General features: G+C 71.4%; 49 protein-coding genes. 18 read left to right on the forward strand and 31 right to left on the reverse strand.

Annotated elements, in window-relative coordinates:
- Positions 1–224 precede the first annotated feature (224 nt).
- From BIU96_RS00120 to BIU96_RS00135, 4 genes are all read right to left on the reverse strand, one after another.
- Positions 225–1,274 (reverse strand): hypothetical protein, encoded by a 1,050-nt coding sequence (locus BIU96_RS00120; RefSeq protein WP_071290743.1) that lies wholly within the window; start codon positions 1,272–1,274, stop codon positions 225–227.
- The gene (locus BIU96_RS00125) at positions 1,271–2,593 is read right to left on the reverse strand and encodes a sensor histidine kinase (protein WP_071290597.1); all 1,323 of its coding nucleotides are present in this window, start codon (positions 2,591–2,593) and stop codon (positions 1,271–1,273) included. Before BIU96_RS00125 ends, BIU96_RS00120 begins: the two co-directional genes overlap by 4 nt.
- Before the next feature lie 5 nt (positions 2,594–2,598).
- Positions 2,599–3,312, reverse strand: coding sequence for a response regulator transcription factor (locus BIU96_RS00130; protein ID WP_071290598.1), 714 nt, complete (start codon positions 3,310–3,312; stop codon positions 2,599–2,601).
- A gap of 216 nt (positions 3,313–3,528) precedes the next feature.
- On the reverse strand, positions 3,529–4,788 hold the full coding sequence (locus BIU96_RS00135) for a class I SAM-dependent RNA methyltransferase (RefSeq protein WP_071290599.1): 1,260 nt from the start codon (positions 4,786–4,788) through the stop codon (positions 3,529–3,531).
- 14 nt (positions 4,789–4,802) lie between these two features.
- Between BIU96_RS00135 and BIU96_RS00140 the strand changes: the two genes are divergently transcribed.
- Together BIU96_RS00140 and BIU96_RS00145 are read left to right on the forward strand one after the other, a co-directional pair.
- A complete protein-coding gene (locus BIU96_RS00140) occupies positions 4,803–5,603 on the forward strand; it encodes a nucleoside triphosphate pyrophosphatase (protein WP_071290600.1) in 801 nt (266 codons plus the stop codon).
- Positions 5,604–5,682: 79 nt separating this feature from the next.
- A complete protein-coding gene (locus tag BIU96_RS00145) occupies positions 5,683–7,461 on the forward strand; it encodes a biotin carboxylase N-terminal domain-containing protein (RefSeq protein ID WP_071290601.1) in 1,779 nt (592 codons plus the stop codon).
- A 121-nt stretch (positions 7,462–7,582) separates the two neighbouring features.
- On the opposite strand, the gene BIU96_RS19260 is transcribed toward BIU96_RS00145, so the two are convergent.
- The 13 genes from BIU96_RS19260 to BIU96_RS00210 all read right to left on the reverse strand — a co-directional run bounded on the left by BIU96_RS19260 (position 7,583) and on the right by BIU96_RS00210 (position 21,675).
- Positions 7,583–7,924 (reverse strand): hypothetical protein, encoded by a 342-nt coding sequence (locus BIU96_RS19260; RefSeq protein WP_139199648.1) that lies wholly within the window; start codon positions 7,922–7,924, stop codon positions 7,583–7,585.
- A 793-nt stretch (positions 7,925–8,717) separates the two neighbouring features.
- A complete protein-coding gene (locus BIU96_RS00155; protein WP_071290603.1) occupies positions 8,718–10,373 on the reverse strand; it encodes a phospho-sugar mutase in 1,656 nt (551 codons plus the stop codon).
- Positions 10,370–11,197, reverse strand: coding sequence for a purine-nucleoside phosphorylase (locus BIU96_RS00160; protein WP_071290604.1), 828 nt, complete (start codon positions 11,195–11,197; stop codon positions 10,370–10,372). The genes BIU96_RS00155 and BIU96_RS00160 overlap by 4 nt, the downstream gene beginning before the upstream one ends.
- A 20-nt stretch (positions 11,198–11,217) precedes the next feature.
- Complete coding sequence (locus BIU96_RS00165; RefSeq protein ID WP_071290605.1) at positions 11,218–11,496, reverse strand: PTS sugar transporter subunit IIB; 279 nt, start codon at positions 11,494–11,496, stop codon at positions 11,218–11,220.
- Between the two features lie 19 nt (positions 11,497–11,515).
- Positions 11,516–11,962, reverse strand: a complete 447-nt coding sequence (locus tag BIU96_RS00170; protein WP_071290606.1) for a PTS sugar transporter subunit IIA — start codon at positions 11,960–11,962, stop codon at positions 11,516–11,518.
- Between the two features lie 3 nt (positions 11,963–11,965).
- A complete protein-coding gene (locus tag BIU96_RS00175; RefSeq protein ID WP_071290607.1) occupies positions 11,966–13,078 on the reverse strand; it encodes an adenosine deaminase in 1,113 nt (370 codons plus the stop codon).
- 120 nt (positions 13,079–13,198) lie between these two features.
- Complete coding sequence (locus BIU96_RS00180) at positions 13,199–14,497, reverse strand: thymidine phosphorylase (RefSeq protein WP_071290608.1); 1,299 nt, start codon at positions 14,495–14,497, stop codon at positions 13,199–13,201.
- Between the two features lies 1 nt (position 14,498).
- Complete coding sequence (locus tag BIU96_RS00185; protein WP_083402527.1) at positions 14,499–14,978, reverse strand: cytidine deaminase; 480 nt, start codon at positions 14,976–14,978, stop codon at positions 14,499–14,501.
- A gap of 30 nt (positions 14,979–15,008) precedes the next feature.
- Complete coding sequence (locus tag BIU96_RS00190; RefSeq protein ID WP_071290609.1) at positions 15,009–16,298, reverse strand: ABC transporter permease; 1,290 nt, start codon at positions 16,296–16,298, stop codon at positions 15,009–15,011.
- Positions 16,295–17,539 carry an ABC transporter permease gene (locus BIU96_RS00195; protein WP_254785889.1) on the reverse strand — a complete coding sequence of 415 codons (1,245 nt, stop codon included), beginning with the start codon at positions 17,537–17,539 and terminating at the stop codon, positions 16,295–16,297. Before BIU96_RS00195 ends, BIU96_RS00190 begins: the two co-directional genes overlap by 4 nt.
- A gap of 143 nt (positions 17,540–17,682) precedes the next feature.
- A complete protein-coding gene (locus tag BIU96_RS00200) occupies positions 17,683–19,203 on the reverse strand; it encodes an ABC transporter ATP-binding protein (RefSeq protein WP_071290610.1) in 1,521 nt (506 codons plus the stop codon).
- A 74-nt stretch (positions 19,204–19,277) separates the two neighbouring features.
- Positions 19,278–20,351, reverse strand: coding sequence for a BMP family protein (locus tag BIU96_RS00205; RefSeq protein WP_071290611.1), 1,074 nt, complete (start codon positions 20,349–20,351; stop codon positions 19,278–19,280).
- 208 nt (positions 20,352–20,559) lie between these two features.
- Complete coding sequence (locus BIU96_RS00210; protein ID WP_071290612.1) at positions 20,560–21,675, reverse strand: mannose-1-phosphate guanylyltransferase; 1,116 nt, start codon at positions 21,673–21,675, stop codon at positions 20,560–20,562.
- 155 nt (positions 21,676–21,830) lie between these two features.
- Here BIU96_RS00210 and BIU96_RS00215 point away from each other — a divergent pair, with 155 nt between their 5' ends.
- The 6 genes from BIU96_RS00215 (at position 21,831) to BIU96_RS00240 (ending at position 27,446) form a co-directional block, all read left to right on the forward strand.
- A complete protein-coding gene (locus tag BIU96_RS00215; protein ID WP_254785861.1) occupies positions 21,831–23,069 on the forward strand; it encodes a glycosyltransferase family 1 protein in 1,239 nt (412 codons plus the stop codon).
- 77 nt (positions 23,070–23,146) lie between these two features.
- The gene (gene sdhC, locus BIU96_RS00220; RefSeq protein WP_083402528.1) at positions 23,147–23,596 is read left to right on the forward strand and encodes a succinate dehydrogenase, cytochrome b556 subunit; all 450 of its coding nucleotides are present in this window, start codon (positions 23,147–23,149) and stop codon (positions 23,594–23,596) included.
- Between the two features lie 11 nt (positions 23,597–23,607).
- Positions 23,608–24,054 carry a succinate dehydrogenase, hydrophobic membrane anchor protein gene (gene sdhD / locus BIU96_RS00225; protein ID WP_071290614.1) on the forward strand — a complete coding sequence of 149 codons (447 nt, stop codon included), beginning with the start codon at positions 23,608–23,610 and terminating at the stop codon, positions 24,052–24,054.
- Between the two features lie 103 nt (positions 24,055–24,157).
- On the forward strand, positions 24,158–25,951 hold the full coding sequence (sdhA, locus tag BIU96_RS00230; RefSeq protein ID WP_071290615.1) for a succinate dehydrogenase flavoprotein subunit: 1,794 nt from the start codon (positions 24,158–24,160) through the stop codon (positions 25,949–25,951).
- A gap of 1 nt (position 25,952) precedes the next feature.
- Entirely contained in the window at positions 25,953–26,726 is a 774-nt protein-coding gene (locus tag BIU96_RS00235; protein ID WP_071290616.1) for a succinate dehydrogenase iron-sulfur subunit, read from the forward strand.
- A 69-nt stretch (positions 26,727–26,795) separates the two neighbouring features.
- Positions 26,796–27,446, forward strand: a complete 651-nt coding sequence (locus BIU96_RS00240) for a TNT domain-containing protein (protein WP_071290617.1) — start codon at positions 26,796–26,798, stop codon at positions 27,444–27,446.
- A 64-nt stretch (positions 27,447–27,510) separates the two neighbouring features.
- Here the strand turns inward: BIU96_RS00240 and BIU96_RS18885 are convergent, their stop codons facing one another.
- The 5 genes from BIU96_RS18885 to BIU96_RS00265 form a co-directional block, all read right to left on the reverse strand.
- On the reverse strand, positions 27,511–28,473 hold the full coding sequence (locus BIU96_RS18885) for a DUF805 domain-containing protein (protein WP_083402529.1): 963 nt from the start codon (positions 28,471–28,473) through the stop codon (positions 27,511–27,513).
- The gene (locus BIU96_RS00250) at positions 28,470–29,039 is read right to left on the reverse strand and encodes a DUF805 domain-containing protein (RefSeq protein ID WP_083402530.1); all 570 of its coding nucleotides are present in this window, start codon (positions 29,037–29,039) and stop codon (positions 28,470–28,472) included. Before BIU96_RS00250 ends, BIU96_RS18885 begins: the two co-directional genes overlap by 4 nt.
- Complete coding sequence (locus BIU96_RS00255; RefSeq protein WP_071290618.1) at positions 29,036–29,557, reverse strand: DUF805 domain-containing protein; 522 nt, start codon at positions 29,555–29,557, stop codon at positions 29,036–29,038. The genes BIU96_RS00250 and BIU96_RS00255 overlap by 4 nt, the downstream gene beginning before the upstream one ends.
- A gap of 108 nt (positions 29,558–29,665) precedes the next feature.
- A complete protein-coding gene (locus tag BIU96_RS00260; protein WP_083402531.1) occupies positions 29,666–30,214 on the reverse strand; it encodes a DUF805 domain-containing protein in 549 nt (182 codons plus the stop codon).
- A gap of 92 nt (positions 30,215–30,306) precedes the next feature.
- The gene (locus BIU96_RS00265) at positions 30,307–31,239 is read right to left on the reverse strand and encodes an NADP-dependent oxidoreductase (RefSeq protein WP_071290619.1); all 933 of its coding nucleotides are present in this window, start codon (positions 31,237–31,239) and stop codon (positions 30,307–30,309) included.
- Between the two features lie 31 nt (positions 31,240–31,270).
- Here BIU96_RS00265 and BIU96_RS00270 point away from each other — a divergent pair, with 31 nt between their 5' ends.
- The gene (locus BIU96_RS00270) at positions 31,271–31,972 is read left to right on the forward strand and encodes a hypothetical protein (protein WP_071290620.1); all 702 of its coding nucleotides are present in this window, start codon (positions 31,271–31,273) and stop codon (positions 31,970–31,972) included.
- 24 nt (positions 31,973–31,996) lie between these two features.
- Here BIU96_RS00270 and BIU96_RS00275 read toward each other — a convergent pair whose 3' ends face one another.
- The 4 genes from BIU96_RS00275 to BIU96_RS00290 all read right to left on the reverse strand — a co-directional run bounded on the left by BIU96_RS00275 (position 31,997) and on the right by BIU96_RS00290 (position 34,406).
- The gene (locus BIU96_RS00275) at positions 31,997–32,287 is read right to left on the reverse strand and encodes a hypothetical protein (protein WP_071290621.1); all 291 of its coding nucleotides are present in this window, start codon (positions 32,285–32,287) and stop codon (positions 31,997–31,999) included.
- A 310-nt stretch (positions 32,288–32,597) separates the two neighbouring features.
- Positions 32,598–33,119: a hypothetical protein gene (locus BIU96_RS00280; RefSeq protein ID WP_071290622.1), complete on the reverse strand. Its 522-nt coding sequence runs from the start codon at positions 33,117–33,119 to the stop codon at positions 32,598–32,600.
- Positions 33,120–33,392: 273 nt separating this feature from the next.
- A complete protein-coding gene (locus BIU96_RS00285) occupies positions 33,393–34,016 on the reverse strand; it encodes a hypothetical protein (protein WP_071290623.1) in 624 nt (207 codons plus the stop codon).
- Between the two features lie 135 nt (positions 34,017–34,151).
- Positions 34,152–34,406, reverse strand: coding sequence for a hypothetical protein (locus BIU96_RS00290; protein WP_071290624.1), 255 nt, complete (start codon positions 34,404–34,406; stop codon positions 34,152–34,154).
- A gap of 319 nt (positions 34,407–34,725) precedes the next feature.
- On the opposite strand from BIU96_RS00290, the gene BIU96_RS00295 reads away from it, so the two are divergent.
- Positions 34,726–35,367, forward strand: a complete 642-nt coding sequence (locus tag BIU96_RS00295) for a TNT domain-containing protein (RefSeq protein WP_071290625.1) — start codon at positions 34,726–34,728, stop codon at positions 35,365–35,367.
- 72 nt (positions 35,368–35,439) lie between these two features.
- On the opposite strand, the gene BIU96_RS00300 is transcribed toward BIU96_RS00295, so the two are convergent.
- From BIU96_RS00300 to BIU96_RS00320, 5 genes are read right to left on the reverse strand one after another with little or no spacing between them, the layout of a single operon-like run.
- Positions 35,440–35,970, reverse strand: coding sequence for a hypothetical protein (locus tag BIU96_RS00300; protein WP_071290626.1), 531 nt, complete (start codon positions 35,968–35,970; stop codon positions 35,440–35,442).
- Positions 35,967–38,234, reverse strand: coding sequence for a TNT domain-containing protein (locus tag BIU96_RS00305; RefSeq protein ID WP_071290627.1), 2,268 nt, complete (start codon positions 38,232–38,234; stop codon positions 35,967–35,969). Before BIU96_RS00305 ends, BIU96_RS00300 begins: the two co-directional genes overlap by 4 nt.
- Positions 38,235–38,255: 21 nt before the next feature.
- On the reverse strand, positions 38,256–38,639 hold the full coding sequence (locus tag BIU96_RS00310) for a DUF6507 family protein (protein ID WP_071290628.1): 384 nt from the start codon (positions 38,637–38,639) through the stop codon (positions 38,256–38,258).
- Between the two features lies 1 nt (position 38,640).
- Positions 38,641–38,958, reverse strand: coding sequence for a pore-forming ESAT-6 family protein (locus tag BIU96_RS00315; protein WP_027466434.1), 318 nt, complete (start codon positions 38,956–38,958; stop codon positions 38,641–38,643).
- Positions 38,959–38,987: 29 nt separating this feature from the next.
- Positions 38,988–39,323, reverse strand: a complete 336-nt coding sequence (locus tag BIU96_RS00320) for a WXG100 family type VII secretion target (RefSeq protein WP_027466433.1) — start codon at positions 39,321–39,323, stop codon at positions 38,988–38,990.
- A gap of 130 nt (positions 39,324–39,453) precedes the next feature.
- Between BIU96_RS00320 and BIU96_RS00325 the strand changes: the two genes are divergently transcribed.
- The 8 genes from BIU96_RS00325 to BIU96_RS00360 are packed head-to-tail and all read left to right on the forward strand — an operon-like array spanning position 39,454 to position 49,278.
- Positions 39,454–40,554 carry an FHA domain-containing protein gene (locus tag BIU96_RS00325; RefSeq protein WP_071290629.1) on the forward strand — a complete coding sequence of 367 codons (1,101 nt, stop codon included), beginning with the start codon at positions 39,454–39,456 and terminating at the stop codon, positions 40,552–40,554.
- Entirely contained in the window at positions 40,551–41,660 is a 1,110-nt protein-coding gene (locus BIU96_RS00330; protein WP_071290630.1) for a DUF6177 family protein, read from the forward strand. Before BIU96_RS00325 ends, BIU96_RS00330 begins: the two co-directional genes overlap by 4 nt.
- A complete protein-coding gene (locus BIU96_RS19630; protein WP_071290631.1) occupies positions 41,644–42,024 on the forward strand; it encodes a hypothetical protein in 381 nt (126 codons plus the stop codon). The genes BIU96_RS00330 and BIU96_RS19630 overlap by 17 nt, the downstream gene beginning before the upstream one ends.
- Entirely contained in the window at positions 42,021–43,388 is a 1,368-nt protein-coding gene (locus BIU96_RS00340; protein WP_071290632.1) for an EsaB/YukD family protein, read from the forward strand. Before BIU96_RS19630 ends, BIU96_RS00340 begins: the two co-directional genes overlap by 4 nt.
- A gap of 2 nt (positions 43,389–43,390) precedes the next feature.
- Positions 43,391–44,257, forward strand: a complete 867-nt coding sequence (locus BIU96_RS00345) for a hypothetical protein (protein ID WP_071290633.1) — start codon at positions 43,391–43,393, stop codon at positions 44,255–44,257.
- Positions 44,254–48,303 (forward strand): type VII secretion protein EccCa, encoded by a 4,050-nt coding sequence (eccCa, locus tag BIU96_RS00350; RefSeq protein WP_071290634.1) that lies wholly within the window; start codon positions 44,254–44,256, stop codon positions 48,301–48,303. Before BIU96_RS00345 ends, eccCa begins: the two co-directional genes overlap by 4 nt.
- Positions 48,293–48,637, forward strand: a complete 345-nt coding sequence (locus tag BIU96_RS00355; protein ID WP_071290635.1) for a hypothetical protein — start codon at positions 48,293–48,295, stop codon at positions 48,635–48,637. Before eccCa ends, BIU96_RS00355 begins: the two co-directional genes overlap by 11 nt.
- Complete coding sequence (locus BIU96_RS00360) at positions 48,634–49,278, forward strand: hypothetical protein (RefSeq protein ID WP_071290636.1); 645 nt, start codon at positions 48,634–48,636, stop codon at positions 49,276–49,278. Before BIU96_RS00355 ends, BIU96_RS00360 begins: the two co-directional genes overlap by 4 nt.
- The last annotated feature ends 32 nt before the right edge of the window (positions 49,279–49,310 follow it).

Genomic DNA, 49,310 nt, shown 5'->3' on the forward strand with positions numbered 1-49,310 from the left:
TCGACGCGTGGTTCGTCGTCTCATGCGCACACGACGAGTGCGTGTGCATGTTCCGACGCCGCACCAGTCGATCGACGCGTGGTTCGTCGCACGAAGCGCACGCACCGACCGGCACGGCCAACGGTACGACGACACCAGCGACCACCGACCGGCATGGCGATCGGCGCCACTGACCGGCTCGTCAGCGCCACCGCCAGCGACCGCCAGCCCCGCAGCGCCAGCCCCTACGCGGGCACGTGCCGCGGGATCTCCAGCCAGACCACCACGGAGTCGTCCTCGTCGCCGTCGTCGTCGTCGACACCCGCCCCGAGCGCCGCGGACTCACTCGCCGCCAGGTCGAGCCGGAGCCCCACGACGGTGACCGCCGAGTCGGAGCCCTCGGACACGGTGCGGACGATGACGTTGTCGGCCTCGCGGGCTTGGCGCAGCGCCTCGGCGATCCGGGCGTGCACCCGGCGCAGGTCGTCGATCTCGAGGTCGTCGAGCCCACCGTCGTCGTGCAGCTGGACCGTGGCGCCACGGCGGCGGAGGCGCATGACCTCCTCGCGGACCTCCTCCGACAGCAGGGACCGGCCACGGATCTCGTCGCGGATGGCCTGCTCGAGGTGCAGGCACTCGGCCCGCTCGGCGTCGTCGAGGTCGCCACCGGTGTCGATGATCCGCTGCAGCATCGGCAGCGCCATCCGCGTCGTCTGGCTGAGCCGGAACTGCCGCTCGAACACGTGCGCGTCCTGCGCCGCCTGCCAGTCCGCCGTCTCCTGCTCGGCACGGACGAAGTCGCGGGTGACCCGGGTCGCACGGTTCATCGCGAAGGCGAACCCGGTGGCGATCGCCACCCAGGACACGCTGCCGAGCACCCCGAGGGACCCCAGTGCGCCGAGGCCCGCCCACGCGACGGTGTGCACGGCGAGGAACCCGACACCGATCCACGCGAACGGCCCACGCCCACGGACGACGAGCACCACCATCAACGTGCCGACGGCGGCGATCCACCAGGTGCTGTACGACGGGCCGGACCGGAGTTCGACCACCGGCGACGCGACGACCGGCATGACGACCGCGGTCGCGAGCGCGAAGCACGTCGCCCAGATCGGCAGCGTCCGGCCGGACACGAACAGCGCGACGCCCGTCGCGGCGGCGTAGAGGACCATGCACGCGACCACGGGACCGGCGTCGAGGACCCGGGGCAGCGTGGTGGCGGCGAGGAGCAGGTGGTAGACGGAGAACAGTGCCGCGAGGCCGATCGCGACGCCGGCGGGGATGGAGACCTTCACCGTGCCGCCCCCTTCGCGGGTGCCCACTCGAGTCGGACACGGGTGCCCTCCCCGGGAGCGGTGACGACCTCGGCGTGCCCGTCGACCGCGACCACGCGCTCGATGATCGACCGGCGGACGCCGAGCCGTTCGGCCGGGATCGCGTCGAGCGCGAACCCGGCACCGTCGTCGCCGACCTCGACGCGGGCCCCGGCACCGTGCTGCTCGACGACGATCCAGCGGTCGACCTCGGCACCCCCGGCGTGCTGCACGCTGTTGACGGCCGCCTGCAGCGCCGCGGAGGCGAGCGCGTCGGCGACGGTGGCGGGGACCCGGACGCTGCCGGCACGCTCGCCCTGCACGCGGACCGGGGCGGCCAGCGCGCCCACGGCGTCGGCGATCCGAGCACGGAGGTCGGCGAGGGACACCGGCGGTGCACCGGCGGGGTCGTCGGAGGCGGCCGCCTCGAGGTGGTCGATGGCGTTCCGTGCCATCCGTGCGGCGAGCATCTCGGCGTCACGGGTCTCGGCGCGGGCGGCGGACAGCAGCGTGGTGAGGACGCTGTCGTGCACGATCGCGTCGACCTGGACGCGCTCGACCTCGGTCGCGTGCTCCCGGATGGCGTGCGAGTAGCGGCGAACGGCGGTGGCCTGTGCGGCGTCCACCGCCGTGGCCGCACGGCGCAGCACCACCGCGATGACGAGGACGGCACCGCTGAGGATCGCCGTGTAGACGCCGTCGAGGAGCGCCCGGAGCCCGGCGTCGCCACCGACCGGGGTGAGCCGGATGACGACGTACACGGTGGGGACGAGTGCGGTGTACACCGTCGCCCGCCACGGCGCGAAGCCCATGGCGGCGGCGGTCGAGCCGACCGTGCACAGCCACCACGGCCAGGGCACCTGGTCCGACGGGATCGGCTCGCGCACCGTCAGCGGCCACGTCACCAGCGCGACGAGGAACAGCAGCGCGCAGAGGATCTGGGCGAGCTGGGCGACCGGTCGGATGAACACCGACGCGCCGACGAAGAGGAACGACGCCGCGAGCCCGCACGCCACGACCGGACCCCACACGGGGTCGAGGTACGGCAGCTGGTTGAGGACGGCGGGCACCGTGGTGGCGCCGAAGCCGAGCGCCGCGACGGCGATGAGGATCGCGAACGCGCGTTCGACCGAGGCCTGCGTGATCGTGGCACGGACGCTCCGCGACGGGTCTGCGCCGAACGGCGCGTCGTCACCGCCCTCGGCGCCGATCCGGGGCGCGGAGCCCACCCGGGCGACCCGACCGGTCGCCCGGGTGGCACGCGCCGATCCGGACGTGGGTGCCGCGTCAGCCGCAGCCATCGTGCTCAGCGACCGTCGCCGTCGGGGTCGATCCCCGAGTCGAGCCCGGGCAGGATGCCGTCCTCGACCGCACGGCGGAGGAGGTCGACCTTCGTCGGGGCCGGGCGACCGACCTCGACGTACTTCACGCGGATGCGGTCGAGGTACTCGCGCGCCGTCGAGTAGCCGATGCCGAGCTGCTGCGCGGCGAGCTTGAGCGGCAGGCCCGAGGCGTAGAGGTGGAGGATCTCGCGCTCACGTCGCCCGAGCTGTGCCTTGGCGAAGTCCCGGTCGGCGTCGATCGCGCTCGCCCACTCGAGGTTGTTGAGCACGTCGCCGCGAGCGACCGTCGCGACGGCGGCCATCACGGTCTTCGTCGCCGAGGACTTCGGGATCACGCCCGCAGCCCCGGCGGCCAACGCCTCTCGCACGTTCGCGACGCGGTCGGCGATGGAGTGCACGAGGACCGCGGAACCGGTGCCCTGCACACCCTTCACGTTCGCGGTCACGGTAGAGCCGTCGCCCAGCGACAGGTCGAGGACGACGACGTCGACCTCACGCCCGTCGAGGTGCTCGATGTACTCGGGCACGCTCGCGGCGGTGAGGACCACCTCGAACCCCTCGTTCTGGCACGCTGCCTGGATCCCGAGTCGCACGGACTCGTGGTCGTCGACGATCGCGACACGGACGGGCTTGGTCGCCAGTCCGGTCGTTCCGGTGGTGGTCGTGTCTGTTGCCACGGTGGCCTCTCTCGTCGATGCGCACCCCCGGCCCCTGAAACCGGGGAGCCATCACCGACCAAGGATACCCAGGTCGGACTCAGGCAGCGGCGCGATCCCGTCGCGACACGGCGGAGCGTGTTGCAGGACGCGACAAGCGGCCCGGCGCGCACCGCACCCGGCCGAACCCAGCCGACCCGCCGCGCGCACCGCGCCCGGGCCGACCCGTGACCACCGTCAGGCGACCGGCACCAGGCGCGCCACGGCCTCCAGGTGGTGGGTGTGCGGGAAGAGGTCGAAGGCGCGGAGTGCCTCCAGGCGGTACCCGAGGTCCGCGAAGGTCGCGACGTCGCGGGCCAGCGCGACCGGGTCGCAGGCCACGTAGACGACCTGGGCCGGCTGGAGCGCGGCGATCTGCACGACGACCTCGCGGCCGGCGCCGGAACGGGGCGGGTCGAGCACGATCGTGCCGGCGCGGTACCGCTGCCGCTCGCCCTGCGAGAGCGCGGCGACGGTGCGCTGCAGCCACCGGTCGACGCGGCCGGTCTCGGCGCGGGCGCCGATCCACTCGACGAGGTTCTCCTGCGCGTGCTCGGTCGCGCGGGGGGCGCTCTCGACGCTCGTGAGCCGCGCCTTCGGGCCCACCAGGTCGCCGAGCGCTGCGGCGAGCAGACCGACGCCGCCGTAGAGGTCGAGGTGCTGCCCCTCGGGGTCGAGTCGCTCACGGTCGACGAGGTCCCGCACCGCAGCGGTCAGGACCGCCGGAGCGGCACGGTGCACCTGCCAGAAGCCGTTGTCGTCGACCTGGAACGCGCGCTCCCCCACGAGCTCGGTGACGACCGTGGGCTTCTGCTCGTCGATGACCAGCCGTGCCCCCTCGGAACCACTCGGCGCGAGGACGTCGACGACCGAGGCGCCCGGCATCGCACCGCGGCCGAGCGGCGCGCTCTCCTGCACCACCCGGGTCGCGAGCGGCAGGGACGCGACCGGGACGACGGTGTGCGAACGGGAGGCGAAGGGCCCCGCGGTGCCGTCCTCGTCGACGTGCAGGCGGACGCGGGTGCGCCAGCCGGTGCCGTTCGCCTCGTCGTCGCCGGGCGCGGCCTCGACGACGACGTCGTGTCCGAGCACGTCGGCGAGGTCGGTCCGGGCGAACCGCGCGAACGAGTCCACCAGGACGTCGTGCTTCAGCGTGCGCTGGTGGGCGAGCGCGATGTGCCCGAACTCGGCACCGCCCGCGCGGTCGGCCGGGTCGCGGTCGAGTGCGGCTTCCGGCCAGACGTGGTCCACGCGGTGCTCGCTCGGCGTGACGACCGACACGGTGTCGGCGCGCCAGAACGACTTCTTGCGGTCCTCGGTCACCCGGGCCACGACGCGTTCGCCGGGGATCGCGTCCGACACGAACACCACCCGCCCCTCGTGCCGTGCCACCGAGATGCCGCCGTGGGCGATCCCGGTGACGTCGAGTTCGAGCAGCGTGCCGACGGATTCACCCATGGTTCGATGTTCCCATGCGTCTGTACCTCGCGAGTACCTCCCCCGCCCGCCGAGCACTCCTCGCCCAGACCGGGATCGAGCCGGTGCTCGTCGCGCCCGGGGTCGACGAGGACGCAGCCGTCGCCGCGACCGCCTCGGCCCTCGGCCGCGCGCTGACCGGTCCGGAGCTGGTCGCGTTGCTGGCCGAGGCGAAGGCCGCTGCCGTCGCGGACGCCACCGCCCCCGTCGACGGCTTCGTGTTCGGCGGGGACTCCGCCTTCGAGGTCGACGGCGTCCTGTACGGCAAGCCCCACGACCCCGAGGTCGCGCGGGAGCGGTGGCGGCAGATGCTCGCCGCCGGCGGCGGCACGCTGTGGAGCGGACACTGCGTCATCGACCGGCGCGTGTCCGGGTCGGTCACCGATGGCGGGTCCGTCGCCGATGGCGGGCCTGGAGGCGCGGGGCGGGCCGGCACCGTGCCTCCCGTCCGCACCGTGGACGCGTCGGGCGGCGGGCCGCTGGGCCTGGCCGGGTCGTTCGGCGACGTCGCGCCCGGTGGGTCCGGGCTCGTCGCCTCCGGCGACCGCGTCGTCGCGGTCGACAGCGCGGTGCTCACCTTCGCCGACGACATGTCGGCCGAGGAGATCGACGCGTACGTCGCGACGGGCGAGCCGCTCGAGGTCGCGGGCGCCTTCACGATCGACGGACGGGCCGCCGCGTACATCACCCGGATCGACGGCGCCCCCTCGGCCGTGGTGGGATTGTCCCTGCCGGTGCTCCGCTCGATGCTCCTGCGGGGCTTCGGCATCGCCTGGCACGACCTGTGGTCGCTGTAGACATCCGCACTTGTTCGGGGTGGTTCTTTGTGGGTGCCAGTCAATTCACACCCCCGCCGCACGAATACGCTGATGTCTCATGCCCCGTATCAGCAAGGTCCTCATCGCGAACCGCGGCGAGATCGCCGTCCGCATCATCCGCGCGGCCCGCGACGCAGGCAAGGCTTCGGTGGCGGTCTACGCCGACCAGGACCGTGACGCCCTCCACGCACGCCTCGCTGACGAGGCCTACGCGCTGAACGGCACCACGAGCGCCGACACCTACCTCGTCATCGACAAGATCATCTCCGTCGCCAGAAGGTCCGGCGCCGACGCCGTGCACCCCGGGTACGGGTTCCTCGCCGAGAACGCCGACTTCGCCCGCGCCGTCATCGACGCCGGCCTCACCTGGATCGGCCCGTCGCCGGCGTCCATCGAGCAGCTCGGTGACAAGGTCTCGGCGCGCCACGTGGCCGAGAAGGTCGGTGCGCCGCTCGCCCCCGGCACGATCGAGCCCGTGCAGGACGTGTCCGAGGTGTTCGACTTCGTCGACCAGGTCGGTCTGCCCGTCGCGATCAAGGCGGCGTTCGGCGGTGGCGGTCGTGGGCTGAAGGTCGTGCGCGACCGTGCCTCGGTCGAGGAGCTCTTCGAGTCCGCCACGCGTGAGGCGATCGCGGCGTTCGGCCGCGGCGAGTGCTTCGTCGAGAAGTACCTCGACAAGCCGCGCCACGTCGAGACGCAGTGCCTCGCCGACGAGCACGGCAACGTCGTCGTCGTCTCGACGCGCGACTGCTCGCTCCAGCGTCGGCACCAGAAGCTCGTCGAAGAAGCGCCGGCCCCGTACCTGACCGACGCCCAGACGGAGCGCCTGTACGAGTCGTCGAAGGCGATCCTGCGCGAGGTCGGCTACGTCGGCGCCGGTACCTGCGAGTTCCTCATCGGCGCCGACGGCACCGTCTCGTTCCTCGAGGTGAACACCCGCCTGCAGGTCGAGCACTGCGTCTCCGAAGAGGTCACCGGCATCGACCTGGTGCGCGAGCAGTTCCGCATCGCCGAGGGTGGCGTGCTCGACTACGAGGACCCCGTCGCGCGCGGCCACTCGTTCGAGTTCCGCATCAACGGCGAGGACCCGGGCCGCAACTTCTTCCCCGCGCCCGGCCCCGTGCACGCGTTCAACGCGCCGTCCGGCCCCGGCGTCCGCGTCGACTCCGGCGTGGTCTCCGGCGACGTCGTCTCCGGCTCGTTCGACTCCATGCTCGCGAAGCTCATCGTCACCGGTGCCACGCGTGCCGAGGCCCTGGAGCGTTCGCGTCGCGCCCTCGCCGAGTTCGAGGTCACCGGGCTGCCGACCGTGCTGCCCTTCCACCGTGCCGTCGTGTCCGACCCGGCGTTCGCGACCCCCGACGATTCGCCGTTCAGCATCTACACGCAGTGGATCGAGACCGACTTCGACAACGACATCCCGGCGTGGAGTGGTTCGCCGGAGACGCTCCCGGAGCCCGCGGCCCGCGAGTCGGTCGTCGTCGAGGTGCAGGGCAAGCGCATCGAGGTCACGATGCCGTCGATCGTCGGTGGCGGCGCTGCCGGCGCCGCGGGTCGGCGCCCGGCCGGCCCGTCCGCTCCCCCGAAGCGCCGGACGTCCGGCGTGCGTGGCGGTCTGGCCTCGTCCGGCTCGGTCACGTCGCCGATGCAGGCCACCGTGGTGAAGACCGCGGTCGCCGAGGGTGACACCGTGGTGAAGGGCGACCTGCTCGTCGTCCTCGAGGCCATGAAGATGGAACAGCCCGTGCAGGCGCCGCGCGACGGCGTCGTCACCGGGCTCAACGCCCCCGTCGGCCAGACGATCTCGTCCGGCCACGTGCTGCTCGAGCTGGCGTAGGGCGCGCGGCGGGCGCCGCGCCGGGCGCGGCGCGGCTTTCCGCTTTCGAACCACGAATCCGACATCGAACCGCCCTACTCGGCTGGTTCGACGTCGGATCCGTGGTTCGACCTCGCCGTACTCACCAGGCAGGAGCCGTTCGGACGGCGCGACGGACCGGGAGACCGGCGTCACGGAGCATGCTGGGGAGTCGTCCGCCGGCCTGGACGTCGTGCCAGACCGGTCGGACGACGCGTCGCACCTCCGGCAAGGCGCGGAGACGGTCCTCCCGGATCTTCTCCGCGATGACGACGTCCTCGGCGGATCGACCGTTGCGCATCGACGGGTCACGGTACTTGACGAGGCCGTCGAACTCGACGATGACCCCCTGGTCCGGAAACCAGAAGTCCACTCGACCGATGGGCCCGGACGAATCGCGGAACTCGTGCTGCTGGATCGCCGGCGGACATCCGACGTCCCGCATCACGAGGTTCGTGACGCTCTCGCCCGCTGATTCCGACAGCGGAGATGCGAGCTCCAGCACCTGCCGAGCACGCCGATGTGCACGGACGGAGCCGCGGGAAGCCAGCTCCGATTCGAGCGCAGTTCCCGCGATCCCGCGGCGCAGGACGGCATCAGCCACCGCGAGTGCCCGTCCGCGGTCGTAGCGAAGCGCGACGTCCACCGCGGTGTGCGCCAGCGTCGTGACCGGAAGACCGTTGACCCGGATGCAACCGACGGGTCGTCCAGCGCCAGCGGACTTGTCAGCGAATCGAGTCCGTTGCGCGGTCCCTCTCGCCGGATCGAGAACGGTGACGCGGTCGGGCACGGGCAGGATCCACGGCAGACAGTGGGCGATGACCGCCGATGCGTGGGACACGACCGTGCGAGGGGCAGACGCCTGGACTGCCGTCGCTCGTGCAATGTGCTGCTCCCAGACGGTGGCCTGGTCCCACTGCTCGCGGACGACGAAGGAGCCGTGAGCCACTCGGATCAGCGCCCCGCTCCGGAGCGCTCGCTGCTGGGCTCGCGCGGTCGACGGATCGGGGTGGACGGTGAGGACGTCAGGCACTGGCACGACCCGAGCATGCGACACGATCGCGCCCCGCAGTCGACCCGCGCTCATCCTGTGGAGAAGTGTGTCGATGCCACAGTAAGGGTTCACCTGGCCGTTGGAACCACGAATCCGACATCGAACTGGGGAATCGGCCCGGTTCGATGTCGGATTCGTGGTTCGGAGCAGCGTGGCCGACGGCGCCCGCGCGCCGCCGAGCGCGCTACGACACCAGCGGGCGGACCGCGCCGGCCAGGGCGTCGACGAGCGACTGGGCCTCGGCGGGGGTGGACGCCACCGTGTCGATGTAGACCTTCACCTTCGGCTCGGTGCCGCTCGGGCGGACGATCACCCGCGCGTCACCGGTGAGGTCGTAGCGCAGGATGTCCGAGGGCGGGAAGCCCTCCACCCCGTCGAGGTAGTCCGTCGTCGCGGTGACGTCGAGGCCGCCCAGCGACGTCGGCGCCGCGGACCGCAGCGACGCCATGATCTCCCCGATGCGCGAGAGGTCGTCCACGCGGGTCGCCACCTGCCCGGAAGCGAACGCCCCGAACTCCGCGGCGAAGGCCTCGAGGTGGTCCGCGATGGTCGAGCCGGAGGCCGCGAGCTCGTCGGCGAGGGACAGCAGGTCGAGCGCCGCCGAGATGCCGTCCTTGTCGCGGACGACCGACGGGTCGACGAGGTAGCCGAGCGCCTCCTCGTAGCCGAAGAGCAGGTCCGGCACGCGTGACACCCACTTGAAGCCGGTCAGGGTGTCCCGGTACCCCAGGCCGTGCCGCGCGGCGACACGGGACAGCGCGGGCGAGGACACGATCGACGCCGCGAGCGTGCCGGTGGTGCCGGCCGCAGCGGCACGGGCGGCAGCACGCCACCCGAGCAACCAGCCGACCTCGTTGCCGGAGAGCCGACGGAACGACGGCACACCGGAACCGGAACCAGACCCGGACTCGACGGGGATCGCCAGCGCCAACCGGTCGGCGTCGGGGTCGTTCGCGATGACGAGGTCCGCGCCGACCGCGACACCGCGGGCGATCGCCAGGTCCATCGCGCCGGGTTCCTCCGGGTTGGGGAACGAGACCGTCGGGAACGCGCCGTCCGGCTCGATCTGCTCCGGCACCACCTCGGGCTCCGCGAACCCTGCGGCGGCGAACACTGCGCGCGCCGTCTGCCACCCGACGCCGTGCATGGCCGTGTAGACGACCTTGGGCTGGTCGGCGGGTGCGAGGACGGGCGTGGTCACCGTCGCGGCCGTGGCGGCAACGTAGGCGTCGACGAGCGTGTTCGTGGCGACCGTGTAGTCGGTCCCGCGGGCGAGGTCGCTGATCGACCCGGCGGCGACGGCGTCGATGGCGTCCGCGATGAGGCCGTCGACCGGCGGCACGATCTGCGAGCCGTCGTCGTCGCCACCGAGGTACACCTTGTAGCCGTTGTCCCGCGGCGGGTTGTGGCTCGCCGTCACCATGACGCCGGCACCGACGCCGAGGTGCCGCACCGCGAAGGCGAGCACGGGGGTGGGGAGCGCCGACGGCAGCAGGGTGACCTCGAGCCCGAGGCCGCGCATGACCTCGGCGGAGTCGCGGGCGAACACGTCGGAGTTCACGCGGCCGTCGTACCCGATGACCACGCTCCGCTGCCGGCCGGTGTCGATGAGGAAGCGTGCCAGCCCGGCCGCTGCCTGCGTGACGACGACGCGGTTCATCCGGAGCGGTCCGGCGCCGAGCTCGGCGCGGAGCCCGGCGGTGCCGAACTGCAGCCGTCCCGCGAACCGGGCGTCGAGTTCATCCGTGTCCCCGGCGTCGACGAGCTGCTGCAGCTCGGCGCGGGTCTCGTCGTCCGGGTCCTGCTCGATCCAGGCCCTGGCCGTGTCGACGACGCTCACAGCGCCGTCACCACGCGGGCGAGCAGGTCCGCGATCACCGGCTCGGCCTGCTTGCCGGCCTCGAGCACCTCGGTGTGCGACAGCGGCGTCTTCTGGATCCCCGCGGCGAGGTTCGTGATGAGCGAGAAGCCGAGGATCTCCATGCCGGCCTGACGGGCGGCGATGGCCTCGAGCGCGGTGGACATGCCGACGATGTGGCCGCCGATGGTCTTCGCCATCTGCACCTCGGCCGGGGTCTCGTAGTGCGGGCCGCGGAACTGCGTGTAAACGCCCTCGTCGAGCGACGCGTCGACGGACTTCGCGACCGCGCGCAGCCGTGCCGAGTACAGGTCGGTCAGGTCGACGAACGTGGCACCCTCGAGCGGGCTGTCCGCGGTGAGGTTGATGTGGTCGCTGATGAGCACCGGCGTGCCCGGCGTCCAGTGCTCCTTGATGCCGCCGGCACCGTTCGTGAGGACCATGATCGACGCACCGGTCGCCGCGGCGGTCCGGACGCTGTGCACGACGCGGCGGACGCCGTGCCCTTCGTAGTAGTGCGTCCGGGCGCCGATGACGAGCGCGTGGCGGCCGTCGGCGAGGCGGATCGAGCGGACGGTGCCGGAGTGCCCGGGGACGGCCGAGGCGCTGAAGCCGGGGACCTCCGACGCGGGGATCTCGGACACGGTCTCACCGATGAGGTCCGCGGCCTTGCCCCAGCCGGAACCGAGGGTGAGGGCGATGTCGTGGCGCTCGATCCCGGACTTCGCGGCGATGACGGCGGCGGCGTCGCGGGCGACCTCGAACGGGTCGGCAGCGGGGTCGTTCAGCGGGTTCTCGGTGCTCATGCCCCAACTCTAAAGGGCGCTCAGTGCTCCCCGAGCGCCCGGTCGACCGCTGCCGTGATCTCGCCCTGGTCGAAGTGGTTCCGGATCACGATGACCTCGGCGTACGTGTCCCCGATGGCCTCGACGAACTCCTGGCTGGTGAGGATCACGTTCGCGTCGTCGGACACCGTGCGCACGGAGGCGACGTCGGCGGCGATGACGGAAGCGGTCAGCCCGAGGGTGGCGAGCGCCTTCTCGGCGTTCACCTTGAGGATCGCGCTCGCGCCGATCCCGGCGCCGCAGATGGTCACGATCTTCACGAGGAACTCCGATCGGTCGTCATGCGGGGACCCCCATGATCCCGCGGACCTCGTCCGCCGTCGTCGCCGCCGCCAACCGCCCGGTGACGGTGGCGTCGTTGAACAGGTTGGCGATCTCGCCGATCGACTCGAGGTGGGTGCCGACCCCGGCGACCGCCAGGCCGAGCACGACGCGCACGGGGTCGTTGTGCGGGTGTCCGAACACGACGGGCGACGCGAGCGTCACGACCGACAGCCCGTCACGGAGCACCGCGGGCCCCGGTCGGGCGTGCGCGAAGGCGAGCCCGGGCGAGATGACGATGTACGGCCCGTGCTCGTCGACCAAGTCGATCATCGCCTGGGTGTAGGGCTCGGTCGACGCCCCCGAGGCGACGAGGGCGCCACCGGCCAGCTGGAGCGCCTCGCGCCACGAGGACGCGGTGGCCCCGAGCACGACGGCGTCGTCCGGCAGTGGCGGCAGCGGCATGCGTCAGGCCTCCTGGTGTCCGGCCGTGATCGTGGCGATGATCTCCTCGCGGTCCTCGAGCGGCAAGAAGGAGCCGAGGGCCGCGTTGATCTGGAACGCCGCGAGGTCGTCGAGGTCGTACCCGAAGGTGCCGGCCAGCAGCGCGAGTTCACGGGAGAGCGTGGTGCCGCTCATGAGCCGGTTGTCGGTGTTGACCGTGACGCGGAAGCCGAGCTGGTAGAGCACGTCGATCGGGTGGTCGGCGAGATCGTCGCCCCAGGCCGCGATCGCGCCCGTCTGCAGGTTCGACGAGGGCGAGACCTCGAGCGGGATCTCACGGTCGCGCACCCACGCCGCGACCTCGCCGAGCGAGGCCAGGGTCGAGCCGTCGCCGGCGTCGGAGAGGGTGACGTCCTCGAAGATCCGCACGCCGTGGCCGAGGCGCAGCGCTCGACCGTCGACGAGGGCGGAGCGGATCGAGGCGAGCCCGTCTGCCTCGCCCGCGTGGACCGTGACCGGGAACAGCTCGGACGCCAGGTAGTCGAACGCGGCGCGGTGGTTCGAGGCGGGGAACCCGGCCTCGGCACCCGCGATGTCGAAGCCCACGACCCCACGGTCGCGGTGCCGCACGGCGAGCTCGGCGATCTCGAGGGACCGGTCGGCGTGGCGCATCGCCGTCACGAGCTGTCCGACGCGGATGCGACCGTCGGCGGCGTCGACTGCTTCCTCGATGCCGGCCTGCACGGCCTCGACCGTCTCGTCGAGGGTCAGCCCACCCTGCAGGTGCTGCTCGGGCGCCCAGCGGACCTCGCCGTAGACGATGCCGTCGGCGACCAGGTCCTCGACGAACTCGCGGGCGATCCGGGTGAGCTGCGGTGCGGTCTGCATCACCGACGTGGTGACGTCGAACGTCTTGAGGTACTCGACCAGGGAGCCGGAGTTCGACTGGTCGGCGAACCACTGCCCGAGCTCGGCCGGGTCGGTGGTGGGGAGCGACACACCCGCCGACGCTGCGAGCTCGATGATCGTCGCCGGACGCAGGCCGCCGTCGAGGTGGTCGTGCAGCGAGACCTTCGGCAGGTCGTTGATGACCGCTCCGGCGTCGGGCAGGCGGTAGGTCGGGGCGTCGGCGCTCATGCCCCCAGGCTATCGGTGGTCACCGACCGCGCGCAGGCACCTGTGCACAACAGACGGACGAAGGGACTGGAGGCTCTCCACACGTGTGCGCAGAGCCTCCGGTCGGTCGGACGGTCGCGTTCAGCCCGCGATGCGCTCCCGCACGATCGGCCCGCGGGCCGCGACGGCAGCGTCGGCCGAGCCGATCGACCACGCACCCTCGAGCGACTCGAGCGCCCGCGGGATCCGCGAGGCGTCGTCGGTGTGCAGTGTCCAGAGCGGCTGCCCCTCGGTCACGGCGTCACCGGGCTTGACGTGCAGTTCGATGCCCGCACCGGCCTGCACCGGGTCCTGCGCGCGGGCACGACCGGCACCGAGGCGCCAGGCCGACACGCCGAACGGCAGGGCGTCCTGCTGCGCCAGCACACCGGACGACGGCGCCGTGACGACGTGCTGCTCGCGGGCGACCGGCAGCGCGGCGGAGGGGTCCCCACCCTGCGCGGAGATCATCCGGCGCCACGTGTCCATCGCGCGACCGTCGGCCAGCGCCGCGGCGGGATCGGCGTCCGGCATCCCGGCGAGCGTCAGCATCTCCGAGGCCAGGGCGACGGTCAGCTCCACGACGTCGGCCGGACCGCCGCCCGCCAGCACCTCGACCGACTCCCGCACCTCGAGCGCGTTGCCGATCGTCAGCCCGAGCGGGACCTCCATGTCGGTGAGCAGCGCCGAGGTCTTCACCCCGGCGTCGTTCCCGAGGTCCACCATCGTCTGCGCAAGTTCACGCGAGGCCTCGTAGGTGGGCATGAAGGCGCCCGAGCCGAACTTCACGTCGAGCACGAGCGCACCGGTGCCCTCGGCGATCTTCTTCGACATGATGCTCGACGCGATGAGCGGGATGCACTCGACGGTGCCGGTGATGTCCCGCAGGGCGTAGAGCTTCTTGTCGGCCGGTGCCAGGCCCGAGCCGGCGGCGCAGATGACCGCGCCGACGTCGGACAGGATCTCCATCATCCGGTCGTTCGACAGCGACGCCTGCCACCCGGGGATCGACTCGAGCTTGTCGAGCGTCCCACCGGTGTGGCCGAGACCACGGCCGGACAGCTGCGGCACCGCGACGCCGAACGACGCCACCAGCGGCGCGAGCGGCAGCGTGATCTTGTCCCCGACCCCGCCCGTGGAGTGCTTGTCGACGGTCGTCTTGCCGAGCGACCCGAACGACATCCGCTCCCCCGACGCGATCATCGCGAGCGTGAGGTCCTTGATCTCGCGCCGCTCCATCCCGTTCAGGAAGATCGCCATCGCCATGGCCGCCATCTGCGGGTCCTCGACGTAGCCGCGGGTGTACGCGTCGACGAGCCAGTCCACCTCGGCGGTGCTCAGCGCGCCGCCGGAGCGCTTCGTGCGGATGAGGTCGACGGTGTCGAAGGGCTCGACGGCCATGTCAGTGCTCCTGCTGGTAGGTGGCGAGGGTGCGCGGCCCGAACGCGTCGGGGAGGACCTCGTCGATGGTGCGGATTCCGGAGACCGTCTCGAGGAGCATGCCCTCGGTCGAGTGCTCGAACAGCAGCTGACGGCAGCGCCCGCACGGCATCAGGGTCGCCCCGTCGCCGTCGACGCAGGTGAACGCGACGAGCTTGCCGCCGCCGGTCATGTGCAGCTGCGAGACGAGCGAGCACTCCGCGCAGAGCGTCACCCCGTACGACGCGTTCTCGACGTTGCAGCCCGAGACGATCCGACCGTCGTCGGTGAGCGCCGCGGCGCCCACCGGGAACGACGAGTACGGCGCGTAGGCGTGGCGCATGGCGGCCGTCGCTGCGGTCCGCAGGGCGGTCCAGTCCACGTCGGACTGGAGGCGCGGGGCGGCGTCCGCCCCGGCGGTGGCGGTGACCGCCTGGTCACCGTGGGCGTTCGTGTGGGTCATGTGCCGCGCCTCCAGGCCGGTGTGGTCGGACTAACTCTTGATGTAGGGCTTGCCGGACGCGGCGGGACCGCGCGACTGACCGACCAGGCCGGCCACGGCGAAGATCGTCACCACGTAGGGCAGCATCAGCAGGAACTCGCTCGGCACGGGCGAGTTGATCGCCCCGAGCGTGTTCTGCAGGTTCGACGCGAAGCCGAACAGCAGCGCCGCGAGCGTCGCGCGGATCGGGTCCCAGCGGCCGAAGATGACGGCCGCGAGCGCGATGTAGCCGGCGCCGGCGGTCATGTCCTTCGTGAACGGACCGACCGCGTCGAGGGTGAAGTACGCACCACCGAGACCGGCGATCGCACCCGCGAGCGAGACGTTCCAGAACCGCGTGCTGGTGACGTTGATGCCCACCGTGTCGGCCGCCTGCGGGTGCTCGCCGACCGCGCGGAGGCGGAGACCCCAGCGGGTCTTGAACAAGGCGAAGGTGACGACGGCGACGGCGACGTACGCCAGGTACACGACGACGGTCTGCTCGAAGAAGATCGGGCCGATCACCGGGATCTGGTGGAGCAGCGGGATCTCGATCTTCGGGAACCGGATGCCGACGTTGAGCGACTCCTCGTTCGGGGAGAGCACCTGCGAGTACAGGAAGCCGGTGAGGCCCGAGATGAACGCGTTGATGACGACACCGACGATGACCTGGTCGACGAGGTACTTGATGCTGAACGCCGCGAGGACGAACGACACCAGCACACCGGCGACGAGCGCACCGACGAGGCCGACCCACGGCGAACCGGAGATCGACGCGATGAGCGCCGAGGTGAACGCGCCGGCGAGGAACTGGCCCTCGATCGCGATGTTCACGACGCCCACGCGCTCCGAGATGACGCCGCCGAGCGCACCGAACACGAGCGGGACGCTCAGGCCGAGCGCACCGACGAGCAGGCCCGGCAGCGGGATCGTCGCGCCGGCGGCGGCCCACGTCAGGAAGCCGATGACGAACACGATCGCGAAGACCGAGGTCACCCAGAGCGGGACGCTCCGCGAGGCACGGACCTCGACGAAGGCGTAGACCGTGGCGATCGCGAGCAGGAGCACGACGACGATGCCGGTGGCCGCGGCGGGCAGCGGGACGTTCGGCAGCGCGAAGAAGTCACCGGGGTTCGCCAGGCGGAACGTGGTCGTGCCGGCGCGCTGCAGCAGGATGAAGAAGACCACGGCGAGCACGGTGAAGACCGCGTAGCCGATCGGCAGCTTCCAGCTGCGGGTGGTCTCGACCGGACGGTCGGTGGGCGACGACGCGGGGGTCGCGGTGGGGCTGAGGGTGCTCACGCGGCGACCGCCTTCTTGCTGTTCTTCGCGCTGACGCGTCGACGAGCGCCCGGCTGCGGGATCCGGAAGATCGCGCGGACGAGCGGCGGGGCCGCGATGAAGAGGACGATGAGGGCCTGGATGACCCCGACGATGTCGATCGGGATGCCGTTGGCGGCCTGCATGGCGTAGCCACCGTTCTTCAGCACGCCGAACAGGATCGCGGCCCAGAACACGCCCCATGGCTTCGAGCGGCCGAGCAGCGCGACGGTGATGGCGTCGAAGCCGATCCCGGCGTCGATGTTCGAGGTGAAGCCGGACGTCACGGCGCCCTGCACCTGGTAGGCGCCGGCGATGCCGACCAGGGCACCGGAGATCACCAGGACCCAGATCGTCAGGCTCGGGACGCTCATGCCGGCGACACGGGCGGCGCGCGGGTTCTCACCGATGGTGCGGAACCGGAACCCGAGCGACGACTTGTTGACGAGCCACCACACGACGACGACCGCGATGATCGCCACGACGAAGCCGAGGTCGACGCCGTACCGCGGGCCGAACAGCGCCGGCAGCACCGCGCTGTCCTTCGTCGCGGGCGAGATCGGGTTCGTGCTGCCCGGCGCCTGCAGGAGACCAGGGGTGCGCAGCAGGTAGCTGACCAGGTAGAGCGCGACGTAGTTGAGCATGATCGTCAGGACGACCTCGTTGGCGCCGGTCCGGGCCTTGAGCACGCCGACGATGCCGGCCCACACGGCACCGCCGACGATGCCGGCGATGATCGTGAGCGGGATGTGCAGGGCCGCCGGGCCGTCGAACGAGAACCCGACCCAGCCGGCCGCCGCGGCGCCCATCAGGATCTGTCCCTGGCCGCCGATGTTGAACAGGCCGGCGCGGAACGACAGGGCGATGCCGAGGCCCGCTGCGATGAGCGGCACGGCGTAGTCGATCGAGCGCGTGAGCGGGACGATCGCCTGCTGGAACGAATCGGCGCCGAAGTTGATCACGGAGCCCTGGAACAGCGAGGCGTACGAGCCGCCGACCGCGGTGCCGATGGCCTGGACGGTGTCACCGGGGCGGGCGAAGAAGTACCCGGCGGCGGCGCGGACGTTCTCGTCGGTGATCGCGATGAGGATGCCGCAGGCGACGAGGGCGAGCACGACGGCGAGGACCGTGACGAGCGCGGAGCCGTTCAGGATCCCCTGCATCGCGGCCTGCCAGCGGTCGCCGCCGTTGCGACGCTCGGTGTCGGCGGCGGAGTCCGTCATGAGGTGGGGCGTCGACTCGACGTCCTGCAGGCGGTCGTCAGTGGGCGCCTCGGCTGCCGTGGCGGCGTCGGCCTGCGGCACCGCGCTCGGCTGTGCGTCGTCCGGCACGGGTGTGCCCGGCTGCGTGTTCTCTGGCGTGGTGCTCACGCTGCCAGCTCCGTTCCTTCGGGGATCTCCCCGGCCATCATGAGGCCGAGGACGTCTCGCGGGGTGTCCGCGGGGACGATGCCGACGATCCCGCCGCGGTACATCACGGCGATCCGGTCGGCGAGCGCCGCGACCTCGTCGAGCTCGGTGGAGACGACGATGACGGGGACGCCGGTGTCGCGGGTGGCGACGATGCGCTTGTGCACGAACTCGATCGATCCGACGTCGATGCCGCGCGTGGGCTGCGCCGCGACGAACAGACGGAGCTCGCGGCTGAGTTCGCGGGCGAGGACGATCTTCTGCTGGTTGCCGCCGGACAGTCGACCGGCCGCCGTGGTCCGGCCGGGGGTGCGGATGTCGAACTCGGCGATCTTCTCGTCGGCGAACGCATCACGCTCGGCGGCGCGGATGGTGCCGGCACGGACGAACTCGGCGTGGTCGGCCCGGTCGAGCATGAGGTTCTCGGCGATGGTGAACTCGCCGACGAGCCCGTCCTCCTTGCGGTCCTCCGGCACGAAGCCGACGCCGGCGTCGAGGATCTGCTTGACGCTGCGGCCGGTGAGCTCGCGCCCGTCGAGCGTGACCCGTCCGGCGTGCACAGGCTCGAGGCCGAGGATCGCCTCGGTGAGCTCGGTCTGGCCGTTGCCCTGCACGCCGGCGATCGCGAGGACCTCGCCGCGGCGCACGGTGAACGACACGTCGTCGACGAGCACGATGCCGTTCGCGTCGGTCACGGTGAGGTTCTCGACGACCAGGGCGTCCTCGCCACCGGTCGCCGGCTCCTTGTCCACGACGAGCGAGACGGCGCGTCCGACCATGAGGGCGGCGAGCTCGTTGTTCGTCGCGGTGGGCGAGGCCTCGCCGACGACCTTGCCGAGACGGATCACCGTGATGCGGTCGGCGACCTCGCGGACCTCGCGCAGCTTGTGCGTGATGAAGACGATCGCGGTACCGGCTTCGCGGAGCTGCCGCATGATGCCCATCAGCTCGTCGGTCTCCTGCGGGGTGAGGACGGCCGTCGGCTCGTCGAACACCAGCACGGAGGCGTCGCGGGACAGCGCCTTGATGATCTCGACGCGCTGCTGCACGCCGACGGGCAGGTCCTCGACCTTGGCGTCGGGGTCGACGTCGAACCCGAACCGCTCGGAGATCTCGCGGACACGCCTGCGGGCGCCGGCGAGGTCGAGTCGGCCGCCGAAGCTGGTCTGCTCCTGCCCGAGCATGACGTTCTCGGCGACGGTGAACACGGGCACGAGCATGAAGTGCTGGTGCACCATGCCGATGCCGGCGCGCATGGCGTCACCGGGGCCGTCGAAGTCCTGCACGACGTCGTCGAGGAGGATCTCGCCCTCGTCCGCCTGGTACAGGCCGTAGAGGACGTTCATCAGGGTCGACTTGCCGGCGCCGTTCTCGCCCAGGAGGCAGTGGACCTCACCGGGCTCGACGGTGAGCGAGATGTGGTCGTTGGCGACGAGGGGGCCGAACCGCTTCGTGATGCCGCGGAGTTCGAGCTTCATGTTCGGGAGTCTATTTCTGTGATCGGCGCACGGAAACGCGGGCGAGGGAAGTCCCCCCGCCCGCGTTCACCGGACTACTTGACGGTCGCCTTGGTCTCGACCTTGATGGAGCCGTCGACGATGCCCGACTTGATCGTGTCGAGCTCCTTCTCGAGGCCCTTGTCCACCTTGTCGGCGTAGTCGTGGAACGGCGCGATGCCGACGCCGTCGTTCTCGAGCGTGCCGACGTACGGCTCGTTCGAGTACTTCTTGTCGGCGGCCTGCTCGACGACGTCCTTGACGGCGGGGCGCATGCCCTTCTCGACGGACGTGAACGCGATGTCCTTGTAGCGGGGGTCGGCCTCGTAGAGGTCGCTGTCCGCACCGATCAGCACGGAACCGTTGTTCGCGTCCTTGATCGCCTCGGCGGCCGACTGGTAGATCGGGCCACCGACGGGGAGGATGACGTCGGCGTCCTGGTCGATGAGGGTCTGGGCGACCGCCTTCGCCTGGGTGCCGGCCTCGAAGCCGCCCGTGAAGGAGCCCTTCTGGCTCGCGACGTCCCAGCCGACGACCTTGACGTCCTTCGACTTCTGCTCGTTGTAGTACTTCACGCCGTCCGCGAAGCCGTCCATGAAGATGGTGACGGTCGGGATCTGCATGCCGCCGAAGGTGCCGACGACGCCGGACTTCGAGTACGACGCGGCCGCGTAGCCGGCGAGGAACGCCGCCTGCGAGGTGTCGAACGTGATCGGCTTGACGTTGTCGGCCTTGATCGAGTTGTCGTCGATGATGGCGAAGTCGGTGTCGGGGTTCGCCGCGGCCTGCTTCTTCGTGGCGTCGGCGAGGTTGAAGCCGACGGTGACGATGAGGTTGCAGTTCTGGTTGACGAGCTGCTCGATGTTCGAGTCGTAGACGGTGGCGTCCTTTGACTCGGCGGACTTGTAGGTCGCGCCGAGGTCGCTCGCGGCGTCCTTCATGCCCTCGAACCCGAGCTGGTTGAACGACTTGTCGTCGAAGCCACCGGCGTCGGAGACCATGCAGGGACGGAAGTCGGTCTTCTTGGCCGAGGCGTTGTCGGACGGGGCGGCCGAGCAGCCGGCGAGGACGGCGACGGTGCCGGCGAGCGCGAGGGAGCTCAGCAGGACCTGACGGGTACGAGATGTCACGGGTGGGTTCCTCCGGGGGGCGTGCCCGGACCACGTGCGTTCCGGGCGATCGTGGCGACAGTACACGACCGCCCGGCCGGTACAGGACGCTCCTGGAGGGGTCCGTGGATCAGTTACGGGATCGCGACCGCGCCGAAACGCGCCCGTAACGCGGAGTCGTGCGTCCGGCCCCAGTTCGGGGCGTTCACGCACATTTCGTGGTGGAGCGCTACAGCACGTCCCCGCGACCGCTGATCTTCAGTGCATCCACCACACTCTTCACCCGCTGGGCGTTCGCGCTGGTGGTGACGAGCAGGGCGTCGGGGGTGTCCACGACGACGATGTCCTCGACGCCGATGAGCGAGATGAGCCGCTGGCTGTGCGAGACGACGATGCCGCTCGACGAGTCGGCGAGGATGCGGGCACCGTCGCCGAGGACGGCGAGGTTGTTCGCCCGGCCGCCGGACTGCAGCTTGGCCAGGGACGCGAAGTCGCCGACGTCGTCCCAGTCGAAGTCGCCGGGGATGACGGCCATCCGTCCGGCCGCCGCGGCGGGTTCGGCCACGGTGTAGTCGATCGCGATCTTCTCGAGCCCGGGCCAGACCGCGTCGACGACGGCGCCGCGGGCCGAGGTGTCCCAGGCGTCGGCGAGTTCCTCGAGCCCGGCGAGCAGCGCGGGCTTCGTCCGGCCGATCTCGGCGAGCAGCACGTCGGCGCGGGCGATGAACATGCCGGCGTTCCAGAGGTAGGTGCCCTGCTCGACGTAGGAGCGGGCGGTGTCGAGGTCGGGCTTCTCGACGAAGGACCGCACGGCGTGCGCGGTCGGGGCGCCCTCGATGCCGATCGTCTCGCCGTGCGCGTGGATGTACCCGAAGCCGATGGCCGGCTCGGTGGGGGTGATGCCGATCGTCGTGACGTAGCCGGCGCGTGCGGCCGCCACGGCTTCGCGGACGGAGCGGCGGAAGCCACGGGCGTCGCCGATGACGTGGTCGGCAGCGAAGGACCCGATGACGACGTCCGGCTCGCGGCGCACGAGGATGGCCGCGGCGAGGCCGATGGCCGCCGTGGAGTCCTTCGGCTCGCTCTCGAGCACGATGTTGTGGTCCGCGACGCCGGGCAGCTGCGACTCGACGGCGATGCGGTGGGCACGGCCGGTGACGACCATGATCCGCTGGTCCCCGGCGAGCGGCGCCAGTCGGTCCCACGTCTGCCGGAGCAGCGAGGTGCCGGATCCGGTCAGGTCGTGCAGGAACTTGGGCGCGTCCGCCCGCGACAACGGCCACAGCCGCGATCCGATGCCCCCGGCGGGGATGATCGCGTAGAAGTCCTCGAGCTCGTCTGCCACAGGCTCACCGTACCGGTGCGGCGCCGCAGAGCCTGGACGCTCCCCGCACGATTCCCGCATGCGGCGATCCGCACGCCCTGTTCACCCCGTTCGCGCACCCCGTTCACGTCGACGGCCCCGTCGGGTCACGCGCCCCGCGGAGCATGAGCCGTGCCATGAACGCACGCAGCGTGGAGCGCGGCACGTCCGAACGGACCGTCGCCGTCGTGACCGAGAGCTTCCTACCCACCCTCAACGGCGTGACCACCAGCGTCCTCGCGGTCCTCGACCACCTGGAACGCCGTGGCCACCGCGCGGTCGTCATCGCGCCGGACACCCCGGGCCTCGCCCGGTTCCGCTCCCGCACCGAGGTGGAGCGCTACCGCTCCTTCGACGTCCACCGCATCCCCGCCGTCGCGTACCGCCAGTTCCCGGTGGCACTCCCCCACCCGGTGCTCGACACGATCCTCGCCGCCTCCGGCGCCGACGTGCTCCACGCCGCCAGTCCGTTCCTGCTGGGTGGGCGCGCGATCACGGCAGCCGGGAGGCTCGGCATCCCCTCCGTCGCCGTCTTCCAGACCGACGTGGCCGGGTTCGCCCGCCGCAACGGCCTGACCGCGACCGTCCCGTTGGTGCGGAGGATCCTCGGCCGGATCCACGCCGGAGCGTCGCTCACCCTCGCCCCGTCGAGCGCGACGGCGTCGATGCTCGCGGAGGACGGGGTCCCCCGCGTCGCGCGCTGGGGCCGCGGCGTCGACACCGCGCTCTTCCACCCGGCACGGCGGTCGTCTGCCCACGTCCGCGCGCTCCGCCGCCGCATCGCGCCGGGCGGCGAGACCATCGTCGGGTACGTGGGCCGGCTGGCACCGGAGAAGGAGGTCGAGCGGCTCGCGGAGCTCGGCGGCATCCCGGGCATCCGGATCGTGGTCGCAGGAGGCGGTCCCTCCAGGCCCGTGCTCGAGCGTCGGCTGCGGCACCTGGACGTGACCTTCACCGGCCCGCTGCGCGGTGACGCGCTGGCGGACGCGTACGCGGCGCTCGACCTGTTCGTGCACACCGGCCCCGCCGAGACGTTCGGGCAGACGCTGCAGGAGGCGCACGCGAGCGGGCTGCCGGTGGTCGCGCCCGCCTCGGGCGGGCCGTTGGACCTCGTCGCTCCGGGCCTCGACGGCGAGCTCTACGACCCGGACGTGCCGCAGGCGCTCCGAGCTGCCGTCCTGCGCCTGCACCAGGACCGCGCGCTCGCCGACCGGATGGGGTCCGCGGGGCGGCTCCGGGTCGAGGGCACCACCTGGGAGGCGGTCGGCGACCAGCTCCTCGCGCACCACGACACGGCACGCGCGATCGGCGCGCCGCCCGCCGCGACGCGGGGCGCCCGGGCGGACTGGCACGAGAAGGTCAGCGCACGCGCATAGGATGGGCGTGTTCCACACGAACACGAACGGCAAGGGCTCGCCGATCGGGCGAGCCCGTCCTATGGAAGGACGAGCTCATGGCTGAGCCCACCGGCGGCGGTACGGCAACCGCCGTCCCCGACGTCACGATCGAGGCACCCCGTGCCTCTCGGAAGCTCGAGGGCACGCTCTACCGCGGATCGACGGGGATGTGGTCCTGGGTCCTCCACCGCATCACCGGTGTCGCGATCTACTTCTTCCTGCTCGTGCACATCCTCGACACCGCGCTCGTGCGGCTCTCCCCCGAGGCGTACAACGCGGTCATCGGCACCTACAAGACGCCGATCATGAACCTCGGCGAGATCGCCCTCGTGATGGCCATCGTCTTCCACGCGTTCAACGGTCTCCGGATCATCCTCATCGACTTCTGGTCGAAGGGCCCGAAGTACCAGCGCGCCATGTTCTGGATCGTGATCGTCCTCTGGGCGATCGCCATCGCCGGCTTCCTGCCGCGCCAGCTCATGAACCTCGTCGCGGACTTCAACTAAGGGGCGCCCGGATGACCACGCAGACCATCGAACCGCCGCGTTCCGCAGCAGCAGCCCGCCGCACGACCAACTGGGAGAAGTGGGGCTGGATCTACATGCGCGCATCGGGCGTCCTGCTCGTCGTGCTGATCTTCGGCCACCTCTTCGTCAACATGGTGGCGGGCGAGGGCGTCAAGCAGATCGACTTCGCCTTCGTCGCCGGCAAGTGGGCCTCGCCGTTCTGGCAGGTGTGGGACTCCCTCATGCTCGTCCTCGCCCTGATCCACGGGTCGAACGGCATGCGGACGATCGTCAACGACTACGTGTCGAAGCCCGGTGTCCGGAAGACGCTGCTCGTCGCGATCCTCATCGCGTGCGTCGTCCTGATCGTCCTGGGCCTCCTCGTGTGCTGGACGTTCGACCCGTGCCCGGCCGGCGCCGCCGCTGCCGACCTGCCGTCGTTCTGCCCCGCGCAGTAGCACCGACGCCGCACAGCAGCACGCGGGCCCCAGCGCCCGCGCAGACCGACTCGCCCGCCGACGACACCCCTGCCGGCGCGGCACCCTCCCCGGAAAGGCCCCAGTGACCGAGACCACCGTTCACCACCACCAGTTCGACATCGTCATCATCGGCGCGGGCGGTGCCGGCATGCGTGCCGCCATCGAGGCCGGCCCGAAGGCGAAGACGGCCGTCATCTCGAAGCTGTACCCGACCCGCTCGCACACCGGTGCGGCGCAGGGCGGGATGGCGGCGGCCCTCGCGAACGTCGAAGAGGACTCGTGGGAGTGGCACACCTTCGACACGATCAAGGGCGGCGACTACCTGGTCGACCAGGACGCCGCCGAGATCCTGGCGAAGGAGGCGATCGACGCGGTCATCGACCTCGAGAACATGGGGCTGCCCTTCAACCGCACGCCCGAGGGCAAGATCGACCAGCGGCGCTTCGGCGGCCACACGCGCGACCACGGCAAGGCACCGGTCCGCCGGGCCTGCTACGCCGCGGACCGCACCGGGCACATGATCCTGCAGACGCTGTTCCAGAACTGCGTGAAGCTCGGCGTCGAGTTCTACAACGAGTTCTACGCGCTCGACCTCATCATGGTCGACGTCGTCGGCGAGGACGGCGTCACCCGCAAGCAGCCGGTCGGCGTCGTCGCGTTCGAGCTCGCCACAGGCGAGCTGCACGTCTTCCACGCGAAGGCGATGATCTTCGCCACCGGCGGCTTCGGCAAGATGTACAAGACGACCTCGAACGCGCACACCCTCACCGGTGACGGCGTCGGCATCGTCTGGCGCACCGGCCTGCCGCTCGAGGACATGGAGTTCTTCCAGTTCCACCCGACCGGGCTCGCCGGCCTCGGCATCCTGCTGACCGAGGGCGCCCGCGGCGAGGGTGCGATCCTCCGCAACGCCTCCGGTGAACGCTTCATGGAGCGCTACGCCCCCACGATCAAGGACCTCGCACCCCGCGACATCGTGGCCCGGTGCATGGTGCAGGAAGTGGCGGAAGGCCGCGGCGCCGGACCGAACAAGGACTACGTGCTGCTCGACTGCACGCACCTCGGCGCCGAGGTCCTCGAGACGAAGCTGCCGGACATCACCGAGTTCGCCCGCACCTACCTCGGCGTCGACCCCGTGGTCGAGCCGGTGCCCGTCATGCCGACGGCGCACTACGCGATGGGCGGCATCCCGACGAACACCGACGCCCAGGTGCTGTACGACAACACCACCGTCGTCCCCGGGCTCTACGCCGCCGGCGAGTGCGCCTGCGTGTCCGTGCACGGCTCGAACCGTCTCGGCACGAACTCGCTGCTCGACATCAACGTCTTCGGCAAGCGCTCCGGCAACAACGCCGCCGAGTGGGTCAAGACCGCCGAGTTCCTGCCCCTGCCCGAGGACCCGGCCGCCGGCGTCCGCAGCATGCTCGAGCAGCTCCGCGCCTCGACCGGCACCGAGCGCGTCTCGGCCCTGCGCAAGGAACTGCAGGACGAGATGGACAAGAACGCGCAGGTGTTCCGCACCGACGAGTCCCTGGCCCGCGTCACCGAGACGATCCACACGCTCCGGAACCGCTTCATGCAGGTCTCGGTGCAGGACAAGGGCAAGCGCTTCAACACCGACCTGCTCGAGGCCGTCGAGCTCGGGTTCCTGCTCGACCTCGCCGAGGTCGTCGTCTACTCGGCCCGGAACCGCAAGGAGTCCCGCGGCGGGCACATGCGCGACGACTTCCCGAAGCGTGACGACGAGAACTACATGCAGCACACCATGGCGTACCTGACGGGCGATCCGCACTCGTCACTCGCCGACGACCACATCACCCTCGACTGGAAACCAGTCGTCGTGACGCGGTACGAGCCGATGGAGAGGAAGTACTGAGATGACCGACACCCTGGTCTCCGACGCACCCCGCACCGACACCGTGCAGGACGCTCCTCCCGGATCGTTCTCCGTCACGGTGATCGTCCGGCGCTTCGACCCGGACGTCGACGACGAGCCGCGCTGGCAGGACTTCGACGTCATGATGCTGCCGACCGACCGCATCCTCGACGCCCTGCACAAGATCAAGTGGGAGCAGGACGGGTCCCTGACCTTCCGTCGCTCCTGTGCGCACGGCGTGTGCGGCTCCGACGCGATGCGCATCAACGGGCGCAACCGCCTGGCGTGCAAGACCCTGATCAAAGACCTCGACGTGTCCAAGCCGATCTACGTCGAGGCGATCAAGGGCCTGCCGCTCGAGAAGGACCTCATCGTCGACATGGAGCCCTTCTTCAAGTCCTTCCGCGAGGTCCAGCCGTTCCTGCAGGCCAACTCCGTGCCGGAGAAGGGCAAGGAGCGCATCCAGTCCGTCGCCGACCGTGCCCGCTTCGACGACACCACGAAGTGCATCCTCTGCGCCGCGTGCACCTCGTCGTGCCCGGTGTTCTGGACCGACGGGCAGTACTTCGGCCCGGCGGCGATCGTCAACGCGCACCGCTTCATCTTCGACTCGCGCGACGACGCGGCGAACGTGCGCCTCGACATCCTCAACGACAAGGAGGGCGTGTGGCGCTGCCGCACGACCTTCAACTGCACCGACGCCTGCCCGCGTGGCATCCAGGTCACCAAGGCCATCTCGGAGGTCAAGCAGGCCCTGATGCGAGGACGCGCGTGACGTCGGGTCGGAGCCGCTGCTCGGCGTCGTCCAAGGCTCGCCCGAGACACCACCGATAGGCTCCGGACCATGACGTTCGCGGAAACCCGCCCCATCCTCGACCAGCTCGGCTACACGATCCGCTACGTGCAGCTGCCCGGCGAGACCCTGCACGAGCCCCCGGTGGAGGGCGCGCTCCGCATCGTCCCCGCGGACAAGAACGGCTCGGGCGACTTCGCGCTCGAGGTGGTCGACTACGGCACCGCCCGTCGCCTCGCCACCGCGCGCGGTGAAGCGGACGCGGTCGAGATGCTGCGACGCTTCCTGAACCGGCCGTTCCCGGCGCCGCGGGACATCCCCCGGCACGAGCTCGACGGGCTCCGCGACCGCGCCGCCTCGACGTACCCGCAGCTCGCGCAGCAGGTCGCCCAGGCCGGCGAGCAGGGCCTCACCATCCAGATCCCGGCGGGGGTCCCCGTGGACCGCATCGGCGGTCCGGACGGCTACCTCCTGCACCCGCTCGACACCCCGGCACCGCAGCGGTCGCTGCCGCCGCACGTCGCTGCGGCTCCGGAGACGCACCGGTACCTGGTCGAGCGGCCGTTCCTGGTGACCGTCCGGTTCGTGCAGCCCTGGTTCGACCAGCCAGGAGGCGCGCTCCGCTTCCAGACGGCGGATCCGTCCGTCACGGTGCGGGACCTCGTCGTGGACGGCTCGCTCGCTCGACTCCGGGTGGTCTGACTCCCCCGACGACGACGGCCCTGCCACGCTGACGCGTGGCAGGGCCGTTCTCGTCGGTGTCGGACTAGCGCTGGTCCGGACGGTCGAACTGCGCCCCGGCCGGGTTCGGCGGCAGGCAGCCGAACACGATCCCCGCGACACCGGCCGCGAACGACACCAGCCACAGCGCACCGGGCAGGTTCGCGTCGTGCAGGCGGCGCCACCCGAGTGCGATGTTCGGGACGATCGTGGCGAGCCACCACAGGCCGTAGAGCCCGAGGAGCACGAACGCGAGGACCGGGAAGGAGTTCGCCGTGTACTCGTTGCCGTACTCGTCCACGCGCGTGGCCGAGGCTGCGAACCCGATGATGGCTGCGATGTAACCGCCGAAGAGGACGATCGTCACGATGGCGTTCGCGAGGAACCAGTACCAGTACTCACTGCGGCTGGCGCGGCCGTCGAAGCGGGCGTACTTCTTGAAGAAGCGGAGGAAGGCGTCGAGGAAGCCGATGCCGTACCAGGGTGCCCAGAGCGGCGGGGCGCCGTCCGGGCCTGCCGGGATGGGCTGCGGGACCTGCGGGTACGGCTGCCCGTAGGGCTGCTGTGCGTACGGCTGCTGTGCGTACGGCTGCTGCGCGTACTGCGGCGGCTGACCGTACTGCTGCTGCTGCTGCTGCTGCTGCTGCTGCTGCTGCTGCTGCTGCTGCGTGTACTGCGGCTGCTGGCCGTACTGCTGCTGGCCGTACTGCGGCTGCTGACCGTAGGGGTTCGGCTGCTGGCCGTACTGCTGCTGCTCCCCGGCCACGTTCGACTGCTGGCCGTACTGCTGCTGCTGCCCGTACGGGTTCGGCTGCTGGCCGTAGTCCTGCTGCTGGCCGTCGTGCGCCTGCTGCTGGCCGTACTCCTGCTGCTGGCCGTACTCCTGCTGCTGGCCGTACGGGTTCTGCTGCCCGTCCTGTGGCTGCTGCTGCTGCTCGGACGGCTGCTGACCCTGCGGCTCCTGGCCGCCGTCGGCCGGTAGTCCCCACTGCGGGGTGTCGTTGCTCATCGGACTCCTTCAGGTCGGTCGAAGCGGGCGCCGGCGGGGTTCGGCGAGAGGCAGGCGAAGACGACCATGACAGGCCAGAAGACCAGGCTCACCAGGCTCAACGCCCCGGGCAGGTTGACGTCGTGCATCCGCCGCCAGACGAGCGCCAGGTTCGGGACGAGGGTCGCCAGCCACCACAGGCCGAACAGTCCCAGCAGGACCCAGGCGAACGGGGACGGCGCACCGGTGACCCGACTCGAGAAGCCATTGTCGTCGACCACCGTCGTCGTGGGGCTGGTCGCGAAGAGCACGACGAAGAAGCTCCCGTAGAGCACGACCGTCACGATGGCGTTCGCGAGCACCCAGTACCAGTACTCGCTCCGGCTCGCGCGTCCGTCGAAGCGCGCGTACTTCGTGAAGAACCGGGTCACCGCGCCGACGAACCCGATCCCGTACCACGGAGCCCAGAGCGGCGGTCTGCCGTCCGGACCGACCGGTGCCTGCTGGGCGTGCAGCGGGAACGGCTGACCGTTCTGCTGCTGCTGCTCGTCGGTCGGCGGTGCCCAGTGCGGTGTGCCGTTGCTCATCGAGCGCCCGCGGGCAGGTCGAACCGGGCCCCCTCGGGGTTCGAGGGCAGGAGGCCGAACACGATGCCGACGATGCCGACGAAGATCGCGATGAGCCAGAGCGGCCCGGCCAGGTTCGCGTCGTGCAGTCGACGCCAGCCGAGCGCGAGGGTCGGCACGATCGTCGCGAGGGCCCACACCCCCAGGAGGATCCCGCCGATGACGAACAGCGGCGACGGCGACGTGATCATCGAGCTCGTGCCGTACGCGGTGGACACCGTGTCCCGCTGGGACGTGAAGGCACCGATGACGTAGATGACGACGATCACGGCCGTGACGATCACGTTCGCGAGGTACCACCACCAGAACTCGCTGCGGCTCGCACGGCCGCTGAAGGTCGCGTACTTCTTGAAGAAGCGGGAGACGGCCTTGCCGAACGACGCGCCGTAGTAGGGCGCCCAGAGCGGCGGCTCACTCCCGGGTCCGGTCGGTGCCGGCTGCTGCTGGCCGTACGGGTTGGGCGGGTACTGGTCACTCACGGGTCCCCCTTGTGCGTGTCGACATATGTGTCGGATCAGAGTCAACCAGAACGTCGACACCCCCGTCAGCGTGTGACGGGGGTGTCGACGAGCCGTGCAGGGCCCGGATCAGCCGCGATCGGGGCGGTCGAACTGCTGGCCACCGGGGTGCGTGGTGAGCAGACCGACGATGAGCGAGAACAGGATGCCGATCGGCGGGATGATGAAGAACAGCGCGAAGAGCCCGGACAGGTTCACGTCGTGCAGGCGCCGGACGGTCAGCGCGATGAACCCGATGAAGGTCGCGAGCGCCCACAGCCGTGCGAGCCCACCGTCAGCGTTGTCGAAGAGCGGCAGCACGTTGAAGACCGCTCCGATGATGCCCGCCGCGACGTTGCCGAGCACGTACCAGAGCGCCCAGAACCAGAACTCGCTGCGGCTCGCTCGACCGTCGAACCGGACGTACTTCTTCCAGAAGCGCAGGAACGCCTGCGGGAACGGGATGCCGTACCAGGGGGCCCAGAGCGGCGGCTGTCCCTGCTGCTGACCGTTCGGGGTCGGACGGCCGTACGGGTTCTGCGCGCCGTACGGCTGCTGGCCGTACTGCTGGCCGTACTGCTGCTGACCGGACGGGTTCTGCGCGTACGGGTCGCGTCCGTACGGGTTCTGGTCGCTCACTGGTTCGTTCCTTCCGGCGGCCGGCTGTCGATGCACACAGAGTCAAGCAGACAGCCGGCTCGCTCGCGTCACTCCAGCGGAGGACACCGCCCCTACGGGATCAGCGCGAGCTTGCCGCCCGGGTGCTGCGACTCGAGCACCTCGGCGGCCTCCTTCGCCTCGGCCAGCGGGAACGTGCGCGCCACCGGCACCTCGAGCTGGCCGGCCCCGGCGAGGTCGATCAGCCGCTGCCGGACCGAGTCACGGAACTCCTTGCTCTCCGGCTGCGCACCGCCCACGGCCGGGAAGCCGTCACGGGCTGCCCTCCCCGGCGCAGCGATCGTCACGATCCGGGTCCGGTCCGCGACCAACGCGAGCGAGACGTCGACGGCCTCGTCGGTTCCCACGCAGTCCAGTGCCACGTCGACACCGGACGGTGCGAGGTCACGGATGCGCGCCTCCAGGCCGTCGCCGTACGCGACCCACTCGCCACCGAAGCGTCGGACGGTGTCGGCGTTCCGCTCGGACGCGGTGCCGATGATGCGCGCGCCCAGCGGGCGCAGCAGCTGGAGGAGGCTCACGCCCACCGCGCCGGAGGCGCCGTGGACCACGATCGTGTCGCGGCCCTCCGCGCGGGTGACCCGGATCATGTCGGCGGCGGTCGAGCCGGCGAGGAGCAGGTTGGCTGCCGCCGGGAAGTCGAGCGACGCGGGCTTCGCGAAGACGTCCGAAGCGGGGACGGTGAGGCGTTCCGCCCAGCCGCCGGAGACGCGGAAGGCGAGGACCTCGTCGCCGACGACTCCCCCACCGGACGCGATCTCAGTGTCGGGGCCGATGGCGCTGAGGACCCCGGCGACCTCGTAGCCGATCGGGATCGGCAGGCTCGACGGGTCGCCCTGCCGGATGTGCTTCGTGTCGGCGGGGTTGACGCCGGCGGCACGGACGTCGATCGTGACCTCGCCGGGGCCGGGCGCGGGGACCTCGGTGTCGACGTACTCGAGGACTTCGCTGCCGCCGAACCGCGGGGCCACCCAGTGCTTCGTCATGCGTGCGACGGTACGCCGGTAGCCCGCTGGCGTGACGAGCCACGATCGACCGACCGGCCTCGCGCTGACCTTCCGGCACGACGGCACGCTCCTCCTCGAGCTCCTGCAGGGCTGGTACAACGCGTTCGACAGCAGCGTCACGCACGTGGACGACCCGGACCGGATCCGGGGTGTGCTGCGCTGGTGGATCGCGACGGAGCCCTCGCCCCCGCGGCGCCGGTCGACCTTCCCCGCGTGGCAGGAGTTCGGCTCCGGTCCCGCGTACCGGATCGCGATCACCGAGCAGCCGAGCGATGCGGCGAGGACGCTCACGTTCGGAAGCGACTCGGGCTCGCGGGGCTTCGAGAAGACCCTGGCGACGGGGCCCACGGATCCGATGTCACGGGCGTCGCAGTCGTTCATCGACGATGTCGCGCGCGGGGCCCGTCGTCTCTTCCGCACGGAACAGCAGCGTGCCGAGAAGCGGCTCGCCGGAGGGCAGTACCTCGCGATCCTCGAGGGGTACCTCGAGGAGATGCGGTCGTACGTCGACGTCAGTGACCAGCACGATGCCTACCACGACGTCCGTGCCGGCATCGGTGCGATCCTCGACGACGAGCACTACCTCGCGCTGTCGCCGGATCCTCGTGCCCGATCGCTCTACTCCGAGCTCCTCGCGGAGCAGAGCAGCCTGTACCAGTGGCACATGGACCTTGCGAAGGGCGGGCACGAATGGGCTCGCGAGCGGCGCTGACCCAGAGCGGATCGGACGTCGGCCTCAGCGCTGTCCCCGCCGCCGCTTCCGCAACTCCTGGTACCGGACGAACCCGTCGACGCGGCTGAGGAAGTCCTCGATCGCAGCATCTCGATCGCCGTACTCGCGGATCGATTCCTCGGTGGCACGCTCGTCGGTGGTCGAGACTCGCCATCCGTTCTCGGTCTCGTAGATGCACGCGACGTTGACGTCGTTCGACGGCCGGCGCATCCAACAGACGGGGATTCCTGCGGGAATGAGCACGCCGTCCTGCACCTGCCAGTCCATCTCGGAACGCCAGAGGTCGTCGCTCATGATGCCTTCGACGATGCTTCTGCAAACGCGCCTAAAGAGTCCTCTTGCAGAGCGCACTGCTCGATCTCTTCGACGGGGACGCGCGCCACCGTCGCGAATGCGACTGCGCGCGCGACGAACCCGGGAGCGCCGAACCAGGCACGGTGGAGTGTCCCGCCGAGTTCCCAGTCCAGGACCGTCTGGCCGTAGGTCGTCGCCAGCGTGAACCCAGCGGGCAGCTCCTCCGCGCGGCCCAGCAGCCAGTGCCCGCGGCTCAGACCTGCCTGCGCAGTGGATTCCCGCAGAGTGGCCGCGAGCTGGATCAGTCCGTTCAGGATTGGACGCTCCCGACGCGCTGCCCCGGAGCAGGCGAATCGACGATCTCAACCACTTCGGCAAGGGAATGCTGACGTACCCAGGCGAGTCGGACGGCCAGCGACCAGCCGAGGTCAGAGAGGGCTCGTACGACGTGTTCATGCCCGTCGATGTGCCAACGAAGCTCTCGCTCCGAGTCGTCCTCGAGAACCTTGACACCATCGGGCGTACTTGCCCTGCCGTCGAACCACAGAGCATCGTTCCGCGCAGCTCCTTCGCGCACCAGCACGTACCGCTCGGCATCCTCGAGCCGGTTGAACCACACGAGGGGCCAGGCGCTTCCACGGTCACGAGTCGCGAACGAGTAACCGGCGCCGTCTGCGACGATACGGAAGGCCGTCTCCGGCGTGCCGTACTCGAAGACGACCCGCTCGTCTCGCTTGATGCCGGGGATGGAAGAAAGGTCGGGCGGTTCGTTGCCCACGAACGTCCCGAGCAGGTTCGCGTCGGCGGGACGAAGTCCGCGTTGGTCAGTCAAGAGTGAGCGCCCTCCGCGTGATCGAGGGACACGACCCTCAAACGGTATCGCCTCGGTCTCATGTCAAATGCGAACCGCACGTTGCAGCAACTCCTCGATCGGTACATCCCGCACCCACGCCGTCATGCACACATCTCGACGCTCGCCGACAGCCACGAGCCTGACCTGGAGTCCACCTGCTGACCGTCGCGCCGTTGACCGAAATCCGCGTCGATTCGGCTCACCTGGACCGTGAACCCGTTCGCCTCGATCGCCAAGGTGTCCACCTTTCGATCACGACGGGTCACGCGCGACGGTCGCCGCGATGCGAACGGCCAGGTCCTCGTCGATGACGTGCGGGTAGTTCGATCCGTACTCCCACCACGAGCAACATATGCAGCATCGGTAGAGATGGCACTGGTACTCAAGGCTCACTCCGATGAGCTTCGGCTGGTCGGATCGGGAGATCCAGAACTCACGGCAGTACTTGCACCCCTGGTCATGAAACGGAATCGTGCGTGACATCAAGCGGTTTCTCGTCAGCTCACTCGCGGTGCCCGAGACCACCGAACCGGGTGGCATCGGGATGCCCCCCTCCACGACGAATTCTCGTGTCTCCTTGATGAAGAACTCTCCACCCCCCTTGACTGCAGTGCGCCCACCAGGGACGAAGTGCTCCCACCCGCCGACGTCGGCGAACGTCGGGAGATGAGCCGCGAGATTCTCGACCGGGACGACGACACCGAAGACATCGCCGCCAGTCTGCCATGCCTTCATCGCGGATGGAGCCATCTGTGACAGGGTCTTGTAGTCGTGCGTGGTCTCCTCGAGATCACGGTGAACCGCGTCGGGAACCGACTCCACTGCGACCCAGGACTCACCGGGCGTCGCACTGCGCCCCTTCCCGATCAGTTGCACTACCGCTTGGCTGGGAGCGACATCCGCGACCAACTGTGGTCCGTTCATTCCGGCCAGATCACTCAGGTGGAGCCGGACGCCGGGTCCACCTGCACGCTCTTTGCGATCGCCTGGTTGTTCTTCAGCGCTTCGAATTCAGCGGACGATGCCGCTCGCGATCAGTTCCTTCAGGTCACGGAGCAGCATGATGAACATCTCGAGCGCGTCGGACTCGTCCTGGTAGTCCCGCGGACCGATCTCGACCGCCCGCTCGTCCGTCGACACCACCCGGTAGCCGCCACCGACCTCGTATATCGCCACCACGTCCGGCTTCCCGATGGGCTGCTGGAACCACACCGCGCGCCCGAGGCCATCGGCAGCGATGATCTCCTTGGCAGTTGCCCGATCCATGTTCTCCTCCCGATCAGTTGCACTACTGCTCGGCTGAGAGCGACAACCACGACCTGTGGTCCTTCCTCCAGGCCAGATCGCTGCCGGTGTCATCGACCACATGCACTTCGCCGCTGCACCCTCGGAGAACTGAGGTTGCACGGTCGTCGGTGGCCGAGACTCGCCGAGGGGGCACACGGCTTCATGATCGACCACGAACGCTGAGAACGACCGCTCCTGCCGATGCGCCCCCCTACCCCGGAAGATCCCCGTGGGGTCGACCTCGGTCATCCACTCGACGTGCTCGAGGCAACGGAGCGCCCGCCGCTAGCCTGAGACCGTGGCATTCGCATCCCTCCGCGCCGACCTCGACCGATCCGGGTTCACCTCCCAGTTCATCGCGCTCCCCGGTGACGTCCCCGACCGTCCGCCGCTCGAAGGCGCACTCCGCGTCGAACCGTCGAGTGCCGGATTCGATCTGCTATCCGTGGACTACGGACAGGCGCGGGTCATCAGCCGCGCAGACGACGAGGACGGGGTGTCCGATCTCGTTCGTGCGTACCTCCGCAGGCCCATCCCGGAACCACGGTCCATCCGCGCGGAGGAGTTCGCGGAGCTGCGCCGATCGACGGAGGGGTACCTGCCTGAGCTCGCCGACCGCATCCGTTCGTCGGGCGGCCAGGTGCTCATCGAGCTCCCGCCCGCGATCCCGGTCGACCGGGTCGGTGGACCGGACGGTTGGCTCCTGAACCCGTTCGGCGCGTCGTTCGAGTCGAGGTCACTCCCGCCCAACGCCTTGTCGCTCCCGTCGAGCGTGCACCCGTACGTCACCGATGGCATCGTGCTCGTGCATGCGCAGATCACACTTCCGTGGTTCGGGCAGCCCGGCGGAGCAATCCGGTTCTCGATCGCCGACGACACCGTGACGATCCGGGATCTGCTCGTCAGCGGTCAGCTCCGCAGGATCACCGTCGGCGACTGATCCGACAGCAGCATCGGCGACCGCCGCGCGACCATCAGCCACAACCGTTCGGGTTTGCCTCCGAAGGTCTTCTCATGCGGGCAGCGCCGCCTCCGAGAATGCTCGCCGAGAGTTCACCTCGAGCGCACACCGCTCGATGTCGGCCACGGGGACCCGCGCGACCGTTGCGAACTGCACTGCCGGGGCGATGAACCGCCCGGCTCCGAACCACGCTCGGTGAGGCGTCCCGCAGGCCGTCCATTTCAGGAGGTTCCGCTCGCTCTCCACACTCAGCGACATCCCGTCGGGGAGTTCCTCGGGGCGGTCGAGGAGCCAGTGCCCCCGCTCGAGGCCAGCCCGGGAGCGAAGGGCACCAGCCGCTGAAGCGGCGATCCGCCGCGCGGCGTCCTCCCCTGCTTCGAACACCACCCCGGTCCAGTCACCGGATCCCCGGTCGCCTCTCCACGCGTGAACTGCTCCGTCTCGAACGACGTAGCGCTCCAGAGTCTCCTGATCGCCGAACTCGACGAGCCTCGGCTCCGTCACGACCCGATCCTGTCCGGCGCGGCGCAGGAGGTCTTCGAGGAGTTCGAGGCACGGGATCGTGATGCGCTCGTCGCTCACGACAGGATCCCGAGATCGCGGAGGTCCGCAGCCGAGCGGAAACTCATGGGAGGACCGGGGTCGACGAACCTGACCTGAAGCCCTCCACCCGGATGCCCGAATGCCGGAGCGATCTCGCTCACCTCGATCTTCAGACCCTGCCCCTCGAAAGCTGCAGCATCGAAGTCGTACGTCCGGTACGCATCGCTGAGGTTGGACGGTGGAAGGGCGCGCTGTTCGAACGAGGTCCCCGGGAACGAGAAGAAGTTGCCGGACTCCTTGCCGAGCCGGTCGAGTTGCGAACCGTACTGATCGACGAACCCGTACGGATCCACCCAGTCGACGCGGTGTCCGGCGACGGCACCGGCGTTGCCGGGGTACTCGGGCGCGTACGACTGCCAGTCGTCGTTCCAGTCGATGTACCGGTCTTCCCAGTCGTCCCTCGTGAGGTAGTTGCCGTCGGCGTCCTTGCCGTACAGACCGTTCGGATTGCCCCAGTCGTCGACGAGGGCCCGCACGTCGTCGCTCATCCCCGGGCCCGTGTACGTCGGGTCGTCGGGAGCTCGGTACTTCTCCCCGAGGTCGTCGAGGTGGAGGTGCGGCTGGCCGTAGTCGGGCCGCTCGGCACCGCCCCGGACCGACTCGTCACGCTCCCACCCAGGACCACTGCGGTCGTCGGAGAACACCGGGTCCGTCGAGCGGTCGTAGTGGTGCGGCGGCGGAGTACCGGGCGCGTCGTGCCCGTCGCCGTCCGGCCGACCACCGCCGTGATCGGCGTCCGTGCCGTGGCCCGAGCCGCCGTGCCCTGTTGAGTCCCCACCGTGCCCGACTGATTCACCCCCGTGCCCGACCCCGCCGTGCGACCCCGACGTCGAACCGCCGTCCCCCGTCGCAGTCTCCCCGTGCTCCCCGTGCCCGCCAGCACCGACGAGCGCCGGCTCCCGCTCCGGCGCGTGCACCGTCGCGTCGCCGCCGTCCGCGTGCGCGTTGGCGTTGCCGTCACTCCCCGCCCGCACGTCTGTGTCCGCCTCGGACCGCACCGGCGGCGCTTCGACGCCGCCGTCGCCGTGCCGTCCGTGCAGGAAGTCGCCGAGCCCCGTCTGGAAGTCCGCGAGCCGTCCGGAGAACCCGTGCGCCGCATCGCCGATCCCGGTCTTGATGATCCCCTTGAGGTCGCCGAGCTTGGGCAGCACCGCCGTCAGCCCCTTCGACGCCCACGCACCGGCGTCGACGAGGTCGAGGTACTTCCCCGCCTTCCCGACGGCTCCGGCGACCTCGCCGACCTTGCCGGCCGCGCCGACCTTGCCCGCTTCGCCGGCGATCGGGATGACCAGCGAACCGATCCCCCAGAGCGCCTGCCCGAACGCGCGCCCGGGGTCCTTGCCCCACTCGTCCCAGCCGACGGTGGCCTTCAGGAGCTCAGTCCACGACTCGCGCTGCAGCTCGGGATCCTTCTGCATGGTCTTCGTGTTGAAGCCGGTGAGGGCGAGGATGCCGCTCCACGACGCACCGGCGGTCTCCCAGTGGAACCCGGTGCCGTCGACGCCGATGAGGGTACCGAGGCCCTTCACGGTGCCCCAGACACCGTCGACCAGGACGCCCTTGACCATGTTCGGCAGGAAGTCGACGGTCTTCTCGGAGCAGGACTCCTTCCGGTCCGACGCCGACCCCCACGGCAGCTTCGTGCCGGCGGGCAGCTCCTTGTAGCCGTACCCGAGACCGTCGTCCTTGCCGTCGGCGCTGATCGCGTGCAGCGGCGACAGGCCGGACAGTCCGCGGATGGTGTTCGCGCAGGTCCGTTCCGCCGCCTGGTACGCCACGACCTGCGCGGCGACGCCGTTGATGATCGCGTTGTTCTCGTCGGTGAGGGTCTCGTCCTGGTCCCACGACTCGACGGTCGCGGAGTGCCCGTACTCCGTCGTCATCGTCCCCGGCGTGAACGCCGCGACGTCGCGGTGCAGCTGGTTGCCGCGGGTCACGTAGGACTTGAGCTTCGCGATGATCGGCGTGACCTCGGTGACGAAGTCGTCCAGCGCCTTCGCGGCGGTATCCAGGTTGTCGCCGAACGAGGTGCCGTGCGGGCCGATGGGTGTCATCACGGCGTACAGCTGCTCGTCGGCAGGCCCGGAGTAGACCCCGGAGATCGGCTGCCACGCCGTCACGATGTCCGCCGTACCGTCCCGCACCGCGCTCGCGACCGTCCGGAGCTCCTTCGCCCCGGAGGTGATGCCGGTGAGGTCGACGTCGGTGTACGGGATCTCCCCGACCTTGACGAGTCCGCTCATCGCTTGCTGTCCCCCGTTGTCTCAGTTCCCCGGCGCACCGTCGAACGCGGCGAAGTTCCCGCTGCTCGCAGCGGCGATCGCGTTCGCCTGCGTGGTCGACGCCATCTCGGCGTCACCGTGGTCGATGGCCCTGGTCGCTCCGGCAGCACCGAGCAGCGACGCCTGGATGCGGTTCTGGATCCCCGTCAGGGTCGGCTGCTGGTGCTCGAAGAACCCCGCGAGCGCTTCACCGATGACCTGCGACTGCGCAGCGGTGGCCGCGGCCTCGACGGTCGCGGCCACCCCCGGCTTGCTGCCGTCAGCTGATCCGCCGAGCGCGTCCGTCAACGCCGTCGCCTTGGTGGCGACGGCGGTGAGGACGGTCTCGACGCCGGCCGGGTCGACACTCCATCCGTTGACGGTCACGTCAGCCGATGTTGCCGACTGCCGACTTCGCCTTGCTGATCGCCGACTGCGCCGACTCGTCGTTCGACTGCAGCGACGCGCGCAGCGTGGCGATGATCTGCTTGACCTCGCCCGCGACGGTGTTCCACCGCTGCTCCTTGGCGTGGTACTCGTCCGAGACGCCGTCGGCCTGGTAGTCGGCCATCGCGGCCTTCACGTCCGAGTCGCGCTGGGCGATCAGCGACTCGAGCTGCGCCGCCACGGCGTTGAAGTTGTCCTGCGCGTTCTGCGACGCCGCGACGTCGTAGTCGCGACGGTCTGCCTGGTTGCCACCGCTCATGGTGTGTTCTCCCTCTCCCCGAAGATCCGTCAGGCGCGGCCGCTGAAGCGGGCCGCGTCGAAGTTCGAGCTGCCCTCGAGCGAGCTCGTGGACTGCGCCATGTCCTGGTCGCCTTCCTGGAACGAACGGTCCATGCCCGAGATGCCCTGCAGCACGCTCGCGAGCGCGCCGTTCAGCTCGTTGGCGATGGTGTCCGTCTCGGCCTTGAAGCGGTCGAAGGCCTGGCGGCCGGCACCGTTGAAGCGGCCCTGCAGCGGCTCGGCCGAGTCGGCCAGCTTGCGCACGAGCGTCCCCAGGTCACCGGAAGCGCCGGACGTCTGCTTGGTCAGGTTGGTGAGGACCTGTGCCCCCATTGCGAACTTCATCGCTCATCCTCTCTGTCTTTCCCCCCACCCCTCAACGGGTGACAGCGAACGTCAGCAGCCTAGACCACCACCTGCGCACGCGTCACGCCCCGCTTCTGACATGATCGGACGTGCCGATGGGAGGTGAGGCATGTCGTCGATCGTGGTCGAGACCGTGGTCCCCGTGATGACCTGTGGTCGCTGCGGGGTCCCGTCGACGCAGGGACAGCGTTTCTGCACCGACTGCGGTGCCCTCCTCGGACGCACCGTCGCCTCCGCCGAGTACGACGCCCTGCAGGGCGTCGCCGCCGCCGGCGTGGGTGCCGTCCTCCTCGCGCGGTTCGTCGACGTCGTCGTCGTCCTCCTCGGCGGCGCCGCGGGCGCCGCACTCCTCTTCCTCGCGCACACCGCGGTCCCGTCCTCTGACCCGGTCGGCACGGCCGTCGCCGGAGCGGTCGCGGGGCTCGTCGTGACGGCCGCGATCGTGGTGATCCGTGCCTCCAGGACGGGTCGCGGCCCGGGCGGTCTGCTCCTCGGCACCCGTGTCGTCGACACGGACGACGCACTGCCCGCAGGACCGGTCCGGCAGATCGCACGGCTCGGCGGACGTCCGCACCGCCGCGCCGCGGGGACCGGCCCCTGGGCCGCGGCGACCGGCACGCTGACCGCCGCGCTCCGGTCCGGACGCGAGCCGCTCGACCCCGCGGTCCCGGCGCTCGGCACCGCCTTCGGTGCGGCCGCGTCGGCGGGTGTCCGTCCCGGGTCGGCTCCCCTGCCTGGAGGCGCGGTGCAGGCCGGTCTCGACGCCACCCGTCGCGCAGGGTTCGGTCCCACCCCCGCGGCTGCCCAGCAGACCGGTCACGGCTTCGCCGAGGTGCCACCGCCGACCGCGCCGGTCGCGGACGACTCGGTGCCGGCCGACGCCGTCGTCCTGCGCTTCGACTCCGGGGCGGTGCACTGGTTCCACGGCACCTGCGTGATCGGCCGGAACCCCGAGGCCGAGCCGGGCGTCGCCACGGTCGCCGTGCCCGACCTGTCCCGCACGCTGTCGAAGACGCACGTCGCCCTCGTGCAGGCCACCGGGGTCGTCGTCCTCCGCGACCTCGGCTCGACGAACGGCACCTCGGTGATCCGTCCGGACGCCTCCTTCGAGGACCTCGTCCCCGGGGTGGACCTCCCCGTCCCCGCCGGCTCGACCGTCCGGATCGGCGACCACGCGTTCCTCGTCGACCGGACCGGAGCGACGACGTGACCCCGTTCCGCCGCGGCGGGCCGGTCGACGACCGCCCCACCGCGAAGCACCCGCTCGTCGACTCGGCGGGCGACGGCTGCATCCGCTACGAGAGCCGGGCGGGCATCGTCCGACTCGGCGGCGCCCAGGCGACCCTGCTCGCGACGGCCGCGGCCGAGGGCGCCCGTCCGGTGCTGGTGACCGACGGCCTGTCCGTCCTGACCGAGGGGTTCCGGCAGGCGCTCGTGGACAGCGGTGGCGCGTGGGTGGTGCGTGGGGACGACGGCCTCCGGAACGGTCTCGACGGACGACGGCTCGACGCGTTCACGGACGCCCCGCACGCCGGACCGCCCACGTCGGTCGAGGACGTCGCTGTCGGGTTCCTCCGCCCGTGGACTCCCACCGCTGACCAGCTCGTCGTCTCCGTGTCGGTCCGCCACCGCGCCGCCGAGGAGACCGTCCTGGGTGCCACCACCGAGCTGCTGGCGACGGAACTCGCCGGTGCGGCACCCAGCGGCTGGGGCCCCCACGAGCCGGCCGGACGAGCCTGGGATCGTCGTGCACTCACCGAGACGGCCCGGGCCCGGATGCCCGACCCGACGCGCCTGCTCGCCGTCGGCTCGGCTGCAGCGCCCCTCGCGGTGACGATCACGGCGCAGCGCACCGGACAGGGCGTCGAGGAACTCACCACCGGTCTGCTCTCGGTCGGCGCCCTCGGGGACGCCGTCTCCGAGGTGCGCGTCGCCGCCGTCCCGCAGGTGCTGGGCCGGCTCGCGGCGACGCAGCTGCCGCTGTTCGCCCTGGTGCTCCGGCGGCCAGGCCGGGCCGACCTCGCGCAGGCACCGCGGCTGTCCGCTCCACCGCTGCCGGTCGCGATGCTCGTCGGCGCCCCGGCGGTCCGGCAGCTCGACCTCGACGTCGAGGGCATGCGGGACCGCTTCGGAGCGGTGATCGCCGGTCGCCCGCGCATCCCGGCACTGGTCCTGCCGTTCGGACGCACCCCGGAGCGCAACCCGGTCGAGGAGCTCGCCGCGGTCATCGACCACATCGGGCGCGACCGCGTGGCCGACGCCGTCGGCATGGACGACCGGACGAGGGAGCAGGTGCACCGTGCCACGGAACAGTGACTCGATCCTGCTCGAGAGCGTCTCGACGCACCGCCGTCGGCTCCGGCAGGCGTTCGTGCTCGGACGCCTCGCCGACCGACGACTGGTGAACGACAACGTGAAGCGGTTCATCGGCAGCGTCGTGCTCGCCGCGGTCGTCGGGGTCGGCTGCCTCGGGTACTCGTTCGTCACGAACGCTCTGGCGCAACAGGCCGCTCAGCAGCAGGCGCAGCAGAACCCGCTGTCGACGCAGACGCCCACGCCGACGCCGACACAGACGCAGCGGACCCAGACGCAGCCGGCACCGACGCAGCAGACACCCACGCAGCAACAGCAACAACGGCAGCGGACGCTGCCGCCGGAACCGCAGCAGGAGACCAAGTGACCGACTTCACCCGCGTGACCGTCGTCGGGGCCGGCCGTCGCGCCGACGTCGTCGTCGCCTCCGACGAGCCGTTCGCCGGACTGCTGCCGCGACTGGTCGACATCCTCGACGAGCCGATCGCGGACAGCGCGCACCCGGTCGCCCTCGTACGGGTCACCGGCGAAGAGGTCTCCCTCGCCGGGGACGCCGCCTCGCAGGAGATCGCCGACGGCGAGGTCCTGCACCTCGTCCGCCGCGCCGACGCCCCGCCGCCCCCCGAGGTCTCCGACGTGACCGATGCCGTGGCCGACTCGCTCGGTCGCCGCTCGGACGGCTGGGGTACGGCCGCCCGGCAGTCCGTCGCCGCCGCAGCGGTCGGGGCCACCGCCTCGGTCGTCGGCACCCTCGTGGTCGCGGCGTTCACGGTCGCCTCCGTGCGGGCGGCGTTCGACGGTGGGACGGTCTCCCCCGCGCTCCTGCCGTCCGTGCTCGTCGGCAGCGGCGTCGTCCTGGCGATCGCGGCGCTCGTCGCCGGCCGCGCCGGAGCCCGGTGGACCGGCATCGCCCTCACCGCCGCGGCGACCGGGCTCGCGCTGCCGATCGGGCTGGCGGTCGGGCCGGTGGTCGGCCGCGAGGGCGACCAGCCCGCGATGGTCGCCGGACTCGTGCTCGTCTGGGCGTGGATCGCGCTCGGCCTCGGGCTCGGCGTCGGGCAGCGCACCCGCACGATCGGCGTCGCGGCCGTCGTCGGCGTCGTGCTCCCTCTGCTCGGCATGGTCACCTGGCTGACCCCGGCACCGCAGGCCGCCGGCTGGGGTGTCGTCGGGATCGCCGCGATCGTCGTCTGCGGGCTGCTGCCGTCGGTCGCGATGTCGTCCGCCGGGCTCACCGGCCTCGACGACCGGGTGAGCGGCGGGGACCCCGTCGCCCGCGACCGCGTGGTCACCGCGCTCGACGACGCCTACCGGGCGCTCGACTGGACGACCGCCGCGGTGGCCGCCCCCATCGCCCTCGCCGGAGCGGCGCTGGTCTCCGACGGCGACCCGTGGGCCGTCGGTCTCGGCGCCGCCGTCGTCGTCGTGGCCGCACTCCGGACCCGGGCCTTCCCGCTGACGCTGCAGGGCGTGCTGCTCTGGAGCGCCGTCGTCGTCGCCGCCGTGCTCGGACTGCTCGGGCACGCCGCCACGGCACCGTTCCAGGTCCTCGGGGCCCTCGCCGGACTCGGCGTGCTCGGCGCCCTGCTCGCCGGGGTCCGGCCGGCCGCGCACCAGCGGGCTCGACTGCGGTCGCTCGGCAACGTGCTCGAGACCGTGTCGGTCGTCGTGGCGCTGCCGCTCCTGCTCGGCACGTTCGGCCTGTTCGCCGCGCTGCTGGAGACCTTCTGACCATGCGGCTCCTCGACGACGTGGTCCCCGCACTCGGCCGGGCCTTCTTCGGCAGCGTGGCCGGTGGGGCACGCGAGCTCGACGACGCGCACCGGGCGATCCGGCAGGGCGTGCCGACCAGCCGGCGCATCGCGTTCGCCTCGCTCCGGGGTGGCACCGGCTGCTCCGCGACCGCAGCGGCCGTGGCCACCGTGCTGGCACGCCGACGCTCCGGTCGGGTGCTGGGCGTGGACGGCGCAGCCGGCCTCCGCTCGTTCGCGGTGCACGCCGGCGCGGACCGGACGGAACCGACGCCGCGGTCCGAGCGCCGGGACGCGGCGAGGACGTCCTGGGACGCGACCGACGGGTTGGCGGTGACCCCGTCGGGGCTGCACGTGCTCCGGATCGGCGACCCGCGCCTCCCGAGCCGACAAGCAGCACCCGCGGAGTGGACGGACGCCGTCGACCCGATCGCCCGCTTCTTCGACGTCGTCGTCGGCGACTGGGGTTCCCGGAGCCCGTTCGTCGACCTCGGCGCGGTGGCGGCGGACGCACACGTCGTCGCGCTCGTCACCGGACCGGACCGCGCCGCGATCGAGGAGGGCGTGGCCCACGCGGACGCCGTCCGCCGGCACGCACCGGACACGCGCGTCCTGGTCGTGCCCGTGGACACCACGGGCGCCGGGCTGCGCGCCGCCCGCACGGCCGCCGCGTGGCCCGGCCACGCGGTGCACCCGGTCCCCGGCGACCCGAGTGTCACCGGTGGCGGCGACCGCCCCACCGCGTCGCGGATCGCCCTCATCCAGCTCACCGCGGCACTCGTCGAGGCGGCGGTCGACCGTCGTCCCGACCAGCCCGCCGACCGCACCGCCCCGGAGGTGACCCGGTGAACCGCATCGTGCACCGACCCGCTCGGGTCTCCACGCCGCTCGTCCGCCCCGACGCGGAGCAGCTCGCCCCACCGCCGCAGCTGCCGGAGGGGCCGAGCGGCGGGATCCCGCTGCAGTCGCTGCTGCCGGTGGTCGGCGCGATCTCGTCCGTCGTGATGATGGTCGTGCTGCGCGGCAACAACCCCGTGCTCATGGTCGTCGCCGCCCTGGTCTTCGTGGTCGCGCTCGTCGGCGGCCTCGGCATGGCGTTCACCCAGCGCGGCAACGCCGTCCGGAACCGTCGCACCCAGCGCGAGCGCTACCTCGACTACCTCGAGGAGCTCCGCGGCGACCTCCGCACCCGCACGACCGCCGTCCGCGAGCGCGCCGAGCACGTCGACCCGTCGCCGGACACGCTCCCCCGCCTGGTCGGCGACCCGGCCCGGCTGTGGGAGCGGCGACGCACGCACGGCGACTTCCTGCGGGTCCGTGTCGGCTCGGGGGACGTCGGCTGGCTCGACCTCGCGGTGCCGCCGGACCAGAACCCGGTCCAACCGCTCGACCCCCTCATGCTGGCCGAGCTCGAGCAGGTCGCCGAGCACTACGGCACCGTGCACGCCATGCCGATCGCGATCCGCCTCGACGACGCCGGGGACGTCTCGGTCGTCGGTGGCCGCGACGCGGTGCTCGACGTCGCGCGGGCCCTCGTCGCGCAGCTCGCGGCGCTCCACGCGCCGGAGGACCTGCACCTCGCCGCGGCGTTCCCCGCCGAACGCGCCGCCGACTGGGAGTGGTTCGACCTGCTGCCGCACGCCCGCATGGACCGGACCTTCGACGGACCGCTGCGCGCGCGTCGGGTCGCCGAGGACGTCCCGACGCTGGCGCGCACGCTCGCCGGCGAGCTCGGCGAACGCGCCCGGACCGCCGCGATGTACCGACGCTCGGGCGACTCGGCCAAGCGCAGCGACCTGCCGCGCCTGGTCGTCTTCGCCGACGAGCACGGCACCGTCGCGGTGCCGCTCGCGCTGCCCGAGGGCGAGACCCGACCGGAGGACCTCCGGATCACGGTGGTGCACCTCGTCGCCGACCGGTTGCACGAGCCGTCGGACGTGCGGGTGCGGGTGACCGCGCGGTCGGACGGTGCCGAGGGGACCGGGACCGCGACCACGACCACGCTCCTCGAGATCGTCGACGCCCGCGACGTCGAAGAGGGCGAGCCGGCCCCCGTGCAGACCGCGGTCTGCGACCCCGTCGCGCCGACCCTCGTCACCGCCGTCGCCCGCGCCCTCGCCCCGCTCCGCCTCTCCGCCGACGCCGAGGACCGCGCGGAGTCGTCGGCCGCCATCGGCGTGACCGACCTGCTCGGCGTCGACGACGTCACGACCATCGACCCGGACCGGACCTGGCGCCCGCGTACCCCGCGGGACTTCCTGCGCGTGCCGATCGGCGTCGACGACTTCGGTGCCCCGCTGCTGCTCGACCTCAAGGAGTCGGCGCAGCTCGGCATGGGGCCGCACGGCATCTGCATCGGCGCGACCGGCTCCGGCAAGAGCGAGATGCTCCGGACGCTCGTGCTCGGACTCGCGGTCTCCCACCCGCCCGAGGACCTCGCGATGATCCTCGTCGACTACAAGGGCGGCGCGGCGTTCGCGCCGTTCGCCCGACTGCCGCACGTTGCCGGGCTCATCGACAACCTCGCCGACGACCCGCAGCTCACCCGCCGCGCTCGTGCGTCGATCGCCGGTGAGGTCCGGCGGCGCCAGGAGATGCTCCGCGACGCCGGGGCCGCACCGTCGATCACGCACTACCGCGAGCTCCGCACGCAGCGCCCCGACCTGCCGCCGATGCCGCACCTCGTGCTCGTGATCGACGAGTTCGGCGAGCTGCTCACCGCGGAACCCGAGTTCGTCGACCTGCTCCTGATGATCGGCCGCATCGGTCGGTCGATCGGTGTGCACCTGCTCCTGTCGAGCCAGCGCATCGAGGCCGGCAAGCTCCGCGGCCTCGACACCTACCTGTCGTACCGGCTCGGCCTCCGCACGTTCTCCGAGGCGGAGAGCCAGGTCGTGCTCGACACCGGCGACGCGTTCCACCTGCCCGCGGTCCCCGGGTACGGCTACCTCAAGGTCGACACGAGCGTCTACACCCGCTTCCGGTCGGGCTACGTGTCCGGCCCCGTCGAGGACGCCACCCCCGCCGCGGCCGCGGTGACCTCGTCCGCCGACACCGCCCCCGAGCCCTTCGTCCTGCCCGTGTACAACACGCTGGCGTCCGAGGACGAGGACCCGGGCGAGACGACGCTCGAGACGCCCGACGTCGGCCGGAGCGTCGTCGACGAGGCCGTCGAGCGCCTCGGCCGCGGCGACCGTGCCACCACGCCGGTGTGGCTGCCGCCGCTGCCCACGCGACTGGCGCTCGGCGCCGTGCTCGACCCGAACGCCGAGACCGACCCCGTCGGCATCACGGTGCCGATCGGGCTGCTCGACGACCCGGCGCGCCAGCGGCAGCGTCCGTGGATGCTCGACCTCACGCAGGGCGGCGGGCACGTCGCCGTCATCGGCGCGCCGGGTTCCGGCCGGACCACCTTCCTCCGCACCGTCGCCGCGTCGATCGCGCTCACGACGACGCCCCGGCAGGTCAGCGTCTACGGCATGGACCTCGCGGGCGGCGGGCTCGGTCGCATCGAGGGCTTCCCGCACGTCGGTGGCGTCGCGACCCGCGCGGACCGGAACCGCCTGCTCCGCCTCGTCGAGGAGCTGCAGGCGATGATCCGGCTGCGCGAGCGGGTGTTCCGCGACCACGGCATCGACTCGCTCGCGATGCTCCGCAGCCGGCACGCCGCGGGCCGGGTCCCCGAGCTGGGATCGGCGGACGTGGTGCTCCTCGTCGACGGGTTCGGGGTGATGCGGACCGAGTTCGAGGAGCTCGAGGACGCGTTCGGCGACCTGCTCCAGCGCGGCGGCAGCTTCGGCATCCACGTCGTCGTCGGGCTCACCCGCTGGAACGAGCTGCGGCTCGCGAACCAGCCGCTCATCGGCCAGCGCTTCGAGCTGCGGCTCAACGACCCGGCCGACTCGACGATCGCCCGCGCCGCCGCCGCGACCCTGAAGTCCGGCGAGCCCGGCCGCGTGCTCACCGGCGACGAGCTGTTCGGGCAGGTCGCGCTGCCGGTGCTCGACGACGTGGACGACGGTGCGGTCGGCGACGAGCTCGCCGCCCTCGCCCAGCGCGTCGCGAACAGCTGGGGCGGTCCCGCAGCCGCGCCGATCCGCCTGCTGCCGGAGTCGTTCGACCCCGCCGAGCTGCCGGACCCGCTCGCGACTCCGACCACGGTGCCCTTCGCGCTCCGCCAGGACACCATGGACTTCGTGGCGTTCGACCCCACGGTCGACCAGCACCTCCTGGTGTTCGGCGACACGGCGAGCGGCAAGACCGCGCTCCTCCGGGGTCTCGCGGCGGGCTTCATGGAGCGCTCGACGCCGGACGAGCTCGTCCTCGCCTTCATGGACGTCCGCGGTGGCGCCGCCGCGGGCACGCCGGACGACTTCCTCGGCGGCCACGCGGCGAACGGGCGCGACGCCCGCGGGCTCGCGGCCGCGATCGCCGCGGAGCTCGAGCAGCGCGCCGCCGGCACCTCCACCGGGCCGCGTCCGCGCATCGTGGTGCTCGTCGACGACTACGACATCGTGGCCTCGGCCGGCACCGATCCGCTCGCGCCGCTCATGCCGTACCTGCCCTCGGCGCGTGACCTCGGGTTGCACGTCGTGCTGACCCGTCCGGTGGCCGGAGCCGCTCGCGCGATGTACGACACCGTGATCCAGTCGATCCGCGACTCCGGCGCGACCGGGCTCGTGCTGAGCGGCGAGCGGTCCGAGGGGCAGGTGTTCCCGAAGGTCTACGCGGAGCAGTTCCCGCCGGGCCGCGGGCGGCTCGTCCGACGCGGCACGGCCCCGCGCATCGTGCAGGTCGCCCACTTCCCCGCGGCCACGACCGTCGCACCGGTGCAGGCCGACCCCGCCGGTCAGACGACCGTGCTCGACCCGAAGGGAGCCGTCGATGCCCCGTGAGGTGATCATCCTGTCCGCAGAGCCCCCGTCGTCGCTCGCGCTCGTCGAGGCCGGCGCCGACATCGCTCCCGACCTGCGAGCACGGACGCTCGAACGCGTCGTCACCGAGTTCGTCGACGACCGCGGTTCCGCCGTCCTGAGCGTCCAGGTGCCCCAACGCGTCGAGAACCCGGCGGAGATCGCACGACTCGCCCCGTGGGCCACGCTCGAGGCACCGGTCTGGTGGACCGACGCCTGGGTGCCCTGGGGAGCTGCGGGCGAGGTGGGCGTCGCGATCGTCCGCGCCTTCGCCGCAGCCGTCGACGCCCAGCTGATCGTGGAGGACGGCTCGTGAGCACGCTGCCCCCGAACTCCGCGCTGCCCCCGAACTCCGCCCCGCCCCCGACCTCGGCCCCGCTCCCGCCGATGCCCGGCTCGCGGCGAGCCGCCGTCCAGCGCGCCCGGACGGTGCTCGTCGCGGGCGTTGCCGGCGGCACCGGGACCACGACCGTCGCGGCGCTCCTCGCCGACGCGGTCGGCGGTCGCCTGGGCGTCGTGGTGCAGGCGACGGACCACTCCGGTGGTGAGCTCGCCGCGCGGCTCCCCGTGCTGCAGACCGCGACCTCACGCGTGACCGTGCACGACACGGGCGCGCACGTCGGCCCCGCCGCGGTGCTCGCGGCCACGCCGGAGAACAGCCTCGTCGTGGTCGGACGGGCCACCGGTGACGGTGTCGAGGACGTCCGGGCGGCGCTCGCCTCCCTCGCCGACTCCCCCGACCCGACGCTCCTGGCGCGCTCGGTGGTGGTGCTCGTCGACCGGGCCGCGAAGCCGACGCCGGTCGAGACGCGACCCGTCCGCGACGCCGGGGTCGCCGGCGTGTTCGTGCTCCGCGCCGACCGCGCCCTCGGCCGTCCCGGCCGCATCGACGTCGCCGGCCTGGGCCGGCCCACGATCACGACGGTGTCGGACCTGCTGACGGCGCTCGGCTGGTAGACGCGACCGACAGACGGACGGGAGGCACGGTG

Origin of the sequence: Curtobacterium sp. MCBA15_008 (assembly GCF_001865065.1) — a bacterium.
In the GTDB taxonomy this organism is placed as follows: domain Bacteria; phylum Actinomycetota; class Actinomycetes; order Actinomycetales; family Microbacteriaceae; genus Curtobacterium.

What these genes read in the sequence shown, in the direction of transcription:
- BIU96_RS00125 (WP_071290597.1), bottom strand. Translation starts at nt 2,593, where the DNA reads ATGGCTGCGGCTGACGCGGCACCCACGTCCGGATCGGCGCGTGCCACC.
- BIU96_RS00135 (WP_071290599.1), bottom strand. Translation starts at nt 4,788, where the DNA reads ATGGGTGAATCCGTCGGCACGCTGCTCGAACTCGACGTCACCGGGATC.
- BIU96_RS00140 (WP_071290600.1), top strand. Translation starts at nt 4,803, where the DNA reads ATGCGTCTGTACCTCGCGAGTACCTCCCCCGCCCGCCGAGCACTCCTC.
- BIU96_RS00145 (WP_071290601.1), top strand. Translation starts at nt 5,683, where the DNA reads ATGCCCCGTATCAGCAAGGTCCTCATCGCGAACCGCGGCGAGATCGCC.
- BIU96_RS19260 (WP_139199648.1), bottom strand. Translation starts at nt 7,924, where the DNA reads ATGCGGGACGTCGGATGTCCGCCGGCGATCCAGCAGCACGAGTTCCGC.
- BIU96_RS00160 (WP_071290604.1), bottom strand. Translation starts at nt 11,197, where the DNA reads ATGAGCACCGAGAACCCGCTGAACGACCCCGCTGCCGACCCGTTCGAG.
- BIU96_RS00170 (WP_071290606.1), bottom strand. Translation starts at nt 11,962, where the DNA reads ATGCCGCTGCCGCCACTGCCGGACGACGCCGTCGTGCTCGGGGCCACC.
- BIU96_RS00175 (WP_071290607.1), bottom strand. Translation starts at nt 13,078, where the DNA reads ATGAGCGCCGACGCCCCGACCTACCGCCTGCCCGACGCCGGAGCGGTC.
- BIU96_RS00180 (WP_071290608.1), bottom strand. Translation starts at nt 14,497, where the DNA reads ATGGCCGTCGAGCCCTTCGACACCGTCGACCTCATCCGCACGAAGCGC.
- BIU96_RS00185 (WP_083402527.1), bottom strand. Translation starts at nt 14,978, where the DNA reads ATGACCCACACGAACGCCCACGGTGACCAGGCGGTCACCGCCACCGCC.
- BIU96_RS00195 (WP_254785889.1), bottom strand. Translation starts at nt 17,539, where the DNA reads ATGACGGACTCCGCCGCCGACACCGAGCGTCGCAACGGCGGCGACCGC.
- BIU96_RS00200 (WP_071290610.1), bottom strand. Translation starts at nt 19,203, where the DNA reads ATGAAGCTCGAACTCCGCGGCATCACGAAGCGGTTCGGCCCCCTCGTC.
- BIU96_RS00215 (WP_254785861.1), top strand. Translation starts at nt 21,831, where the DNA reads ATGAACGCACGCAGCGTGGAGCGCGGCACGTCCGAACGGACCGTCGCC.
- sdhC (WP_083402528.1), top strand. Translation starts at nt 23,147, where the DNA reads ATGGCTGAGCCCACCGGCGGCGGTACGGCAACCGCCGTCCCCGACGTC.
- sdhD (WP_071290614.1), top strand. Translation starts at nt 23,608, where the DNA reads ATGACCACGCAGACCATCGAACCGCCGCGTTCCGCAGCAGCAGCCCGC.
- BIU96_RS00235 (WP_071290616.1), top strand. Translation starts at nt 25,953, where the DNA reads ATGACCGACACCCTGGTCTCCGACGCACCCCGCACCGACACCGTGCAG.
- BIU96_RS00240 (WP_071290617.1), top strand. Translation starts at nt 26,796, where the DNA reads ATGACGTTCGCGGAAACCCGCCCCATCCTCGACCAGCTCGGCTACACG.
- BIU96_RS18885 (WP_083402529.1), bottom strand. Translation starts at nt 28,473, where the DNA reads ATGAGCAACGACACCCCGCAGTGGGGACTACCGGCCGACGGCGGCCAG.
- BIU96_RS00250 (WP_083402530.1), bottom strand. Translation starts at nt 29,039, where the DNA reads ATGAGCAACGGCACACCGCACTGGGCACCGCCGACCGACGAGCAGCAG.
- BIU96_RS00265 (WP_071290619.1), bottom strand. Translation starts at nt 31,239, where the DNA reads ATGACGAAGCACTGGGTGGCCCCGCGGTTCGGCGGCAGCGAAGTCCTC.
- BIU96_RS00275 (WP_071290621.1), bottom strand. Translation starts at nt 32,287, where the DNA reads ATGAGCGACGACCTCTGGCGTTCCGAGATGGACTGGCAGGTGCAGGAC.
- BIU96_RS00290 (WP_071290624.1), bottom strand. Translation starts at nt 34,406, where the DNA reads ATGGATCGGGCAACTGCCAAGGAGATCATCGCTGCCGATGGCCTCGGG.
- BIU96_RS00305 (WP_071290627.1), bottom strand. Translation starts at nt 38,234, where the DNA reads ATGAGCGGACTCGTCAAGGTCGGGGAGATCCCGTACACCGACGTCGAC.
- BIU96_RS00315 (WP_027466434.1), bottom strand. Translation starts at nt 38,958, where the DNA reads ATGAGCGGTGGCAACCAGGCAGACCGTCGCGACTACGACGTCGCGGCG.
- BIU96_RS00320 (WP_027466433.1), bottom strand. Translation starts at nt 39,323, where the DNA reads ATGAAGTTCGCAATGGGGGCACAGGTCCTCACCAACCTGACCAAGCAG.
- BIU96_RS00325 (WP_071290629.1), top strand. Translation starts at nt 39,454, where the DNA reads ATGTCGTCGATCGTGGTCGAGACCGTGGTCCCCGTGATGACCTGTGGT.
- BIU96_RS00345 (WP_071290633.1), top strand. Translation starts at nt 43,391, where the DNA reads ATGCGGCTCCTCGACGACGTGGTCCCCGCACTCGGCCGGGCCTTCTTC.
- BIU96_RS00355 (WP_071290635.1), top strand. Translation starts at nt 48,293, where the DNA reads ATGCCCCGTGAGGTGATCATCCTGTCCGCAGAGCCCCCGTCGTCGCTC.